At 40.1% G+C, this 56457-nt stretch carries 66 protein-coding genes and 1 pseudogene (2 of these 67 only partly in view); 42 read left to right on the top strand and 25 right to left on the bottom strand.

What is annotated here, in order from left to right:
• From DHU68_RS00795 to DHU68_RS00735, 13 genes are all read left to right on the top strand, one after another.
• A protein-coding gene (locus DHU68_RS00795; RefSeq protein ID WP_160111033.1) for a hypothetical protein crosses the window boundary here: on the top strand, positions 1–341 show its 3' end. It extends 1651 nt beyond the left edge of the window; 341 of the gene's 1992 nt are visible here — the last part of the coding sequence; its start codon lies beyond the left edge, outside the window; its stop codon occupies positions 339–341.
• Between the two features lie 22 nt (positions 342–363).
• Positions 364–1248: an AAA family ATPase gene (locus tag DHU68_RS00790; RefSeq protein WP_108821075.1), complete on the top strand. Its 885-nt coding sequence runs from the start codon at positions 364–366 to the stop codon at positions 1246–1248.
• A gap of 119 nt (positions 1249–1367) precedes the next feature.
• Entirely contained in the window at positions 1368–1964 is a 597-nt protein-coding gene (locus DHU68_RS00785; protein ID WP_160111032.1) for an ATP-binding protein, read from the top strand.
• Between the two features lie 10 nt (positions 1965–1974).
• Complete coding sequence (locus tag DHU68_RS00780; RefSeq protein ID WP_108821073.1) at positions 1975–2277, top strand: hypothetical protein; 303 nt, start codon at positions 1975–1977, stop codon at positions 2275–2277.
• Between the two features lie 2 nt (positions 2278–2279).
• On the top strand, positions 2280–2732 hold the full coding sequence (locus tag DHU68_RS00775) for a hypothetical protein (protein ID WP_108821072.1): 453 nt from the start codon (positions 2280–2282) through the stop codon (positions 2730–2732).
• 11 nt (positions 2733–2743) lie between these two features.
• The gene (locus DHU68_RS00770; protein ID WP_108821071.1) at positions 2744–2935 is read left to right on the top strand and encodes a hypothetical protein; all 192 of its coding nucleotides are present in this window, start codon (positions 2744–2746) and stop codon (positions 2933–2935) included.
• A gap of 12 nt (positions 2936–2947) precedes the next feature.
• Positions 2948–3466 carry a host-nuclease inhibitor Gam family protein gene (locus DHU68_RS00765; protein WP_108821070.1) on the top strand — a complete coding sequence of 173 codons (519 nt, stop codon included), beginning with the start codon at positions 2948–2950 and terminating at the stop codon, positions 3464–3466.
• A gap of 137 nt (positions 3467–3603) precedes the next feature.
• A complete protein-coding gene (locus tag DHU68_RS00760) occupies positions 3604–4071 on the top strand; it encodes a helix-turn-helix domain-containing protein (RefSeq protein WP_108821069.1) in 468 nt (155 codons plus the stop codon).
• A 7-nt stretch (positions 4072–4078) separates the two neighbouring features.
• The gene (locus DHU68_RS00755; RefSeq protein ID WP_108821068.1) at positions 4079–4381 is read left to right on the top strand and encodes a DUF4406 domain-containing protein; all 303 of its coding nucleotides are present in this window, start codon (positions 4079–4081) and stop codon (positions 4379–4381) included.
• A 5-nt stretch (positions 4382–4386) separates the two neighbouring features.
• Positions 4387–4626: a hypothetical protein gene (locus DHU68_RS00750; RefSeq protein ID WP_108821067.1), complete on the top strand. Its 240-nt coding sequence runs from the start codon at positions 4387–4389 to the stop codon at positions 4624–4626.
• 76 nt (positions 4627–4702) lie between these two features.
• Complete coding sequence (locus DHU68_RS00745) at positions 4703–4936, top strand: hypothetical protein (protein ID WP_108821066.1); 234 nt, start codon at positions 4703–4705, stop codon at positions 4934–4936.
• A gap of 103 nt (positions 4937–5039) precedes the next feature.
• Positions 5040–6038: a hypothetical protein gene (locus DHU68_RS00740; protein WP_108821065.1), complete on the top strand. Its 999-nt coding sequence runs from the start codon at positions 5040–5042 to the stop codon at positions 6036–6038.
• 31 nt (positions 6039–6069) lie between these two features.
• A complete protein-coding gene (locus tag DHU68_RS00735; protein ID WP_108821064.1) occupies positions 6070–6507 on the top strand; it encodes a hypothetical protein in 438 nt (145 codons plus the stop codon).
• A 59-nt stretch (positions 6508–6566) separates the two neighbouring features.
• Here DHU68_RS00735 and DHU68_RS00730 read toward each other — a convergent pair whose 3' ends face one another.
• Complete coding sequence (locus DHU68_RS00730; protein WP_108821063.1) at positions 6567–7067, bottom strand: hypothetical protein; 501 nt, start codon at positions 7065–7067, stop codon at positions 6567–6569.
• A gap of 9 nt (positions 7068–7076) precedes the next feature.
• Positions 7077–7559 (bottom strand): phage virion morphogenesis protein, encoded by a 483-nt coding sequence (locus DHU68_RS00725; protein WP_108821062.1) that lies wholly within the window; start codon positions 7557–7559, stop codon positions 7077–7079.
• Between the two features lie 39 nt (positions 7560–7598).
• Here DHU68_RS00725 and DHU68_RS00720 point away from each other — a divergent pair, with 39 nt between their 5' ends.
• Positions 7599–7865 carry a hypothetical protein gene (locus DHU68_RS00720; protein ID WP_160111031.1) on the top strand — a complete coding sequence of 89 codons (267 nt, stop codon included), beginning with the start codon at positions 7599–7601 and terminating at the stop codon, positions 7863–7865.
• Here DHU68_RS00720 and DHU68_RS14300 read toward each other — a convergent pair.
• The 6 genes and pseudogenes from DHU68_RS14300 to DHU68_RS00695 form a co-directional block, all read right to left on the bottom strand.
• Positions 7862–8779 (bottom strand): hypothetical protein, encoded by a 918-nt coding sequence (locus tag DHU68_RS14300; RefSeq protein WP_255412390.1) that lies wholly within the window; start codon positions 8777–8779, stop codon positions 7862–7864. The two genes, DHU68_RS00720 and DHU68_RS14300, sit on opposite strands and share 4 nt — an antisense overlap.
• Positions 8780–9163 (bottom strand): annotated as a pseudogene (locus DHU68_RS14405) (minor capsid protein); the annotation flags it as partial. It lies immediately after the preceding gene.
• A gap of 287 nt (positions 9164–9450) precedes the next feature.
• Positions 9451–10686, bottom strand: coding sequence for a DUF935 family protein (locus DHU68_RS00710; RefSeq protein WP_108821059.1), 1236 nt, complete (start codon positions 10684–10686; stop codon positions 9451–9453).
• A gap of 11 nt (positions 10687–10697) precedes the next feature.
• Positions 10698–11144, bottom strand: a complete 447-nt coding sequence (locus DHU68_RS00705) for a phage protein Gp36 family protein (RefSeq protein WP_255412432.1) — start codon at positions 11142–11144, stop codon at positions 10698–10700.
• Positions 11145–11210: 66 nt separating this feature from the next.
• Complete coding sequence (locus tag DHU68_RS00700) at positions 11211–12767, bottom strand: hypothetical protein (protein WP_108821057.1); 1557 nt, start codon at positions 12765–12767, stop codon at positions 11211–11213.
• Positions 12767–13213, bottom strand: coding sequence for a DDE transposase family protein (locus DHU68_RS00695; protein WP_108821056.1), 447 nt, complete (start codon positions 13211–13213; stop codon positions 12767–12769). Before DHU68_RS00695 ends, DHU68_RS00700 begins: the two co-directional genes overlap by 1 nt.
• 134 nt (positions 13214–13347) lie before the next feature.
• Between DHU68_RS00695 and DHU68_RS00690 the strand changes: the two genes are divergently transcribed.
• The 20 genes from DHU68_RS00690 to DHU68_RS00595 all read left to right on the top strand — a co-directional run bounded on the left by DHU68_RS00690 (position 13348) and on the right by DHU68_RS00595 (position 29658).
• A complete protein-coding gene (locus tag DHU68_RS00690) occupies positions 13348–14304 on the top strand; it encodes an HK97 family phage prohead protease (RefSeq protein ID WP_108821055.1) in 957 nt (318 codons plus the stop codon).
• 16 nt (positions 14305–14320) lie between these two features.
• Positions 14321–15175: a hypothetical protein gene (locus DHU68_RS00685; protein WP_108821054.1), complete on the top strand. Its 855-nt coding sequence runs from the start codon at positions 14321–14323 to the stop codon at positions 15173–15175.
• 71 nt (positions 15176–15246) lie between these two features.
• The gene (locus DHU68_RS00680) at positions 15247–15882 is read left to right on the top strand and encodes a hypothetical protein (RefSeq protein ID WP_108821053.1); all 636 of its coding nucleotides are present in this window, start codon (positions 15247–15249) and stop codon (positions 15880–15882) included.
• A 2-nt stretch (positions 15883–15884) separates the two neighbouring features.
• The gene (locus tag DHU68_RS00675) at positions 15885–17081 is read left to right on the top strand and encodes a DUF2586 family protein (RefSeq protein ID WP_108821052.1); all 1197 of its coding nucleotides are present in this window, start codon (positions 15885–15887) and stop codon (positions 17079–17081) included.
• Between the two features lie 4 nt (positions 17082–17085).
• Positions 17086–17514, top strand: coding sequence for a hypothetical protein (locus tag DHU68_RS00670; RefSeq protein WP_108821051.1), 429 nt, complete (start codon positions 17086–17088; stop codon positions 17512–17514).
• Positions 17515–17547: 33 nt separating this feature from the next.
• Positions 17548–17859 (top strand): hypothetical protein, encoded by a 312-nt coding sequence (locus DHU68_RS00665; RefSeq protein WP_108821050.1) that lies wholly within the window; start codon positions 17548–17550, stop codon positions 17857–17859.
• Between the two features lie 156 nt (positions 17860–18015).
• Positions 18016–19776 (top strand): tape measure protein, encoded by a 1761-nt coding sequence (locus tag DHU68_RS00660; RefSeq protein WP_108821049.1) that lies wholly within the window; start codon positions 18016–18018, stop codon positions 19774–19776.
• Between the two features lie 3 nt (positions 19777–19779).
• Entirely contained in the window at positions 19780–20289 is a 510-nt protein-coding gene (locus DHU68_RS00655) for a DUF6046 domain-containing protein (protein ID WP_108821048.1), read from the top strand.
• Positions 20290–20299: 10 nt separating this feature from the next.
• Positions 20300–21274 carry a hypothetical protein gene (locus DHU68_RS00650; RefSeq protein ID WP_160111030.1) on the top strand — a complete coding sequence of 325 codons (975 nt, stop codon included), beginning with the start codon at positions 20300–20302 and terminating at the stop codon, positions 21272–21274.
• Positions 21274–21834 (top strand): hypothetical protein, encoded by a 561-nt coding sequence (locus DHU68_RS00645; RefSeq protein WP_108821046.1) that lies wholly within the window; start codon positions 21274–21276, stop codon positions 21832–21834. Before DHU68_RS00650 ends, DHU68_RS00645 begins: the two co-directional genes overlap by 1 nt.
• Entirely contained in the window at positions 21831–22163 is a 333-nt protein-coding gene (locus tag DHU68_RS00640) for a hypothetical protein (protein WP_108821045.1), read from the top strand. The genes DHU68_RS00645 and DHU68_RS00640 overlap by 4 nt, the downstream gene beginning before the upstream one ends.
• Positions 22164–22251: 88 nt before the next feature.
• Positions 22252–22437, top strand: coding sequence for a hypothetical protein (locus DHU68_RS14100; protein ID WP_160111029.1), 186 nt, complete (start codon positions 22252–22254; stop codon positions 22435–22437).
• Positions 22438–22441: 4 nt separating this feature from the next.
• Positions 22442–22975 (top strand): phage holin family protein, encoded by a 534-nt coding sequence (locus DHU68_RS00630; protein ID WP_108821043.1) that lies wholly within the window; start codon positions 22442–22444, stop codon positions 22973–22975.
• Positions 22959–23369, top strand: a complete 411-nt coding sequence (locus tag DHU68_RS00625; protein ID WP_108821042.1) for an N-acetylmuramoyl-L-alanine amidase — start codon at positions 22959–22961, stop codon at positions 23367–23369. The genes DHU68_RS00630 and DHU68_RS00625 overlap by 17 nt, the downstream gene beginning before the upstream one ends.
• A complete protein-coding gene (locus DHU68_RS00620; protein ID WP_108821041.1) occupies positions 23369–23899 on the top strand; it encodes a hypothetical protein in 531 nt (176 codons plus the stop codon). Before DHU68_RS00625 ends, DHU68_RS00620 begins: the two co-directional genes overlap by 1 nt.
• A complete protein-coding gene (locus DHU68_RS00615) occupies positions 23896–24756 on the top strand; it encodes a hypothetical protein (RefSeq protein WP_108821040.1) in 861 nt (286 codons plus the stop codon). Before DHU68_RS00620 ends, DHU68_RS00615 begins: the two co-directional genes overlap by 4 nt.
• A complete protein-coding gene (locus tag DHU68_RS00610) occupies positions 24749–25237 on the top strand; it encodes a hypothetical protein (protein ID WP_108821039.1) in 489 nt (162 codons plus the stop codon). Before DHU68_RS00615 ends, DHU68_RS00610 begins: the two co-directional genes overlap by 8 nt.
• The gene (locus DHU68_RS00605; protein WP_108821038.1) at positions 25230–26135 is read left to right on the top strand and encodes a tail fiber protein; all 906 of its coding nucleotides are present in this window, start codon (positions 25230–25232) and stop codon (positions 26133–26135) included. Before DHU68_RS00610 ends, DHU68_RS00605 begins: the two co-directional genes overlap by 8 nt.
• Before the next feature lie 34 nt (positions 26136–26169).
• Positions 26170–28779, top strand: a complete 2610-nt coding sequence (locus DHU68_RS00600; protein ID WP_108821037.1) for an SGNH/GDSL hydrolase family protein — start codon at positions 26170–26172, stop codon at positions 28777–28779.
• A gap of 9 nt (positions 28780–28788) precedes the next feature.
• Entirely contained in the window at positions 28789–29658 is an 870-nt protein-coding gene (locus DHU68_RS00595) for a DNA adenine methylase (RefSeq protein ID WP_108821036.1), read from the top strand.
• A gap of 271 nt (positions 29659–29929) precedes the next feature.
• Here DHU68_RS00595 and DHU68_RS00590 read toward each other — a convergent pair whose 3' ends face one another.
• Positions 29930–30607 carry a TIGR02117 family protein gene (locus DHU68_RS00590; protein ID WP_108821035.1) on the bottom strand — a complete coding sequence of 226 codons (678 nt, stop codon included), beginning with the start codon at positions 30605–30607 and terminating at the stop codon, positions 29930–29932.
• An 82-nt stretch (positions 30608–30689) separates the two neighbouring features.
• Between DHU68_RS00590 and DHU68_RS00585 the strand changes: the two genes are divergently transcribed.
• Positions 30690–31109 carry a hypothetical protein gene (locus DHU68_RS00585; protein WP_108821034.1) on the top strand — a complete coding sequence of 140 codons (420 nt, stop codon included), beginning with the start codon at positions 30690–30692 and terminating at the stop codon, positions 31107–31109.
• Between the two features lie 150 nt (positions 31110–31259).
• On the opposite strand, the gene mnmE is transcribed toward DHU68_RS00585, so the two are convergent.
• On the bottom strand, positions 31260–32654 hold the full coding sequence (mnmE, locus tag DHU68_RS00580) for a tRNA uridine-5-carboxymethylaminomethyl(34) synthesis GTPase MnmE (RefSeq protein WP_108821033.1): 1395 nt from the start codon (positions 32652–32654) through the stop codon (positions 31260–31262).
• A 166-nt stretch (positions 32655–32820) separates the two neighbouring features.
• Here mnmE and DHU68_RS00575 point away from each other — a divergent pair, with 166 nt between their 5' ends.
• Together DHU68_RS00575 and DHU68_RS00570 are read left to right on the top strand one after the other, a co-directional pair.
• Positions 32821–33228 (top strand): DUF4377 domain-containing protein, encoded by a 408-nt coding sequence (locus tag DHU68_RS00575; protein ID WP_108821032.1) that lies wholly within the window; start codon positions 32821–32823, stop codon positions 33226–33228.
• Between the two features lie 224 nt (positions 33229–33452).
• Positions 33453–36182 carry a glycoside hydrolase family 78 protein gene (locus tag DHU68_RS00570; protein WP_108821031.1) on the top strand — a complete coding sequence of 910 codons (2730 nt, stop codon included), beginning with the start codon at positions 33453–33455 and terminating at the stop codon, positions 36180–36182.
• A gap of 77 nt (positions 36183–36259) precedes the next feature.
• On the opposite strand, the gene hisS is transcribed toward DHU68_RS00570, so the two are convergent.
• On the bottom strand, positions 36260–37615 hold the full coding sequence (gene hisS / locus DHU68_RS00565; RefSeq protein ID WP_108821030.1) for a histidine--tRNA ligase: 1356 nt from the start codon (positions 37613–37615) through the stop codon (positions 36260–36262).
• Between the two features lie 240 nt (positions 37616–37855).
• Between hisS and DHU68_RS00560 the strand changes: the two genes are divergently transcribed.
• Positions 37856–38674 carry a hypothetical protein gene (locus DHU68_RS00560; RefSeq protein WP_108821029.1) on the top strand — a complete coding sequence of 273 codons (819 nt, stop codon included), beginning with the start codon at positions 37856–37858 and terminating at the stop codon, positions 38672–38674.
• A gap of 183 nt (positions 38675–38857) precedes the next feature.
• Positions 38858–39697 carry a 4,5-DOPA dioxygenase extradiol gene (gene ygiD, locus DHU68_RS00555; RefSeq protein WP_108821028.1) on the top strand — a complete coding sequence of 280 codons (840 nt, stop codon included), beginning with the start codon at positions 38858–38860 and terminating at the stop codon, positions 39695–39697.
• A gap of 6 nt (positions 39698–39703) precedes the next feature.
• On the opposite strand, the gene DHU68_RS00550 is transcribed toward ygiD, so the two are convergent.
• The 13 genes from DHU68_RS00550 to DHU68_RS00490 form a co-directional block, all read right to left on the bottom strand.
• Positions 39704–40393, bottom strand: a complete 690-nt coding sequence (locus DHU68_RS00550) for a ComF family protein (protein ID WP_108821027.1) — start codon at positions 40391–40393, stop codon at positions 39704–39706.
• Positions 40374–40859, bottom strand: a complete 486-nt coding sequence (locus tag DHU68_RS00545; RefSeq protein WP_108821026.1) for a regulatory protein RecX — start codon at positions 40857–40859, stop codon at positions 40374–40376. Before DHU68_RS00545 ends, DHU68_RS00550 begins: the two co-directional genes overlap by 20 nt.
• A 14-nt stretch (positions 40860–40873) precedes the next feature.
• The gene (prmC, locus tag DHU68_RS00540; protein ID WP_108821025.1) at positions 40874–41710 is read right to left on the bottom strand and encodes a peptide chain release factor N(5)-glutamine methyltransferase; all 837 of its coding nucleotides are present in this window, start codon (positions 41708–41710) and stop codon (positions 40874–40876) included.
• Positions 41711–41716: 6 nt separating this feature from the next.
• Entirely contained in the window at positions 41717–42937 is a 1221-nt protein-coding gene (gene hflX / locus DHU68_RS00535; protein WP_108821024.1) for a GTPase HflX, read from the bottom strand.
• A 14-nt stretch (positions 42938–42951) separates the two neighbouring features.
• A complete protein-coding gene (locus DHU68_RS00530) occupies positions 42952–44970 on the bottom strand; it encodes a glycoside hydrolase domain-containing protein (RefSeq protein WP_108821023.1) in 2019 nt (672 codons plus the stop codon).
• 174 nt (positions 44971–45144) lie between these two features.
• On the bottom strand, positions 45145–45504 hold the full coding sequence (gene rplS, locus DHU68_RS00525; protein ID WP_108821022.1) for a 50S ribosomal protein L19: 360 nt from the start codon (positions 45502–45504) through the stop codon (positions 45145–45147).
• A gap of 158 nt (positions 45505–45662) precedes the next feature.
• Positions 45663–46121 (bottom strand): hypothetical protein, encoded by a 459-nt coding sequence (locus tag DHU68_RS00520; RefSeq protein WP_108821021.1) that lies wholly within the window; start codon positions 46119–46121, stop codon positions 45663–45665.
• Between the two features lie 234 nt (positions 46122–46355).
• Positions 46356–46577 carry a DUF2795 domain-containing protein gene (locus tag DHU68_RS00515; RefSeq protein WP_108821020.1) on the bottom strand — a complete coding sequence of 74 codons (222 nt, stop codon included), beginning with the start codon at positions 46575–46577 and terminating at the stop codon, positions 46356–46358.
• Positions 46578–46645: 68 nt separating this feature from the next.
• Entirely contained in the window at positions 46646–47206 is a 561-nt protein-coding gene (locus DHU68_RS00510; RefSeq protein ID WP_108821019.1) for a cob(I)yrinic acid a,c-diamide adenosyltransferase, read from the bottom strand.
• 12 nt (positions 47207–47218) lie between these two features.
• Positions 47219–47902 carry a hypothetical protein gene (locus DHU68_RS00505; protein ID WP_108821018.1) on the bottom strand — a complete coding sequence of 228 codons (684 nt, stop codon included), beginning with the start codon at positions 47900–47902 and terminating at the stop codon, positions 47219–47221.
• Between the two features lie 6 nt (positions 47903–47908).
• Positions 47909–48604 (bottom strand): porin family protein, encoded by a 696-nt coding sequence (locus tag DHU68_RS00500; RefSeq protein WP_108821017.1) that lies wholly within the window; start codon positions 48602–48604, stop codon positions 47909–47911.
• Entirely contained in the window at positions 48598–50364 is a 1767-nt protein-coding gene (locus DHU68_RS00495; RefSeq protein ID WP_108821016.1) for a LysM peptidoglycan-binding domain-containing protein, read from the bottom strand. Before DHU68_RS00495 ends, DHU68_RS00500 begins: the two co-directional genes overlap by 7 nt.
• An 81-nt stretch (positions 50365–50445) precedes the next feature.
• A complete protein-coding gene (locus DHU68_RS00490; protein ID WP_255412389.1) occupies positions 50446–51180 on the bottom strand; it encodes a 1-acyl-sn-glycerol-3-phosphate acyltransferase in 735 nt (244 codons plus the stop codon).
• Positions 51181–51322: 142 nt separating this feature from the next.
• Here DHU68_RS00490 and uvrB point away from each other — a divergent pair, with 142 nt between their 5' ends.
• Positions 51323–53335: an excinuclease ABC subunit UvrB gene (uvrB, locus tag DHU68_RS00485; RefSeq protein WP_108821014.1), complete on the top strand. Its 2013-nt coding sequence runs from the start codon at positions 51323–51325 to the stop codon at positions 53333–53335.
• Positions 53336–53418: 83 nt separating this feature from the next.
• Here uvrB and galE read toward each other — a convergent pair whose 3' ends face one another.
• Positions 53419–54453, bottom strand: a complete 1035-nt coding sequence (galE, locus tag DHU68_RS00480; protein WP_108821013.1) for a UDP-glucose 4-epimerase GalE — start codon at positions 54451–54453, stop codon at positions 53419–53421.
• A 290-nt stretch (positions 54454–54743) separates the two neighbouring features.
• Between galE and DHU68_RS00475 the strand changes: the two genes are divergently transcribed.
• Both DHU68_RS00475 and DHU68_RS00470 read left to right on the top strand, forming a co-directional pair.
• A complete protein-coding gene (locus DHU68_RS00475; protein WP_108821012.1) occupies positions 54744–56096 on the top strand; it encodes a hypothetical protein in 1353 nt (450 codons plus the stop codon).
• 173 nt (positions 56097–56269) lie between these two features.
• Positions 56270–56457 carry the 5' portion of a hypothetical protein gene (locus DHU68_RS00470; protein ID WP_108821011.1) on the top strand. Its footprint extends 76 nt past the window's final position, so only the first 188 of its 264 coding nucleotides appear in the window; the start codon lies at positions 56270–56272; the stop codon falls past the right edge of the window.

Genomic DNA, 56457 nt, shown 5'->3' with positions numbered 1-56457 from the left:
TATTGGAAAAAAAGCACATACAACCGATGGCGTTAAAAGACCGCACCGACGGCGACGCCTCAGAGCTTGCGCGCATGAATAGATTTAACGACGAGGTTGTGGACTATGTAACTGACTTTAGAGGCGAAACTGGTGACACCGTGCGCGAGTTCCTAGAGGATAACCCACAACTAAACGGCACACTGGCAAAACTTGTACTTACCGACAGCCAGGGACAACACAAAAACATAAGAAACATAGATGCTGGACGCAAAAGCATTGAGCCCAGTCCCGCCGATATACTGAAAAAACAAGCTGAAAAACGCAAGGCGAAACCGCAAGATATATACGACCTATTTTAAAAACAATTAAAAATAAAATATTATGAATGAATTACTTAAACAGCAAATAAAAGAAGCTTTTAAAAGCTATTGCGAACGTGTAGGCGGACAAAATAAAGCCGCCAGGACTTTAAGAAATGTATCAGCCACTACGGTATCGAATATACTAACGGGTACGCCTGAGAACGGTAAATGGGACTTAATCGCCGACGAAATGTGGCGCAACGTAGCCGCGCAAATAGGCTTTGCGGCTGAAAGCTGGGTAATTACACGTACAACGGTTTATAATATGCTTTACGCTCTTTTGAACGATGCACAAAGCGATATACAAGGCGAAAGCGGTGTACATGCAATTATCGGGCACGCTGGATGCGGTAAGACTGGGACGGCTCAGAAATATGTAAAAGAAAACGCAAACGCTTATCACCTGGTTTGCTCCGAGTATTGGAATAGAAAAACGTTTATGCTGGAATTGCTGGAGGTGATGGGCGAAGATACGTCGGGCTCGGTTAATCAACTGGTGCACCGTGCGGTTAAGACTCTAAAATCGAAAGAATGCCCGCTCCTTATCCTGGACGAAGCTGACAAATTGAGCGACCAGGTGCTTTACTTCTTTATCACGCTTTACAATCAACTGGAGGACTATTGCGGCTTGGTGCTGATGGCTACTGACTACCTGGAAAAACGAATAGATAAAGGGGTTAAAAACAAGCGAAAAGGATATAACGAGATATATAGCCGTGTAGGTCGCCGCTTTATTGAGTTGCCAGGCAACACGTACGAAGATATAGCGGGTATATGCACCGCAAATGGTTTGACTAGCAACGAAGTTTTACAAAGTATAATAAACGATTGTGAGAGCGATTTACGACGAGTTAAGAAGCTAACAAAGGCGAACATCAAGAAAGCCCGTAAAAGTGGCAAATAATCAAAATTAAACACCTTTTGAACGATAATTGAATGATTGAGGCAAACGATAATAAAAAAGCGACAAAATTAAAACGGGCTCTTTCGGTGTCCGATGTTTTGAGCTATCGACCACAAACCGTGCCTATAACGGATAAATGGAAAGATGCTATCGGGTTGCCCGAATTAAAAGGGTCTTGGCTAATCTACGGCGGTAGTGGCGAGGGTAAAACTAGCCTTTGTATGCAGTTCGGTAAACATCTGAGCCAAATAGTAAAGCATAAAACAAAAAAGAATGAAATATACTATCGTACGGCTTATGATTCAATCGAAGAGGGCTTGTCGGCGTCGATACAAGACGCATATATCCGCACGGGTATGTCGGACGTTGCGGGCTGGTTTGACCTCCTGGATAAAGAGAGCATCGACGAGCTACGCATCCGTCTAAAGATGAAACGTTCGCCCGATGTGCTTTTTATCGACTCGGTGCAATACACGGGACTTACGCCGATGCAATACAAGGCTTTTGTTAATGATTTTCCCGATAAGCTTTTCATTTGGTTATCACATGCCGACGGGCTCAACCCCAAAGGCGCACTGGCGCAAGCTATCTACTACGACGCTAACGTGTGTATGCTGGTAAAAGGTTTCAAAGCCTTTGTAAAAAAGAGCCGATACGGTGGCAGTGGTGAGATAGTGATAAGCGAGACAAAAGCGAGAGAGTATTACGAAATATAAAGATTGAGATATGACAAAGATTTATAAACACAATTTTAGTCTGAGGTTACAAGACTTAAGCAAAACGATAAACTTCGTTTTAGAGGACTTTACGAAAAAATACGATTTGACTGTTAATTGCAAATACAGAGTAGAAACGGCGGACGGTAAATGTTTCGATGGCTTTTTCCGTCATTTAAAAGTTTCGGCTTTTCGTAATAACCTAGATGTGTGGTGTTGCTTTTACAAAGTGAAAAAAGACGGTACAAAATCAAAAAATGATACTGGAGTGCACATGTCTAAAATAGTTGATATAACCCTATACCCTTTTTAACAATGACAACAAAAACTAATAACCCGCACGCCTGGCTATTCGCTTATATGCGAAATATACAAGGCAACGAAGATAGAGACGAGGTGCGCAAGGCGCTTGTATTTGATTACTCAAACGGTAAAACTGATAGCCTGGTCGAATTGTACGCTAAGTACCCGCGAGCTTACCAGCAAATGCGCCGAGACTTAAGCCAAAAGAAAAGAGCCGACGATCCGAACTTGGATAAAGCCCGCAAAAGATTGATAGCGGCGATATTTTCAAACCTGGAGCGCCGAAAGTATAAGCCCGACACCGACTACGTTAAGCGCGTGGCATGTAAGGCGGCAAATGTAAACCGATTCAACGATATAGACCTTATGACGCTTAAAGCTCTTTATCGACGGTTTGGCGAAAAGAACGCCGCCACACATAACGCCTGGGCGGATGCGCTCTTAGAAAGTATTGCAGACAGCTAAAAAACAACCCTATGAAAAAGAAACTAACAATTACAGAAGTAGAAAAGCGTATCGCCGACCTGGAGGCGTTGTTGTCTCAGCCTTTGCCGATGGCTACATGGTCGCTCTTAGTTGGCAATTATAACGCATTGAAGATAAAACGATGTCAGATGAACGGCGAAAGCCCCTCAGTCGATTACAGTAAACCCGAATATATAATTTAAAATAGTATAGATATGGCAAAGAGAGCAAAGAAAACAGTATTGACGAACATTTCAGACGAGAAAATGAACGACGCGTTGGCGGCATACGCAAAAGCTGACGCCAGCATCACAAAGATTAACGCCGACCTGGATGTCAAATTCACAAAATTACGCGACGAGAAAGCCGACGAGCTGGCGAAGCTGGAGGCTGAGAAAAGCGAAGCGTTCGACCTGGTGCAAGCTTACGCACTGGAAAACAAAGAGACTCAGTTCTCGAAGAAAAAGAGCGTCGAGCTAACGCACGGTACTATCGGCTTTCGTATGGGTACGCCAAAGATTAAAACACTCAAAGGCTTTACACAAAAAGCCGTCGCTAAGCTTTTAGAAAAATTAGCGCCTGAGTATGTGCGTAAAACGGTTGAACTTGACAAAGAAAAACTTATCGCCGACCGCGATAAAGAGGGCATGGCGGCAAAAATGAAAGATTACGGCGTCGAAGTGGTGCAAGATGAAACATTTTACATTGAGCTTAAAAAAGAGACAAGCGAATGAAAATAAGGCTAAACAAAACGGTGATTTTTACCTGGTCGGGTATTCTGATAGGTAGTGCGGTGTTTTGGGTGTTGCTGGTATGGTTTTCTCTTTGGTTTTTGAATGTGGTTAATAACTATTTAAACAGTCTTTAAACAATGATTACAGAGTTTTGCAAGATACTAGGCATTAAAGAGAGCGAGGTTTTAGGGCGTAGCCGTACAAATAGTACGGCGGTTGCCCGCCACGTTTACTATTGGCTCATGTATCAAAGTGGGTATTCTTACTCGAAAATAGGACGACTAAACGGTCGCACCCATTCAACGATATTGAACTCGGTAAATGTTGTTAATGACGCTATCGAAGTTAAAGACCCGCAAATAATGGCAGTATGGGACAAAGTAAAACACTTAAGAGCAAGTAACACTACAGCCCCCGAAAATATAGAGGTGCGCAATTTTTGTTGTCCTAACTGTAACGGGTCGGGTAAAGTCGTAGTATTTGAGGACTGGCTCGGCTTAGCGCCGCCCGAACTAGATACGTGCGAAGTTTGCGAGGGTGTCGGCACTTTTGAAGCTAGAAAGATAATAGTATGTAAGAACGGAATATTAGTAATAAAAGTTTGATAAAGTAATGAAGATTAAAGTTTACATATCGGGGGCAATTAGTAGCCTACCATACGACGAGGCAAAGGAAATGTTTAACAAAAAAGAAATAGAACTACAAAGCCAAAATTTCGAGGTCGTAAACCCATTTAATAATGGTGAAGAAAAAGACGCACCCTGGGCGGCTCACATGAGAGCGGATATAAAGGCACTTTTGGACTGTGACTGTATTTATATGCTTAAGACTTGGGAAAACAGCAAAGGAGCAAGACTGGAGCACAATATCGCTTACGAACTGGGTATGGGAGTTATTTATCAAACAGAAAAGTAAAAACAATGAAAAAGAATAGAATTAAACAATTATCAAAGTCGTTTGTATTATGGGCGCTTTCTGTGCTCTATGTGCTGACTTTTCATGCTGTCGGGTTAGTCTTGTATTATTTATCAAAGATAGTGCGCGTAATAGCCTTTTATTTGACTCTAAACCCAGCAAGTGCACGGAATGAGTTAACGGGTTTTTGGCGAATGTATAGAGCTATTGACGATATGAATATAGTGTACTCGCAAAAAAAATAAAAGCCCCTAACGTCCTGGAAACGAAAAAGAGCTTTGTAAGTGGCTATTACAAAAGTAAATAAAATTTTCGGGACTTATGGCAAAAAAGAACATTAATAAACTACGTCTATATGAATTAGTGCAAGAAATGGTCGATAAATACTATGAGCCAGGAAATCAAAGCAAATCAAAGGCGCAAGCTTATCGACAGCATATAACTAAAGTTTATCCCATGAGCGAGCGCACATTTTGGCGCATTATGGGTACAGATGTTAAAAAAGAAATGAAAGAAGTTACTCACAATCAATTAGTATTAGAATTAGAATTTTAAAAATAGAGCTCCGCGAAATCGGGGCTTTATTTGATTTTAGTAAGTCCGATTAGGATTGAGAAAAAAATATTTATAGCTTTAACCAGTGAAAATAAGAATATTTATGAAAACAATATTATTGCTCCTTGTGTCTTGTTTTTCTTTGTCGATTATTGCACAAGATAATTTGGATACAAAATATAGAATGACGAGCAAGCAAAAACAGCAATTATATAAAAAAGGAGATGGTTTCATTGCTTTAATTGAGACTTATTTGGATGAAAACAACGAAGCACTGAATAGTGGAAAACATATTTCCCGACTATCTGACCCTAGTCAGTATATTGAGAAGGCTCGTGAGAAAGCTAAATTATATAATATTTGTGTGGATTGCTACCAAAAAGAATATAAAACTCAGCTAGATTTATTAGCATCGCAAGACCGAGCTAGACGAGAAAAGTATGAAAAAGAAGCTTTTCGACGCGACAGTATTTTTAAAGAAGAAACAAAAGAGCGGAACGAGAAAATATCAAAACAGTTTAATAGCAAAGAAAGACCTTATGACAGATTTATTTTTGCGATGGATATGTTGGGCGAAAAAAATGGTGTAAAACATGGCAATTTTACCATATTTACAAATATGGATGAAGAATTAGTACGGACACGGTTTAGCTTGTACCTCCAAAGCGTTGGTTTTACTTATGGTGACGAGTCGAAAAAGATTAATAAACTAGGCTTCATACAAGAATATTATGTAAGAAAAATTGCCATAGATAAAGAGATTAACGACTACATACAAGTTAAATATTATTATACAGTACGGAACGAATACCCCTCTTATTATGCTACAACATTAGATATTGACGCCCCTTGTTGGATTGTCGACAAAGTCGTTATCGACGGCACTGCTAATACTATTATAAACCTATATATTAGTTATTGGGCGCAATCAAGAAAAACAATAGGGAGCGATAAAGTTGGCGAAATAGCAACTCATATTTTTATGGGCGATAATGTCTCTTTGCAATATATTTCTCATAATAAATACAGAATAGAAATAACAAGTAAAAATATGGATTATTACAGTTCATATAAAATACTAGAAAAATATAATGAACTTTAATAGATAGGAATAATTTAAAAATAAAATAATAATGAAAAAACTATTAACCTTATTTATGTGTCTTGCCCTGGTGGGGCTTTACTCATGTAGTGACGACGAAGATAACGGCGGCGGTACTGGTGATAAACTAACTTTAACCGTAACATCGCTTTATAAAGAAGCTGGCGACAATGTAACTACTTATCCCGACAAAGGCTCAAAAGTTTATCTTTTCTTTGATGTAAACGGAACATCTAACGATTATAACTATGAGGTAGGTGGTAAGTATAAAAAAGGCGAAAGCAAAATAAATGCCGACCAATCTGCAACAACTGGCACTGACGGAAAAGTTAAAATAAATGCCGAGTTTAAAAATAAGCCTTTGACCGTTGTTGTCGAAAGTGCTAAATATCCAGGGCAATATTATGAAAAATACATAAGCGACTTTTTCGAGTCTGAATTTGTAGATGTTGCATTTAGCCCGCAATAAAACGCCGTTTAAATACTGATTAAATAAAGATAAAGCCCCGCAAAAATGCGAGGCTTTTTTTATACTGTTTGTATCGACGCTTTGATGGTAGGCTTTGCGGGTGTGGTCTTGCGAACTGGGACGCACGACTCGTCAAGAAAGCCGACCGAATAAGTTATATTACGGTTATATATCCCGTCTTGCCTTTTGGGTGGGCTCATTCGCTTGCGCGTCAATTTAGCAAAGCCGTTTTTAATAAAGTCTTGCCCGTGTAAAGCCTGGTTTACTTTTGTGCATATCGCCCAGTTCTTGTGAGCTTCTATCTTTTGACTTTTCGGCGCTCGGTTTGACGTATTACTGAGCCTCATAAAATAGAGCTTTACAGTTACCAGGACAACGCCTCGTTGCCTGAGCTCGCCCTCGTCGGTATATTCAGCGTCTTGCACCTCAATAAGTGCACACGGATATTTAACGGGCGGTTGTGCATAGTCGTCCATTTGTCCCCAGTCGTCGTCTATATATTGAAGTTCGGGAACTTGCGCCTCCAGGCGGTCTTGTATTGCTTCGATTAATCTATCCATAATAATATATTATTTGCGGTTTGAAAAAAGCCTTTTTATTGCTTCGCTTACGTTTTCGGTTGCCACTTCACGAATTATTTTATTTACTTCGGGAGCGTCGCCGATAAACTGGCGTTGCGGTATATTGACAGAGTACCCGCGTACGTTTGCCTTTTGTCCGTACGATGCCCTTTTATTGTTCTTGCTGAAACGTCCCTTTCTATCAAAGTGTAAAATCTGTTTACGGGGCGGCATATTGATTGTGCCCCCCTCATTGTGTATGGCGGTGTACGGCTTTGACGAGCTAAAGACCAGGCTTTCGGCTTTTATCTCGGACTTTATCGAATTGCGCATTGCTGAGCTACGCACCAAAAGCGAGCCGCGCGATACTGGGCGCTTGGTTGGTTTCCAGGGTGCGCCACTGAAAAAAGCCTTGCGCTCGAAATTTCGGTCGAAAGCCTCCGTTAAATCGACCTTTAAATCTTTTAAAATATTGTTTATAAAGTCGCTCATATTAAATAAATTAGTATTTTTGTAAAAATGGCTTATTGTATGAAAACTATTTTTGATTATAACCCTACGTCCGACGAGCTTAAGGCTATCGGCTTTTACTCTTTCGTTACTTCAGGAGCACTTGGCTACGCTGGAGAAATGACGAAAGAAGTTTACATGCAAAAAGTACCACAAGACAAAGCCATATTTGATACCGCCCTATTACTGGAATACCGCAACCAGGACGCCTCCGAGCTATGGGCTCAAATACCCGAAATGCACGACGAATATGTGCGCGGGTTTGACTACGAGCAAATAGAGGCTTAATCTTCGCTTTTCTTCTTGTTTTCATTTATAAACTTCTTTGTTTCACGTCCTATCGTGCCGTAGTTGCTTAACAGTTTAGGTTGGAGCGCTTCGACTGCTTTCGTTTCATCTATACCGTTATCTTTTAACAGCTTTCTGAAATCGGCAACGTGTCGCTGATAACCCAGCCCGTCGCTCAATATCTTATCTTTGTGCTGAGCCGTACCGCCTAAACGTTTCAAAAAATCGCCGTAAGTATGTCGGGCGACAAACTGGTTAACGGTTTCCATTTCTTGCCGTGTAACGTTCGTAAAGTTGGTCGGCTTTGTTTTCGTTTTAGCGTGCAATATCTCATGCCATAAAGACTCGACGCTATATTCTTGCTTAAATGTCAGTTTTTCGCCTTTCTTGATAGCTCCGAGCGCCCCTTTTAGCTCGTCAGCCGCGTTAAAGGTGTCGAGCTTGCCGTCTATCTTAATTGTAAAGGTGTGCGTCGATATAGATATTTTCGAGCCCCTCACCCATTCGTTTGTCGAGGGTTTATATGCCATGCTATGTTGCATTAAATAGCTTCGGGACTTTGCAAAGCCTACTTTGTCAAGCCCTTGTCTAAAGTCGTCGGGGCTGAGCTCGGCGTATTTGCTTAGTATATTCTTTACCTCGTTATTGGTTGGCTCGTCACCTTTGATAAAGTCTTTTAAATTTATCAGTGCGTCGCTGGCTTTACCTTGCTCGCTCAATTTCTTTACAACCTCTTTATTGTTAAAATACGGGTGTGTTTCGGGAAAGATTATTTTTTGCTTTCCAGGATTGAAGCGAAACATTGCCGACGTGTTAACGCCTCCTTTGCCTACTGTATAAGTCGCCTTTTCGCCCAGGTCGTTAGCCGTTGTGCTATCCGTTGCTGGGTAACGATTGACGCGGACCTGCACCACATTACAACGACACCTCCAGCCGTTCGGCGGAAAATATTTAGCCCAAAACGGGTCGCTTGGCGGTAACGTGATATCGTGCAATACGGCATGCTCATAGCGCACACGGCTATCGTTTGCGGTTCGGTACTGCAAATTGTAACGGTCGCCGTCCTTTTCAAAGTCAGCCCATTTACTCGCCATTTGTGCCGACTGTGTGGCGAATAGATACTCGCTTTCTAAATAGTTTTTGTTGTAATTGTTATGCACCTGGCGCACGTCCTTAAAGAACTTAGAAAAGGGCTTTATTTCGCCTTTCTCGTCTTTTAGTAAGTCGCTCAGAGCTCGGAGCTCGTCGAAAGTCTTACAACCCGAAAACACATACACATTATTGCTAAAGTGTTGCATCATTTCGTCGGGTATCTCGTAAACAATGCCTTTGCGTAGTGCGTCTTGCAAAACGTTGTTTATTTCGTTTGTCAAGCCTTGCACGTTTCGGTTATCCAGGTCGTCGGGTGTAATTTCTGTTTTTTTCTCTTTATACGCCCAGCGTACAACCTTATTAAATGCGCTTTGTAGGTTGCTTTCTTCGGTTGCCGACAATACAATAGGCTCAACGTACCCGCCGCAATCGGGGCACGTACAATTATAATAATCGTGCAACGTCAGTTTTTTAGGTGTTGCCGTGCCCGCACCTACTGAAAATTTAATTTTTTGCCCTCTTTGTTGCTGGTCGGCTCAGTCGCTTGTATCGTCTCGAAGCGGTCGCCCTCGACCTCAATCCCGAATTTTTCTTTTATCCATTCGTCCGACACTTTCTTATGAGGCATTATTTTAACCGTCATATCGAAAAGCTTGTCTAAGTCCTCGGCGGCTGAAAACTTAAATTTCGAGTTGGTTAATGGTATCCAGCCGATGCGTCCCAGTGCTGGTATAACAAGACTATTCATATAGTTTTCAATCATGCGGTTATTAGCTTGCACGCGATTGTCTGCTATATCGACGCTTACCTTTTCCTTGCTTTCGTTGCCGTTCTTGGTGTCTTGCCCGATTATCGCCCCCGAAACGAGCATGCTCATTTCGTTATTACACAAGCGTATGAGGTTATTATAAACGTCGCCGTTTGTACTGACGCCCTGGGCGAACTCGAACTCCTCGGTACTATCAATAATAAACCACGCCGCCGCCCCTATATCGCGCATCATTTTTTCGGCATTATCCAGCATATCGGGGTTGCGTGTGTCTGTTTTCATTACGCGGGGCGGTATGCCGTAAATTTCGCAAAGTTCAGACCAGCACGACTGCGCAAACTTTTTGAATAACGCGTGCGGTACGGCTTTATTTAAGATGCCTAGGTGCTCAGCGTTGAACTCCAGTAACCAGCGCCCGTACTCCTTAGCTTGGCGGTACTCGATATAATTGTCGTAGGTGTAATCATCATAAAATCGCCCAAAGTCGGGAACTACGTTTCGGCGGTCTATCAATGTGGCTTTTTGTACGCCGCTTTCGACTGACAACTCGACCAGCGAATAACCGAAATACTCACTATCTATTATTTGCCCGAATAAGTCTTGCATAAATGGGAGCTCGTTTATTATAGCCGTCATTTTCTCGTCGAGCTTTTTGTCGGGTGTCTGCATTTCAAAGCCCGCCGCGATTGTTTGCTCCCTTTGATTCATTATTTGAGAGGTAAGGTGGGCGTCGTCCATTATATCCGTGTAGATACCTTGCAAAAGGTATTGTTTCGGATTCTGAGCTGACAATGCCAGCTCACGGGCTCGTCTTAAGTCTGCAATATCGCGCACGGTTTGGCTTACAGACTTGCGCACGGTCTGAGGTGCAAACCTGGGTTTGTGGCTTGCTATGCTTTGAGTGTTGCCGAGTTTGGCGCTCAGTGTTGCTATTTGTCGGTTTAGAAACTGCTTAATCATAAGACTTTATTTTATTCGTGGTTAAACTTGGGGCGACTGCCATATCTAAAAAGTTTCTTTGCTGACGATCCAGTCTCGCCCTCGTCAGTTTTTATTGTTGGTAAGTTTGGCGTTATTGTCGGCGTGCCTTTGTGATTACCTACGCCCGCAACCTTTTCGAGCCAGTCGATAGCTCGGTCGTAACGTTCTTTAACGTGTTCGTGTATTATATCTACATTCGACAACCGACAAACACGATAGAGCGCTATATCCTTGCATAGCTCCAGGATAAGTGCGTCACGGTCGCCGCCCTGGGCGCTGAATATCTTATCGACGTCGTATTGCGGTCGTCCGTCTTGCCATTGCTTTTGGTTGCTGGGGTTTAGGTAACTTTTCATTTCGGAGACGGCGGACTCTATCGCCATAACCGCGATAGTGTTGTCGTTCTCTATTATTGTTTCAAGCTGGTAACTGTACATTACCGACCTTAATTCGTCAATCTCTAAAAACATGCTTATAACTGTTTAAATAGTGTTTAATACTGATTAATAGCGTCGCGAGCTTCGCCGTTGTGTTCTGTATGTGCCCTGGCGTTTTGCCAAATTTTCGTCTAGTATCTTATAGCCTCCCTCTATACAGTCGGGGGCGTCCATCGCTCCTTTGTAGGTAGGCGAAACAACGCCGAACTGTTCGACCACTGTTTGCATGTGCTGGTTATCCTTTTCGCGTTCGTTGAATATCAGCAAGCCCAGGCGGTTAGCTGGCTCTAATGTGCCCTCAATACGTGTAAATTTGTCGGGTTTCTTGCGGGCGTCGGGGCGTATGGGTACGATGTAACCCTTTGAGCGTCCTATCTCTTTGAATAACGGGATAAATACGTCTTGATAAAATGGGTCTTGTAGGCTGTTATTCTCAATGTAGTAATACACATTATAGCCCTTTGTTAGTTCGTAAATATCATAAAACCAGTTAACAAACTTTGCATTTGTCGTTTGCTCGCAAAGTGCTTTAATAACGTAGGTTACGCCCTCTTTGTCGCGTCCCATTAATGCGACGACCTTATAAGAATTATTTTTAACCTCACGGCTCGACGGGCTGGGGTCGGCATAAACGATAAGTTGCTCCAGTTCTCGGAGCGGTGGTACTTTGCCCCAGTTCAATTTTTTAAAGACGCGCCCCTCGGTTTGTGGGTTGTTAAAATACTCCGTTTGAGCCGCCGCGTAAGATATTGTACTGAGCACGCGGTCGATATCTTCTTCGCTGTTTTTTGCCTCCCATGAGCTTTTGCCGTTTGTGCGTATGTTGACAATATCCACAAAGTCGGCTTTTTTCATAAGCTCGGTTACACAGCAATACTCGGCTATAATATTACCACACACCAGCACCAGCAAAGGAATATTAACCGCCCGCGTAGGTATGAGCGCCCCGAATATCCAATCGACCCGCTTCTTTATTATTTCGGGGTTTCGGCAATCCTGGTCGGTGTCTATATCGTCAATCAGAATAACGTCTGGTCGTGCCGCATCGTTACGAGTACCGCGCGGGCTTTGGTCTGCTCCGACCGCCCGAAAAGAAATGCCTTTGCGCGTTTTAAACTCGGTATCTTTCCATTTAAAAGACTTTTGCAAGCCGTAGTCGTTTATTATACGCTGGTTACTATCCAGGTTAGCACGGTAAGGCTCTAAAAGACGTTTAGCGTTATCCTCAGAGTTCGACACCATGATAACGTTCTTTTTCTTGCCCGTAAGTGTTAATTTTAGCACGTTTTTCATCGCTTGCGTTGACTTGGCAAGCTCACGCGCCCAGGCGTCCACTTCAAACCACTCACCACGCAAACAACGCTCGCGCGCTTCGCCTTTTACCTCGTTTCCTGGCTTGCCTTGTATTCGCTTTGTTGAGCGTTTATGGAACGGTGCGGGCTCGTACTGGTTATACATAGGCAAATAGTAAGCAAACCACGCCTCGTCGTCAGCCTCCAGCATCTTAATACGCGCTTGTTTTTGTGCGTATGTTTCGGTAATATCTACAACCGTCGAACGTTTGAGAGCTTCGCGGTACGCCTCCCATTCGTTAAAAGCTTGTTTGTCTGCTACCTTTGCCATTACAATTTAGTTTTTATGTAGCCGTCGAAAAGCTCGCTTAACTCCTTAGCTTTTTCGGGGTCGAAGCCTCGCACCCATTCGAGCACGCCGATTGAGACGTCCACTATTTCACGCACGCCCGTTTCACTTTCCAGCTTTTGGGCGGCGCTCGACAACTTAAGTAATGTATCAGCCTCTTTACTGTTTGCGAAGCGTTGCCCTGGGTCACGCATAGATATAGCCTCGTTAATCTCGTTTATCTGAGCATAATATCGGGCGAGCTGTTTTTCCTTTGTTATTGTCAAGCTGGCGAGCTCTAAGTCCCATTTCTCAGTATTAACCCATCGGCTAATCGTTTGTACCGTAACGCCGACCAGCTCGGCAATTTCTTTTTGCTGATATTGCCCCGTCAGAAAGAGCGCTTTTGCGTTCTTTTTTTTTGTGTCTGTTTTTGGTGTTTTAGCCATCTAAAAAGCATTAATATTTAACGCAAAATTGAGGCTTATATAATTGAATATAAAAAAGATATGCCATTCTGACGGATGTTTTTTGTAGCCTCTTTTTTGGTCGGTTACTTTGCTCTATAATTCAACAAAAAGCAATGGACGAAAAAGTAAAAGGAGCAACCCAGGACGAGAAAGATTTTACCCTTTCGGATGGTAGCCGAATAAATACAAAAGGCTTTCGCGTCGACCTGGCTGGCGGGCGTTATGAGCGTTTCGACAATAACCCCGTAATGCTATACGACCACGATACAAAACAAGTTATCGGGCGATGGGAAAATCGCCGCCTGGAAAACGTGCAAATGAAAGCGAAGCCCGTGTTCGATATGGGCGACCCCGCCGCCGCAGAAATAGCCCGCAAGGTCAAAGAGGGCTTTTTAAAAGGTGCATCTATCGGTCTTATTCCTTACAAAATGGAGCAAATTGGCGACGACTATGTGCTTACCGACTGGGAGCTTATCGAAGCCAGTGTGACGCCCATACCCTCCGACCCTGGAGCGGTACGCCTATATAACGAAAAACGCGAAGAGATAAGCTTCGAGCAATTCAAACTAAGTTTTAATAATTCCAATAACAACAAAAACAGTAAACAAATGGACGAAAAAGACACTATCGTATTGACGGCGGCAACCCGTCAGAGTCTTGGTTTGTCAGTTAATCCGACAGCAAAGGAAATTGAACTCGCCGTTGCTGAAAAGGACACAGAAATCGACAAGCTAGAAAAAGAAAATAAGAAGCTAAAAGAGGCGGAAATCGACACGTATTTGTCGCAGGCTGTAAAAGACGGCAAACTGACGCAAGACGAGGTCGCAGACCAACGCGAACTGGCGCTCTTAAACTTTGACAAGGTTAAGGCTTTGATTGACAAAAAGCCCGCCCAGGCTGGCACTTCGTTAAACGACCTAACCAAAAGAACAAATTTAACAACTGGCGATCGTGCTGGCTGGGACTATTTGAAATGGTCGCAAGACGACCCGCGCGGACTTGAAAAGCTGAGAGCTGACAATCCGAAAGAATACGAGAGATTATTAACCGAGTTCCAAAACAAACAGTAAACAAACATTTTCAATTATGGCATACGCAGTACATTTATTTTTAGCTGTATTTCTTGACCTCTTTTATCCCGACGACTCGTGGTTAAATGAGTTGACAGATTACGACCACATGGTTAAATATGACACTATTAACCTGGCAGAAATCGGAGCTGACCCCGAAGTATTGGAAAACAACACCGTTTATCCGCTTGTACCCGTACAAAGAGAGGACAATAAGATAACCGCGACACTTTCCACATTCGACACCAAACCGACCCACATAACCAATGTAGAGGACTTGAACGTCGATTATAAAAAGACTAAGTCCGTGATGGGGCAACACGTCAATGCGTTACGCTCTAAGTGTTCTAAGTCGGGCGCTTTCAGTTTATCACCTCAAAAGCATACAATAGAGACACCCGTATTAAAAACAACGGGCGCTCCAAATGCGCAAGGCTATAAGGCTTTAACTTATGAAGATATAACAAACCTATCGCTTGCATTTGACGACGCAAATATCCCCGAAGATGGGCGCGTTATCGTGCTTTGTCCTCAGCATAAAAAAGACTTGAAAAATGAGAACATGAAGCTTTACAAAGCTATGATGAGCGACAAAGAAATCGACGGCTTTAAAATCTACTCACATACGGCAAACCCTACTTACGACGCAGCAACGGGCGAAAAGAAACCTTACGGTGCGGCTGACGGCAACCCTAGCTCATTCGCTTTTTATAAGCCTAGAACATTGCGAGCTCGCGGGTCTGTTATAGCGGAAGCCGAAAGACACTTTGCTACTTATCGCGGTAACCTGGTAGGCGCACAAGTTCGTTTCGTGGCTATGCCTTTGACTAAGAACGCATGCGGCGCTATTTATAGCGACAACAAAGAGTAAGAAATAAAACAATAAGATACTAGCCGATAGGTAAAACGGTCGGCTAGTAGCTTCTAAAACAAGTTATCAAAATGGCAAACAAACCAAATAAAAAAACAAGTGATGCTCCAGTGGATAAACAAGTTAATGACGTGGTGGCAACCGACGAAAAGAAAGCCGAACAAAAACAAGTCGAGGCGGTACAGACAGCAACCAAAGCTGACGAAATCAATAACAATAACGACCAGCAAGGGGCAATGGCTGAGAGCCTGGGTGCTGAAACAAAAGGCGAAGCAACTGAAACGCCAAGGGGTGAACTTGACAATCAAATAGTCGGTCGCTTTGTAAACGTGGAGGGTGTAATCTTTTTTGAAGTGCCTATGGATATGTTAAGACGCGACGCCCTGGAGCAACTTATCGCCGATTGTGAGCTGGATATAAACCCCGACGGGCTGAATGACGACGAGTTGCGCGAAGCTATTAACGAGCTTATCCAAAACGAAAAAGCCGAGTACGAAACAAGCCAGGCTGAGTACAGAGCCAGGCTGACAGAAAGCGACAAAAACAAGATTGACGAGGTAGCTCACAAGCTATTCGCCAAACGAAACTTTAAGGAGCTTTATTTCACGGCTGATTGTACACCTTTTACGGCTGAGAACGACGCGAAGCAACACGCGATAAAGCTTGAAAACAAAGCGGTTATTAAAAGAACAAAAAGCGATTTATAAAAATGGGACTACCTAATGTTAAAATAGATTACGGCAACGGGGCGCTGGGGCAAGCTATCGCCAGCGCTGACGGTCTGCTTTGTCTTATCGTAGTGGGTGCGGTTGCCGTTGCCGATAAATTCGACCTGGCTAAAACTTACCCATTGCGTAAAGCTGGCGACCTGGAGAGCCTGGGTATTGATTCGGAAAATAACCCCGAAATATACCAGCTTGTAAAGCACTTTTACACTGAAGCAAAAGAGGGTACTAAAACTTATATCGTCGGTTATCCCGATACGCTGAAAATGTCGGATGTATTGGATTACGACAACCCCTACGCCCGCAATGTTATTGAGTCGCTAAACGGTGAAGTGCGCGGGCTATTCATTACCGCAAAAGCTGGCGAAAACCCGACAATCACTAAAGGACTGGACGACGACCTGGAAGCGGCAAAGCTTAACGCTGAAACGTTGGGCGACTGGGCGACTGAGACGCGATTTGCTCCTATTTTCGTGATTATCGACGGGCTCAATTATAACGGCGACCCCGAAGCGCTCGAAGATATGCGCAAGCAAAATTATAACCGTGTGGGTGTTGTTATCGGAGCTGGAGCTCCAGGCTCGGCAAACCAGGCTATCGGCTTAATTGCTGGGCGAGTGGCGATATCGCCAGTACAACGAAATATCGGGCGAGTGGCTGATGGTGCGCTTAACGTGCTGGCTATGTATGCGGGTGATAAGGCGGTCGAAGTTGCAGACGTTGAAACCTTACACGATAAGGGTTATATCACTTTTCGCACGTTAGTCGGTCGGTCGGGTTACTTCATTTCTGACGACCCCCTGGCAACGCAAGCGACTGACGACTATAACCAGTTGACACGCCGCCGCGTGATTGATAAAGCCTATCGTATTGCTTATGCGGTACTGATAGAAAAACTACTCGATGAAATACCCGTAAATGCTGACGGCACAATGATAGAGACAACCGCCCGTTCGTTCGAGCTGGCAGTCGAAAACGCTATCGTTACCAATATGACGGCAAACGGCGAACTTTCTACCAATCCGAAAGATACGACCGACCGAGGCGTAAAATGTACAATAGACCGCACCGTAAACGTGCTGGCTACAAACAAGGTGAGCGCTGAGCTTCGCATCCGTCCGCACGGCTATTCTAAGTATATAACCGTATTACTCGGTTTTGAAGTAACACAACAAAGTTAAAAGTATGGCATTAAGTGATTTATTTCTAATCAACGGACGCGAGTACGAATGGGCTGATATTAGCCTTAACGTCGGCGGTATTGATATAAAAGGCTTTCGCAATGTAAACTACAAAGAGAGCCAGGAAAAAGAGCCCCTACACGCCAAAGGAAACAAACCGCGAAGTATTCAGCGAGGTAACAAGACTTACTCAGGCTCGCTCACTTTCACGCAAAGCGAAATTATAGCGCTTAAGACGGCGGCGGGCTCTTTGTCCCTACTGGATATTAAAGTCGATATAATCGTGGCATATACGCCCGAAAATTCGGCAAAGATACGCGTCGTTACAATCCTGGGCGCTGAGTTCACGGATATTGAAGAAAAGATGGCGCAAGGCGATAAGTTCATGGAAATAGAGCTCCCATTTGTGGCGCTGGATATTATCGCGGCTTAATCAGTATTAAACAGCATTTAAACAGTTTTTAAAATGGCAAAAGAGAATATAACAAACCCGACGCCCGAACAAATAGAGGGCTGGAAAGAAAAGTATAAAACCGTGCATAAACTCACTATTGAGGACAAAACGGCTTACCTGAGAAAACCCGACCGCCGCACGCTTTCGCTGGCAATGACAAAAATATCGAAAGGCGATATTATGGGCGGCTCAGAAGCAATACTGGAAAATTGCTGGCTCGGCGGTGATACTGAGATAAAAACCGACGACGACCTATTTATGGCGGCGGTGGGTAAAGTAGGCGACTTAATCCAGGTTAAAGAAGCCGAGCTGGAAAAGCTTTAAGGTTAGCGGAGGTCGACGAAAAGCGCGAAGATATCCGCATACTGGACGGACAACTACGCTACTACATGTGCATTGACCCCGACACGCTAACCGATGACGAATGGGCAATGCACATTAAAACACTGGAATATATAAGAAAACAAGAAGCTGGTAAAAATGAGTAATTTATTTACATACGTTATTGAGTTGCGCGACAGAGTATCGGGTACGCTTCGCCGTGTTGGTGGCGGGCTTGTCGATGCGTCAAACCGTGTGCAAAACCTACGCAACCAGGTACGGCAATTAGACCGCACACCCTTAAATAACTTAAGGAACTCATTTACTAACCTCTTTAAAAATATCCCTTTTGCTCAGTATATATTCAACCCGCTCACTATTGCTGGGGTCGTAGGAGGTCGAGCCCTTAAGCTGGGTATCGACGAAGAAATGCGGGGGGCGTCGTTTGAGGTCTTGTTTGGAGGCGAAGAAAACGCCCGCCGTATGATTGATAATATAGACGCCTACGCCAAAAAGACGACTTACGGAAAAGCTGGCTTAAGCGCGGCAGTGCAAACAATGGCGGGCTTTGGTGTAGCCCAGGAACGAATAATGCCAAACCTTAAGGCTATCGGCGAAATAGCAATGGGCGACAGAAACAAACTGGACTCTTTGTCGCTCGCCTTTTCGCAAATGTCGGCAACGGGGCAACTGATGGGGCAAGACCTTAACCAAATGATAAACGCGGGCTTTAACCCGCTTTTACAAATGTCGAAAGACACGGGTAAAAGTGTCGGCGTGCTGAAAGACGAAATGGGCAAGGGTAAAATATCGGCGGATATGGTCGCCCAGGCTTTCCAAAATGCAACTAAAGAGGGAGGGCAGTTTTACGGCATGTCTGAGCGAATGGGTAAAGAGGTCGGAGGCTTGGCAAATCTTGGCTTTTCTCTAATCAATGACAAGCTGGTACAGTTTTATAACTGGATGCAACCTTACATATTGCCAGTTATGCAAAACTTTATTTTGCTCTTATCCGATTCGGGCGCTTTCATTGATAAGGTAGTCGGTAAGCTGGAGCGATGGTATAATCAAAATAAGATTTTAGGCTCAATAATCATTTTTATAACGACAGCCATAGCGGCTTATAACGTTGTTATCGGACTTGTAACGGTGGCGACGAAAGCCTGGGCGGTGGCGCAAGGTATATTAAACGTTATTATGTCGCTTAACCCCGTCGGGCTGATTATTGCGGGCGTTGTGGCGCTCATTGCTTTAATTGCTTTTCTGATTGTCAAAATTGACGGCTGGGGCGAAACCTGGGACAATGTGCTGAAAATGTGCAAACTTGGGTTTGAGCTCTTTAAAACCGCCGTAACCCTTATATGGCTTAAAGTACAAGACGCTTTCTTAACTGGCTTTGAAGTCATAGAGAAAGGCTGGTATAAGGTGCAATCGCTATGGAATAAGGACGCCGCAAACGCTGGACTCGCAAAACTGGAGGCTGAACGCAACGCCAGGGCTAAAGAGATAGCCGACACGCAAGGCAAACTTGGCGACCTGGCTAAGCAAATGTCAGAAATGGAGGTCTTTAAACTTCGTGTAAATGAAACCTCTTTTAGTGATGTAGCTAATAGCTTAAAATCAAAGCTCGGTATTTCGTCGGCTGGTATTCCTGGCATGGCTGGCGATGGTGACAGCACGGGCGGTGGCGGCGGAACTGGAGGCACGGGCGGAACTGGGGGCGGTAGCGCTTCGGGTGCGGCGGCTAACAGTATCGCGACGGGTGGCTCTAAAACGACACATATAACGCTGACTATCGGCGAAATGGGTAATAACATGACTATAAACGCTAATAATGTGCGTGAGGGTGCGCAGAAAATCAGAGAAATAATACAAGATGAAATCGTGCGCGGGTTATTAATGACGCAAGCAAATCTCTAAAACATGGCTATACAACCTTTAAACCCTTTATTCAGACGTAGCGACGTTATACTTCGCGAAGTTAAGGAGCTGGTCGAAAGCGGGCAAACGGTGGCTATGGTAATGCCTTTTACTTTCTATTTGCCCGACGACTCGGAGTGGCTATTGCCTTATGAGCCTTTAATTTCGGTGCAAGGCGAAAACGTGATTGTAAAGCGTAACGTCGCAAAGTCCGAGGGGCGAGGCTCTATTAAGGAGCGATGGGCTGAGGGTGATATAAAAATAATGATTGAGGGCACATTTGTAAACGCCGACCTCACCAAATACCCAGCGACCGAAGTACAAAAGCTCAGACAAGTAATAACGCAACGGCGGGCAATAAAGATAAAAAACGAATTACTCAGCTTGCTAAATGTAAACTATTTAGTTATCGAAAGTTATTCGCTCCCATTCAGCAAGGGCGAAAACGTGCAAAATTATAGCCTTACGGCGCTGAGCGACGACAGTTATAACCTTTTTATAGAAGTTAAGTAAAATGTTTGATATGAATTACTACATACAAATAGGCTCTTACAAGCTGGGCTTGCTCCAGTCGGTCGAGATTGAAAAGTCCGTCGACCTACTGACGCAAACGGCTGTTATTGTCTTGCCTGGTGTGGTATATAATCAATCGTTGGACCACGAAAAATATATAAAGGCGGGCGATAGCGTCTTGGTTAAATTGGGGTACGACGGCGAGCTGGTGACTGAGTTCGAGGGCTACGTCCAGCGTATCGACACCGACGACGACAGCCTTACAATAAATTGCGAAGATAGCATGTATTTAACCCGCAAAGAGATAAGCCCGAAAGTGTTTACCAAATGCAAGGTTAAGGACGTCGCCTCTTATTGCGCTCAGGCGTTAAGCTTTGAGCTGGATTGTACGATAGACTCGGAAAGTCATTATTTCGATAAGTTCACCATAAGCCCGAATGATACTGTTTATAATGCTCTCAGCAAGCTAAAGGACGCCACAAAAGGACAAATCTATATAACAGATAACAATAAGCTGAATATACACCCGCCCTATACTCAGAAAGGCGGCGACGTGGTCTATGACTTTGCCGTGAATATTGAAGAATCAGACCTCAAGTATCGAAATGAAAGCGACCGTTTGCTTTTGGTCGTGGCTAACGGTGTGGGTATAGACGGCAAGAAAATAAAGGCAACGGCTGGCAAAGCTGGCGGCGATGTTGATACAATCGAGGTTAAGTTCCCAGTATCAAAAGAAGCTTTGCAGAAAATGGCGGATAACCAGCTCAAATATAAGTCATACACGGGCTATGAGGGCAATGTAAAAACCTGGCTAATTCCATTTGTCGAGCCTACCTGGAGCGCGAAGATTATCGACAAAGATTATGAGTATAAAGAGGGTACATATTACGTTACTGGCGTAAAAACAACGTTCGACGAGTCGGGCGGTGTGCGTGCCGTCGATTTAGGAAAACGACTTGTAATAAGTGATAAAACAGCAAGCTAATGAATAAACGGGCACAAATAGCGCAATTACTGGGCGATATAGTCGGAAAAAATCGCGGCGGGCTGGTCTTTTTCTCGGCTCAGGTCGTAAGCGTCCAGGGCGACACTTGCACGGTGAAAATTGACGGTCTGGAGTTACCCGACGTTAGGCTTACGCCGACGACGACCCAGCGTGACGAAACGCTTTTGCTTACGCCAGCGGTAGACAGTTTTGTACTGGTGGGCTCGCTTTCGGGCGACCTCAATAATTTATGCGTGTTAGCTTCGGATACACTCGCCAGCGTCGAGCTTACAATCGGCGATATGGGCGTATTGATAGATAAAGATGGCGTTGTCCTCAATGGCGGCAAGCTGGGCGGTCTGGTGAAGCTGGACGACGTGACAAAGAAAATTAACGCGCTGGAAAATCAGATAAACCAGTTGAAAAATATACTGAAAGCCTGGATGCCCACACCAAACGACGGCGGGGCGGCTCTTAAAGGTGCTATAAGTACCTGGGCTGGGCAACCGATTATACTGACTAAAACGGGCGACCTGGAAAATAAAAAAGTAAAGCAATGAGAGGAACGGGTATAACAGTAAACGAAGAAACGGGCGACCTAAATATCAAAGTAACCCGCGACAGCCTGGGGCTGATAACTGGCGGGCTGGTTATCGGTGATGTTCAGATGCAAAACCAGGCAATTATAATTTATATGCACCCTGGCGAAATGAAAGAAAAGCCGACGGTCGGCGTGGGTGTCAGTTCGATGCTTTTATCCAGCGACGCACTACTGTATAAGCATAAAATAAGGGAGCAACTAGAGGCGGACGGCTTTCGAGTTAATCACCTGGAGATAACTAACGGGCAAAGTGACAAATTAAATATAGAAGTCAATGCGCAATATTGAGAGTACCCAAGGACAATGGCTGGGCGACGTGGCGGTAAAGCACGCGGGCGGGATTGAGGCTCTTTTTGAGCTGGCAGTCCTTAACAATGTGTCGCCGACCGAAAACTTAAAGCCAGGGACGCAAATAACGCCCGTAGCAATAGAAAACAAACGCATCGTAAACTATTACGAGCGCAACGATATAAACCCCGCCAGCTCCGACACTGGAACGACTCGCGTAAGGCGTCGGGGTATCGGAAACATGACAATAGGTATAGACTTTATAGTGGGTTAAAAGAATGGAAACGGCAAAAAAAATACTTGAATATATAGGCTCAAAGCTTTTGCAGTATATCACCAGTATAGCTGGAGGGCTACTGGTCGCGATTGACTCGGCAACCCCTTTTTTTATCCCGTGTCTCATTGCTACGGTTTTAGATATTTGGTCGGCTTATAGCCTGGCGCGTCGGGTACATAAAAAACACCCCGACAGAGCGGACGGCAAGTTTAAAAGCGAGTATAAGTACCGCGTCATGTACACTATGATAATAGCGTTTACGGCTATTATACTGGGTAACTATGTAGATGTATATATCATCAAAGACTCGGATATGGGCGTGCGTGTTGTTGTTGGCTTTTTCCTTTTTTATCAGCTTTGGTCTATCCTGGAAAACTGGAGCTCAGAGAATGATAATAAACTCGCTCACGCTTTGCAACGTGTTATGGTCAATAAAGCCGAGCGTCATTTAAACGTACCGCTTAGCGATATTTTATTAAACGAAAAACCGAGTATTAACGAAGAAATGGAGGGCAATAATGAGAAAGATAACTAAAATAATATTGCATTGCTCAGCTACAAAAGAGGGGCAAAAATTCACAGTTAAAGATATTGACGCCTGGCACAAACAAAGGGGCTTTAAGGGTGTGGGTTATCACTATGTAATACTATTAGACGGTACGGTCGAGCTTGGTCGCCCAGAGTCAGAAATCGGCGCTCACACACTCGGACAAAATGCAAACTCTATCGGTATTTGCTATATCGGCGGGCTGGATGCAAGCGAAAAGCCTAAAGATACCCGCACCGACGCACAAAGAGAGGCGCTTATCAAGCTGGTTAAGGAGCTCAAAGCGAAATATCCAGGGGCGACCGTTCACGGGCATAATGAGTTCGCAAATAAGGCGTGCCCGTCATTCAATGTAAAAAACGAACTAAAAACGTTTGACTAATGAAACGAGCTATTTATATACTGTTATTGCTTTCGGTTATCCTGGTGGGTTGCCGAGCTCCTAAAGATATGACAAGCGACACAAAGCAAAAAGAGCAAAGAAATATAGAGAATAATATCTCTTTGATTGACAGCTCAACGCTCGACCAGGTAGTCAGCCAGGCATTGCAAAAAGCAATCAACGAAAAGCTAAAAATAAAGCTTAACCACGTAGAATATGACACCGATAAACCAATCGACCCCGAAACGGGCGAGCGTCCCAAAAAGAGCGAAACCAATATAGACCTGGAGCAAGAAACTAACGAGCTGGAGACAGACTCGACAACGATACAAACGAATGAGACGGGACGATCTGAACTGACAGACCAAAGCAAAGATAAATCGAAGTTTGAGGGCTCGGAAAAGACAAAAGAGAAAAAAGGCTTTACGTTTTTACAAGTTTTGGGGCTTAGCGTTGCCGCTTCTTTATTCATCGGTTTTGTAATACTCATTATTCGCAAGCTTGCACCTATAATACGCAAATTTATATGACAATAGCAGAGATAAAAAAGCAAATAACTGACGCGTTTATGGCTAACGAAACCATAAAAGAGCGTTACGACCTCCAGCCGGGCAAAAGCTTTGAGGAGCAATTCTCGACCGTATCGCTGGAAAATATATTTTTCTTTTGTGTGGCGACGGCTATATCGCTGGTATATAAAGTTTTCGACCAGTTTAAAATTGATATACTGAGCATATTGAAAAATAATAAAGCCCATACGCCGAACTGGTACGCCACGCGTGCAAAAGAGTTTCAATTCGGGCACGAACTGATAAGCGAAAGCGACCAATACGATAACTCGGCACTGACGACCGAACAAATAGAGGCGGCGCGTGTCGTCAAATTTGCGGCGGCTATCGAGGCGAGCGACCAAAGTATCTTATATCTGAAAGTAGCAACCGATAACGGTGGCATAAAACAACCGATAAAAAGTGCGGAGCTCGTCGCTCTTACGGCTTATATGGGACGTGTAAAAGATGCGGGTGTGCGCATATCCATTATTAACTCACCAGCCGACGACTTACGCCTGGAAATGGATATTTATTATAACCCTTTGATTTTAGACAGTGAGGGCAAACGTTTAGACGGGTCGGGCGATACACCAGTGCAAGACGCAATCCGTAATTATATAAGCAATTTAGCATTTAACGGCTTTTATTACAATCAGTCTTTAGTCGATAAGTTGCAAGTCGTTGACGGCGTAGAAATCGCCGAGCTTATCCAGGCGTCGAGCCGTTACGGTACACTGGTAAATTTTAGACCTATCAATGCGCGGAGTATTCCTTATGCGGGCTATTATCAGATAGCCGACAAAGATTTGATATTAAACTTTATACCAAATGAATAAGAACTATTATAACATAAGCTTTTCGCGCCTGGTCGTTTACCTTTTGCCGTCGTTACTCAGACAAAAGGCAATAGTTGCCTTTGCCGATGCGATGGTGCGCCCGCTTACTGTTATACTTAGACAATTCGACGCATACACCAGAGCGATAGACACCAGCGTAAATTCGCAAGTCTGTTATATGGAGGCAATGATAAATAACGCCTACGACTACTACGACCGTCGCATCTTTATACGCGACGCGCCTATCAATTACGACGACTTTTTCCTTTTCGACGAGGTAACAGATAAAGCCATATTAATAAACGACGACGGTATGCTCAGCTTGTGGGTTGATGATGGAAAAATAGGCGCAACCGTTGCCGACTTTGATATAGTACTCCCAAAAGGGTTTAGCCTATCAGATAACGAAATTAAATCGCTCGGTCAATTACTCAATAATCACAAATTAGCATCAAAAAAATATCGTATAGTATATGAATAAGATAAATTTTTATAGTGGCGATAAGTTCCCACAATACCGCCAGGCTTTGGCAAAAATGCAAGATATGACGCTTTTGGTTGCTAAGCTCGCGGGCTTGGGAGGTAAAAACTATATTCTTTCGGGTTGCGAGCTCGGCGATAAAGATACAGTAAGCGACGGCGTGATAGTGATAAACGGCGAAATAATACCCTTTGAGGGCTCGGCTAAAAAGGATAAGATAGCCATTGTAGAAACCCGACAAGATGTTACGGCTCACAATGTGGTTTATCCCGAAACTTATATAAACCGTATTGCGAAGTTTTCGGACGCTGGCGAGTATAGCTGGAGCGAGTTTGAGCAAATAAAATCAAATACAGAACTCTATAAAATCATTAAAGATATAGCTGGCGATGCTCCAGGAACTATAAAAGAATGGGCTGGCTCACCTGGTAAAGTTCCGACTGATTATATGTTATGCGATGGGCGCGATTTACCAATAAGCGAATATAGAGAGCTTTACGAAACTATCGGCGTTACTTTTGGCGGTGACGGTTTGAATACTTTTAAACTACCAAATACTGGCGGTTTATTTTCAGTCGGTTATAGTGGAACTGATGATTATGCGCAAATTGGTAATACTGGAGGCGAAGAAAAACATAAACTAACAATCGGCGAAATGCCTCGACACAATCCAGCAAATAATAACATATTCAATAAGCTATCAGCTCGCGCGGCTGATGTTAGCGAACTGGGTACACCTGGAAGTGTAGACCAAGAAACCCCCGACAAAGAATATAATGTGGGTAATATGACAAATCAGCGCTGGGACGACGCTACTATCAAAGATATAGGTAATGACGAGCCCCACGAAAACAGACCCCCTTTTATTGTTTTTGCAAAAATTATCAAAGTGAGATAAACCAGTATTTAAACACTGATTAAATAGTATTAAAATGGCAATTAAAGATATAAACGAACTTAAGGGCAAGTTTGCCGACGACAAAGAGCCGAACGGCGCGGACTTTGGAGACTTTATGGACTCTTTCTATCATAGGTCTAGCCGCATACAGAAAAATAATATTTTGGGGCTCAATGACGACCTTTTGAAACTGGACAATGAAAAAGCCGAAAAAGTAGCTTTAAACCAAACAAATGCAAAAGTAACTCAATTAGAAGAAACAAAAGCCTCTAAAGAGGATTTGGCAAGTGTTGTTGCTGGTTTTAACCCGATGGGTGACGCTCTTAATATTGCAGACCTAGAAACAAAGCCCAAACGAGATAAAGACTCTTATTTTGTCCTCGACCAAAAAAATGAGAATGGCGACCCTTATATTTTCAAGTATGATATAGGGCTAGATAAATGGATAAATACAAAACAAGTTGTCTATTTGGACGGTGTGCGTAAAAAAGACTTGTTACAAAAGCAAACCGCCGACAATCCTTTTATATCGACAATACAAGGAAGTGCGGCAATGCCCGTTGAGCAATGGCGTAACTTTATTTTGGGCTTAGAGCTTAATATAGAGTATAACCCGAATTTGTTTTACAGCCCCGCTATTGTTGTTAAAACAAGCAACTACATTGCTGTTAATATTTATTCCTCTGAGAATAGATGGACAAACCAAAACGCTAAAACAGTAGCAACTTTTCAAGTTGCGGGAGCGGGTGTTGTTGGTATTACTAACGATTACGGCTCTATTGTTATTAATACAAACTTTGCGCCCGCATCATCGTTAGAGTCGCAATGGGCTGCTTATGCGGGGTTGTCCTCAAAAGTATTTAATGCCGATAATAGCGAAAACATTAGATTGTTTAAGGCTCAAAATCAGCTATCAGAAACAAATAAACAGCTTGCAACAAAAAGCCCTATATCTGATAGAGAATATAACCCGTTTGATAAATCAATTCGGGACAGTACAAGTATGACAGTCGAACAATGGCGTAAGTTTATTTTGGGCTTAGAGCTTAATATAGTTTATAACCCGAATTTATTTTACAGTTTTACGATTGTTAATGTTAGCGACTCTAGTCTGAATATTCATATATGGAGTTCTAAGAATAGATGGACTAGCGACGAGGCTGTAAGTGTAGCATCTTTTAACGTTCCTAAAAATGGGGTGCAATATGTCGAGAATGTTTACGGTATAATTTGTGTCGATACAAACTTTGCGCCCGCCGCAAATGTACAGTCGCAATGGTTTGTTTATAGCGGTCTTTCGGCTAGTGTATTCAATAAAGACAACAACGAGAATATCCGACTCTATAAGAGGACAAAAGAAATAACAAGTAATGTTTATGATGCTTTTTTGCCGCCTAAAATGTACGCAGTAGTAGGCAAAGAGTTTAATCTGTATTATGACACTTTTATACTTTGTCCTGAATATGGCAATGGGCAACCGCCGTTTATGTTCGATACTGAGTGCGCAAAAGGCGCAATGGATAAACGCTCTTTTCGATTTACACCGACAACCGCCGATGTTGGCGAGTTTGATTTTTCGCTCAGAATGTTAGACAAAAGCGGTAATGTTGTTAAAACGCTAACAAGTAAACTTGTTGTCGTTGATGCCGTTTGCCCCGATGTTGAAAAAACTATTATTTGTATTGGTGATAGCACAAGCGACGACACGGCAGACGTAACGAAACAACTTCAATTAAACCTAGCAGAATGTAGCGGGGTTACACCTCTATTTTTAGGCTCACATCACCCCTCGCCGTACAAAAACGAAGCAAGAACGGGTAAAACGTATAGCTTCTTTGCAAATGGTGATACAGCTTACAGATTTAATTTTGAGGGTGTAGACCCGAACTTAGATACAAGCAATATTTACAAATTTAGAGGCTATTATTTTGATAATGTGAATAACGCTATCATGTTGATACACCGATGGAAAATTAACGTAGACGGCACGGGTTATGCTATCGGCTACCATTGGAACGCATTTACACCGCCGACAACGTTTCCCGCAATATTAAAGCCTACAAGTAGTAGTAACCCGACTTTGACCGTTACATCGGTTGATAAAATAAACTATTCGGTATTAAAGGATAACGAGGGCGTAGGCGTTTTGAATTTCGGATATTATCGCACTGAAGTTTTAGGGCTTACAAGTGATGAAAAAATAGATGTTTTGACAATGGATTGCGGAATTAATGACCTTTCGGGAGTATTGTTTACAAGCTCGCAAATAAATACAGTTGTTAATAATGCAAAGAAAATCATTGACGCTTTTATTGCTGACAATCCAAACGGAAAAGTAGTTTTTTGCTTGCCTAAATCCCGAAATAGTGATTTGAGGTCTACAAGCCGCAATATGTTACGCTATAATATTTTCAATTTCAGCAAAAAAGCGGTTGAAACATTCGCAAATTATGAGGGTGTAATCATTTCACAAAGCGGCTTTGCGATGGATAGATTTTACGGTTATCCGTTAATTGAACAAAAGGTTGCAAGTAGGTACGAAGAAACGCTTTTGATGGCGAACAATGATGTTCACCCACGCACAGAGGGTTATTATCAAATTGCTGACGGAATGACTGGCGCAGTTTTAGAGGCTTTAAAATAAAAATTTGAAATGAATATATTAAAACGATACAAAGTTGCGCCCTTACCTTTCCAGGGGCAAAAACGTAATTTTGTCGAGCCATTTGTCGGCACATTAAAGGAGCTGAGCCAAAGCCAGGATATAAAGGTCATTGTCGACCTATTCGGCGGCTCAGGCTTGCTTTCTCACACGGCTAAACGAGTTTTACCAGGTTGTAAAGTTATTTATAATGATTACGACGGCTATGCGAAGCGTTTGCAAGCCGTTGTCGCAACTAACAACCTATTGAGCGACATAAGAGTCATTTTAAAAGATTGCCCGCGAGAAAAGCGTATAAACGAGGCTTATAAAAGTCATGTTATTGCTAGAGTTGAGAAAGAAGAAAGAAAAGGCTTTGTCGATTACATTACTTTGTCGTCGTCGTTGCTCTTTTCAGCTAACTATGTAACCAGTTTCGACGAGCTCAAAGCCTCAACGTTATACAATAACGTAAAGCAAAGCAATTACGACGTTAAAGCGTCTGATTATTTGCACGGATTAGAGATTGTAAAGTGTGATTATTTGGAGCTATTTAATCAATATAAAGATGTTCCAGGCGTTTTGCTTGTTGTTGACCCGCCATATTTAACGACTGATACAAAAACGTATCTTTCCGACCAATATTGGAAGCTTGCCGACTTTTTAAACGTTATAAATGTGCTTAATCAAAGTAATTTTATTTTCTTTACGTCAAATAAGAGTTCTTTAATTGAGCTTTGCGAATGGTTAAACGTTAATCACAATATCAATAATCCTTTTGAAAATGCGGTCTTAAAAACGCACGAAACGCGATTAAACCCACAATCAAAATATATTGATATGATGTTTACAAGAATCTTAGAAATGCAAAAAGCATCTTAAGATTTACACCATTTTAAAACTATAAAAATAGCGCAAAGACTTGAATCTGATAAGCTTTTGCGCTATTATTTTGCAATTAAATAGTTATTTATTAATCACTTACAAAATTGACTTTTTTAGTCGCATTTTGATTGCAGAATCAGTCGCAAAATGTTTGCGCGATTATAATAGGGGTTGTCATAAAAAAATGGCAACCTTTGCTATTAATATAGATATTGTTGAGTTGTAGTGAAATTAATATTAGATAGAGAAAAAGAAATTTTGATTTCCTTTATTTATATATCAAAAATATAGGATCATCAAAGAATGTCCAAAGGCAATGCTTCTGTCCGCAGGCTTTTAAAGCAGCATTAGCCCATGTATTACAAGAGTAAAACAGATTGTAGCGACCTTTAGCTTCATAAAAAGCATCTGTATCACCATAGGTAGCATCTGTCTTGATGTTTATAAAATTGCCCTCTGAATCTCGTTCAAACTTCTCCGATATAAAAAAGACGAGATCTTCGTATTGTTGTTTGCTTATCATAATCTTTCGACAGTCTTCTGATTCTACCATGTCTCTGTAATAAGTAGTGTGCATAGCAGTTGTGCCAAGCCAAAAAGCAGCTTTAAATGCTAACTTAAAGGTTAAATCATCCCATGTAGGCATGTCAATAAAAAAACCTTTATCTCCCCAACCAAAAGCAAGATAATTGTATATTGTGTCTTGCGAGACATTATTTTCATAAGGAATATCTCTACTCCAATGCTTTATTTCATTGTTGGCTGGTACAACTATATCTGTGTGCTTACCATTTGTTTTTATAAAAATGGGAATTTCCTTAGGTGTGTCTTTTTCTTCTGAAATAATAATACGCGAACAGCAATACCCCAAGAAGAAATAGAGTAGAACAAATGCTATAATTCCTATTAATACGCGTTTACTTGTTTTTAGAATTAATCTCAACATGTGGCGAAGGTAGTAAATAGAGGCTATATTTTATTATACAAGGAGGAAATTACTTACCTTTAAGAATACAAAATATTTCAATATGAAACTACTTAGATTAGGGGGGTATATCAATATACTGATAGCTATTGCTCATGTTGTAGGACTATTTTGGGCTCAAGAAATGTATGATTATACTGGAGTTGGTGAAAATATGCAGAGAAATGCAGAAATACATCCTTTACTTCCTACTGCCATGACTGTCTTTGTCGCTATTTTTTTCCTTATTTTCGGATTATATGGATTATCAGCAGCGGGAATAGTAAAGAAATTACCCTTTCTGAAATTGGGCGTTTTTACTATAGCTGCTATTTATCTTGTTAGAGGAATAGTGGGTTCGGTAATAAATATTGGATTCGAATCCTCTTTTATATGGTATCATTTATTATTCTCCTTGTGTGCCTTGGGAATCGGTGTATTATATTTGCTTGGAGGATTACAGATATGGAAAAGTAAAGTTTGAGAATACTTTCGCATATCGATATGATTTCAACTATTATTTAGCCCAAAAGAGGAGGGCATAAATGACCTGATGAGAGAAGTTCTACAATCAGAAATCTCTTCTTTTAGAAGAGATGCTATGTTTTATTTACGGGGTATTTGTTTTCTTGGTTTATTTACCGATACAAAACTTGCTAAATATATTTCCGAGAATTTCATCTGTGGATATTTGTCCTGTTATTTCTCCAAGATAGTACATGCACTCTCGAATATCCTGAGCTAAGAAGTCCCCTGATAAATTTAGGTCAAGTCCTTCCGATACACGACGGATGGCAGTAAGAGCATTGTTGAGAGCTTCGTAATGTCTGATATTGGTGACTATGATGTCTTGTTCCCCTATCTCGGGAATGTTAGCCATCTCTACAAGCTTGTTTTGTAAGTCGGCAACGCCTTCCTCATATTTAGCTGAGATGAAGATTCTTTCAGGAATGAGGTCTTCTAGTAAAGTGCGTTTATTATCCATTACTACACCACAACCTACAATATCTATTTTGTTGAAAACAAGAACAAGTTTTTGATCCGTTACGTGGGATAAAATCTTGTTTGCTAGTTCTTCGATATGCTTGTTTTCGGTTGTAGCATCAATCATCCACAATACGATAGATGCTTGTTCTAGTTTTTTGAAGGTGCGCTCTATACCAATGCTTTCTATCTCATCTTCGGTCTCTCTAATTCCGGCTGTATCGATAAAGCGGAAGGTCAGTCCTTGTATGTTTACCGTATCCTCAATAACATCGCGGGTTGTTCCATGGATGTCTGATACGATCGCTTTCTCTTCTTGTAGTAACAAATTTAATAAAGTAGATTTACCCGCATTCGTCTCTCCTACTATAGCTACAGGAATACCATTCTTCACCGCGTTTCCTACACTGAAAGAATTTGTTAGATCCTCTATATGTTTTTCTATATCGTAAACTAATTCATTCAGATGGCTTCTATTTGCAAACTCTACATCTTCTTCCGAAAAATCTAATTCTAGTTCTATCAACGAAGAGAAGTTTAAAAGTTCTGTACGTAGCTCTATGAGTTTGTTGCTAAAGCCACCACGCATCTGATTCATCGCCAAACGATGTGTTGCTGCAGATGAAGACGCAATTAGATCAGCAACTGATTCGGCTTGAGAAAGGTCCATCTTTCCATTCAGAAAAGCTCGTTGAGTAAACTCTCCGGGTAAGGCTAATCTAGCTCCCTCAGAAATCAATAGTTGTAAGATATTTTGTTGTATAAATATTGATCCATGACAAGAAATCTCAATAACATCTTCGCCTGTAAATGAATGAGGTGCTTTAAAAATGCTTATCAAAACTTCATCTAAAATAGCATCATCTTTTATAATAGCACCAAAATGTATAGTATTGGCTTTCTGCTCCGAAAGCTTTTTCTCTGACACCGATTTGAAAACAGTATCAGTAAGCTCTATACATCCTTTACCAGATAAACGGATTACCGCTATACCTCCTATACCGGGAGGAGTTGATATGGCTGCTATTATATTTCTTTCTTGCATGAGGATATTATTTAATTCAATATCAAAGGTACGTCTTTTTTATATTTAATGGAACAATGAAATGTAAGCTATTGATAAAATGAAATCGAATATATTGTTAAATAATGAAACAATATCATTTACTAGTTGTTGAAAAATAGTAGAAGTATTACCTAAAACAAAGATTATGAGAAAAAGTATTGTGTTGTTACTATCTTCTATTGCCTTACTTTTTGGAGCTTGCAATAGTGGAGTAACAGAGAAAATGACAGTAGCCTCAGAGCAAGGTGATTGTGTAGGAGTTATGCCGATGAAATGCCTTCTTGTAAAGAAAGCCGGTCAAACAGACTGGGAATTCTTTTATAGTACGATAGAAGGATTTAATTATGAACATGGTTATGAATACGTATTGGAAGTTAAGGTGGAAAAGATTGAAAGTCCAGCTGCTGATCAGTCTGCGTTGAAATATACGCTGATTAAGGAAATTTCGAAAGAGCAGAAAACTTCAGAAAATCTCCCACAAATTCCGGTAAAGGAAGAGATAACTGATTCGATCCCGATAGATTCGATATCTACGGATTCCGTAGGCTCTTAATAAAGAAACGCGCTTTTAAGCGCGCTTCTTTTTAATATGAATTCGTAGATATACTTAAACTTTATAAGAATAATTTCATAAAAAGCATCTATCCAATAGATGGGTTATATATGTTAAAAAACACTATAAATAAAACAGTTGCATTTGCTCCTTGATTCAAATATTCTTTCTATTTTTATGAGATAATGCCCGCCTTCCTTTTATGTAACTAAATATTTAATACTATGCTAAAGAAAACAATTGTCTTATTCCTCCTGATTTTAATAATCAGTGGATGCTCTGTTTCTACCGAAAAAGCAATCAACTTAACAGATGTACGAACTGAAATGTATGTGAACCCTGAAGGTGTTTCTTCTTTGCATCCAAGATTCTCTTGGAAATTAACGAGCAATAAAACTGATGTAGTTCAAACAGCTTATCAGATTGAGGTTGCCTCTTCAGAAAAGGACTTGAAAGAAGGAGTCTCTTTAGTTTGGAACTCAGGTAAAGTTCAGTCCGATAAATCTATACTTTTAAGCTATGATGGCCCTGACCTTAAATCTGGACAAAAATATTATTGGCGTGTTTCCGTATGGACAAATACTGGCGATGAAGGCAAAAGTGATGTTCAGTACTGGTCTATGGCTTTACTAAATGATTTGGATTGGAAAGCGAAATGGATTGGTTTGAATGATAACGAAAATCTGAAAGTTGTAGATAATAGAACAATTCTTCCTGCACGCTATCTTCGAAAAGAATTTAAGTCTGAAGCGAAACCTATACGAGCAACACTCTATGTGTCTGGTTTAGGGTCTTCTACATGTTATATCAATGGTAAAACTGTAGGAAACGATGTGTTTGGTCCGCTTCCTACTTGGTATGATGCTTCTGCTCCTTATTTAACATATGATGTAACATCCCTGGTAAATAAAGGGGAAAATGCCATCGGTGTTGCATTAGGAAACGGACGTTATCTAACTATGCGTGAACGAGGGATGGAGGGCTTTGGTCTACCTCGTCTTTTAGCTCAATTAAACATAGAATATGATAATGGAGAAACGACTACAATCGTTAGTGACGAGTCGTGGATGGCAACAAACAAAGGACCTATAACAGAAAATAATGAATTTGATGGCGAAAAATACGATGCCCGCCTAGAGTTAGGAAGCTGGACAGAAAAGGGGTACGATGCCTCAACTTGGCAAAAGGCTGAAATAATGGAAGCTCCTAAAGGTAAGCTTACCGCTCAATTATCGCCAAGTCTGAAAGTGATGGAAGAGATAAAACCTTTATCTGTAAAGTCGGTAGGCGAGGGACGATATATTGTAGATATGGGGCAGAATATGGTTGGTCTTCAGCAAGTGAAACTGTATGGGAAGAAAGACCAGCCAATATCAATGCGCTTTGCTGAGGTGTTGAAAGATAATGGTACTGAATTATATTTAGATAATATGCGTGGAGCTCTTGTTACAGATGTGTATACTCCTGCTAAAGACGGACAATTCACATGGGAACCATTGTTTGTATATCATGGTTTCCGTTTTATAGAAATCTCAGGCTTAGAGAAAGAACCAACTGTTGCTGATTTTGTCGGTAAGGTTGTTTATGATGAAATGTCTACGATTGGATCCTTTGAAAGTTCAGAGGAAGTTCTTAACAAGATTCATAAAAATGCATACTGGGGTATTCGAGGTAATTACAGAGGTATGCCTACCGATTGTCCTCAAAGAGATGAGCGTCTAGGGTGGTTAGGAGACCGTACTACAGGTGCTTATGGGGAAAGTTTTATTTTTGACAATGCATTACTTTATAATAAATGGTTAGTAGATATCGAAGAGTCAATGAATGAGAATGGCAGTATATCTGTAGTCTCTCCTCGATATTGGACTATCTGGCATGATGATGTAACTTGGCCAGCAGCCTATTTCTATGTCGCAGATATGTTATATCAGCAGTTTGGAGATGATACTTCAATCAAGAAAAGGTATCCTACAATGAAACGTTGGGTAAATCATATGGTAGACAATTATATGGTTGATGGAGTGATGCCTCGTGATACTTATGGAGATTGGTGTATGCCTCCAGAATCACCGGAATTAATTCACTCGGTAGATCCATCCCGTAAGACAGCAGGACCGGTATTGGGAACAACTGTATTTTATAGTATCCTGCAACTGATGGAGAAATTTGCTAATATGAATGGCTATCCAGAGGATGCAAAAGAATTTGCAAGTATAGCAGCAACAATGAAAGAAGAGTATAATAAGAAATACTTCAATGCGGAAACCGCTCAATATGATAACAATACCGTAACGGCAAATATGCTGTCACTTCAACTGGGGCTGGTTCCTGACGGATACGAAGAAAAGGTCTTTGCTAATATTGTAGAGAAAACGGAAGGAGATTGCAAAGGACATGTTAGTGCGGGTGTTTTGGGTATTCAACATCTTATGAGAGGACTTACAGAACACGGTAACTTAGAACTTGCTTACAAAATAGCAACAAACGAGACTTACCCTTCATGGGGATATATGATCAAGAACGGAGCAACTACAATTTGGGAACTTTGGAATGGAGATACCGCCGATCCTGCTATGAACTCAAGAAATCATGTAATGCTTTTGGGAGATTTACTTATCTGGTTCTATGAAGATTTAGCAGGAATAAAGAATGATCCTTCTTCTGTCGGTTTCAAAAAGATTCTGATGGAACCTGTTTTCCCCGAAAAGCTTAATCATGTAAATGCGCATTATGATTCTCCATATGGAAGGATTGAAAGCTCTTGGAAACGAGATGGTGATAAATTGTCGTGGAGTATAACTATTCCTGTAAATACTACTGCAACGGTCAAATTGCCTTCTAAGTTTAAAGTTAAACTTGCTACCGATCAGCCTGGAGTACATTCTGTAAATGAGGTAGACAATGTATTAACAGTAAAGCTTGGCTCAGGAAAATATACTCTTCAGTCGGAATAAGCGAGGGGAGTTTTAATGAAAGAAATAGGAGATACTTATATTTTAAGTATCTCCTATTTAAATATCTGTAGAGTGTTTTATAGTTCAGCTATACACTCATTTATTGTCAAGAGTTTTTGCTCTCCCGACACCATATTCTTTAAAGTAAGTTTTTGTTCAGCCATTTCATTTTCTCCTACAATCGCAACAAAAGGGATGTTGTTAGAGTTAGCATATGACATTTGTTTCTTCATCTTTGCAGCTTCCGGATATATCTCGGCTGAGATGTTTTCTCTACGCATCTTAGCTATGAGAGGCAGGATATACTCTTCTTCTTTTTCTCCAAAGTTTACGAAAAGCACTTTTGTATTTTGGATAGAATCTTTCGGGTATAAATCTAATTGATTTAGCACATCGAATATACGGTCTGCTCCGAATGAAATTCCTACTCCAGAGACTCCTGGCATTCCAAATATCCCGGTTAGGTTGTCATAGCGACCTCCACCAGTGATGCTTCCTATTTGCACATCCAATGCTTTTACTTCTATAATTGCTCCAGTATAATAATTCAATCCTCTGGCAAGAGTTAGGTCTAATTCCAATTCAGATTTGATGTCTACTACTTTTAGTTTGTTGAGGATAAATTCTAGTTCGGTAACCCCTTCAAGACCTTTTTCCGATGCTTTGAGTACAGTTTTTAGGGTTTCTATCTTTTCTTCGTTCGATCCTTGAAGAAGGATGATAGGTTGAAGCAGATCAATAGCTTGTTTCGAAATGCCTTTCGAAGCCAGCTCCTCGTTTACTTTCTCTAAACCAATTTTATCCAACTTGTCGATAGCGACAGTGATATCCACAATTTTTTCAGCTTCACCGATAATCTCTGCGATTCCCGAAAGAATTTTGCGATTGTTCAGCTTGATGCATACGCGAATACCGAAGCGTCCAAATACTTCATCTATAATTTGTAGAAGTTCAACTTCGTTTAGTAAAGAGTCAGAGCCTACAATGTCAGCATCGCATTGGAAAAATTCACGGTAACGACCTTTTTGAGGACGATCGGCTCTCCATACGGGTTGTATCTGATAGCGTCTAAATGGAAATGTGATTTCATTACGATGCATTACAACATAGCGCGCAAAAGGTACGGTAAGGTCGTAACGAAGCCCTTTTTCGCTGATTTTGGTTGCCAAACGATTGGTATTTCTTTCCAAAATCTCTTCATCCGAAATTCCTTTCAGGTAATCGCCCGAATTTAATATTTTGAACAGAAGTTTGTCTCCTTCTTCTCCGTATTTGCCCATCAAGGTAGATAGATTTTCCATAGCCGGAGTTTCTATCTGACGAAATCCATATAGTTTATACACTTCGCGAATGGTATCAAAAATATAATTTCGTTTCGCCATTTCTTCCGGCGAAAAGTCTCTTGTCCCTTTAGGAATTGATGGTTGTGACATAGTCTTATAATTCAAATTTTTACTAGACTGCAAAGGTAGAAATATTCAGCCAAGAGGCAACAGAAAATAATAGACAATTTGTGTCTATACCTCTTCTCTATTTTAACTAAAAAGTAACAAAGGTGACAGATTCTTCTTTTCTTATTTATATACCTATCATTTCAGTATAGATAAATAATAAATAAAAGGATATGAGTGTATTAAATATATATCTTTATAGAATCAATAACTCTCATTTGTATGAATAAACTAATTATAGCGATTGCTTCTCTGCTGTTATTCTCGTGTAATTCACCGAAATCAACGAAGGATCAGCTGTTATCTGATATTGCAAATTCAGACAGCCTCTTTGTGATGAAGGCGTTGGAAGATGCTGTTAAGAAAGTAGGGAAAATGAAAGAGAGAGATTTTTATTCAGCAGAATATCTTTTTCCGGACTCTTTAAATATGGATTACATTCGTCCTGATTTACAAGTTAAATTACAATATGGTTTTCTCTTCTCAGAAAATCATAAGCACTTACTTGTTGAATGTGAGAGTGAGATTATTGCTTCCACAAATGTTTTTCTATTGAAAGGAGATGCTTTCGAGCAAGTAATACTATCCCCTGAGACCTACTATGTGCAGACATTGATGTCTTACGTTGGTGATACTATTATGGATATAAATGGAGATGGTCTTAAGGACTATGATGTGATGTGGTACCCGGGTAATGGCTGTTGCAGAAGGAATGTTCATAAAGTATATCTGTTGAAAGGCGATGGCTCATTTACATCTGAATATGAATTTATGAATCCTACTTTCGATCCGGATAATAAACTGATTAGAGGGGTAACATATGGACATTCTGGATCTACAGCAGAATTGTATAAATACAAATGGAATGGTTTTGATGTAGATGAGCTGGAATATATCTCCCATATATGGTGGGATGAACAACAAACGGGCTTTGTAAAATATATAAATAACGATACTCTGAAAATAAATAAGATCCCAGAAGAGTATTTAGGAGTGTATGATATTGAGTGGTTTATAGGGGATGATTCTGTGTCTTTGTAGATGTGCAACTATTTATTGCGAGAAGTAAGTCTTGATTAGTAGTTCCTATAGCTGCTTATAAGCTAATTTTGAGATCTTTGCCAGATAAAAAGGCTTCATGCTCGAAATGAACAAAATGTCAAATTAGACGTTTCATTCTAAAAAAAATATTGTTTTTGGTTTTACAGATAATTTTTATTTAATATGACTCTAGATAATTTATATAGACAATCTTTCTCCCTTGCATCTACTGATATAATGCCATGTATGTTTATCGGGCATGGAAGTCCTATGAATGCTTTAGAAGAAAACGAGTTTACAAACACTTGGAGAAATGTTAGTAAAGGATTGCCTAAGCCTGTTGCTGTTGTCTGTATATCTGCTCATTGGGAAACACGAGGCACATATGTTACAGGGGAGCTTTCACCAAAGACAATACACGATTTTTATGGTTTCCCCAAGGAATTATATATGCAAGAATATCTTGCTCCAGGAGATCCGAGTCTTGCTAGAGAAATAACTGATAATGTTACAGACTATCATATAAAAGAGTCGGATGAATGGGGCTTAGATCATGGAACATGGTCGGTCCTCAAGCATCTGTATCCAGGGGCTAATATACCCGTTATACAAATAAGTTTAGATCATTTCAAAGATACTTCCTGGCACTACGATTTGGGAAAACAACTATCATTCCTTCGATCCAAAGGAGTTCTTGTCATAGGTAGTGGGAATATGATACATAACCTCAGACTACTGAATATAAAAGAAAATGATTTCAATCAAGAACATGGTTATGATTGGGCTTTTGAAATTAATATGATCCAGAAAAAACAAATAGTAGACAATAATTATAAAGCGCTAACTTCTTTCGATTCGTTGCACAAAAGCGCAAAGTTAGCGATTCCAACATTAGAGCATTATATTCCGATGTTATACATTTTAGGCTTAAAAAAGCAGAATGAAACTGTTCAGTTTTTTAACGATAAAGTAATTGCGGGGTCATTAAGTATGACTTCTTTCATTATCAGTAACAATGAATAAAGGACTCTAATTAGCAGTACCAACAGCAAAGATACTAACTTTACTATTCTCACATTTTAGAACTTCTTTTGCACACGATTCCAGAGTAGATCCGGTCGTTATCACATCATCTATCAGCAGGATATGCTTGTTTTGAAAGATGCTTGGATCGGTGATCGTGAAAATATTCTCTACATTCTTCCAGCGGTCGAAACGAGAGTTTTTTGTTTGCGAAGGATTATTAACAGCCCTTATCAAAGTAGTATTATCTACCGGTATGCCTGTCGTTTCTGATATGCCTTTACATATCTCGTAAGACTGATTATATCCTCTTTCTTTTTCTCTTTTAGGATGCAGAGGAACGGGTACAAGTACATCAATAGCTGAAATAAACTCGCTCCCTTTTATGTTCTCTCCACTAAGTTGTCCTATAAAATGACCAATCTTTGGGTTATGATTGTATTTTAACTCGTGTATAATCTGCTGGATACTGCCATCCTTTATGAAGTAAGCATATGCAGCTATGCGTTGGAATGGGATACGTCCTGCGAAGAATTGTTCCAGACGATTTTCTGGTTGCAAGTGGAAATTTGTTTTAGGCAGAAGTAATAGGCAATCTGTACAGATATACTGTTCGCCTTCGCTCAACCTTGTTCTACAGACTGGGCATAAGTCGGGGAAAAATAGTCCGAAGAAGTCATGTAATATATTCCTCATAGTCTCCTCCCAGTAGTTTGTCAACACACTTGATCACTAAATCCATAGAAAAACCACGACCTAAAGCGAAACGGATCAGTTTGGTTTTCTTCTCATAATCATTTTTACCCTTGACCGACTTTGCTTTGATAGAGAGAATATGCATCAATTGTTTCTCAAACTCGTCACCAGACACTTCGTCGAAAATAGGAGAGTAGATAGATTCTTGTATGTTTCGTTTACGTAGTTCGAAAATAATCTTTGTTTTTCCCCATTTGTTGAATTTTAGTTTGTCGTTTATAAAACTCTTAACAAAACGAGAATCATCCAAGAAACGTTCTTGCTTCAATCGTTTCACAATACGTTCAATCTCTTCGCCTGACAGCTCCCAGGAAACTAGCTTTTTACGCACATCGTATTCGCATCGTTCCGCTCTGGAACAATAGCCTGCGATTCTATTTAGCGCTTGTGGTTCTGAGAGTTTCATGTTATTAATCTGTTTTAAAGACGAGTGGCTCTTACCATCCGGTCATTCTTGTTTAGGTCTTGCAGGAGTACAATATTGACAAAGCCTTTTTGCTTTAACATTTGTACAGTTTCTGTCCCTTTTTCCTGATTGATCTCGAAATAAAGTTTTCCCTTTTCAGAAAGGAGATCGAGCGCAATATCAGCTATCCGCTCATAGAATAATAAGGCTTCATTGTCGGGAACGAATAACGCCGAATGAGGTTCGTAAGCCAACACATTCTGTTCCATTGCACCTTTCTCTTTTTCTTCTATATAGGGCGGATTACTTACAATGATATCAAATTTTTGATCTTTTGGGTACTCTTTAAGCACATCTACTAATCTAAAGTCAATTCTAATCTCATTGGTCTTTGCATTTGTGATCGCTACATCCAGTGCCTTCTGCGAAAAATCCCATGCAGATAATGATACTTTGTTCATATACTTAGCTAAGGCAATCGCAATAGCTCCGCTTCCAGTACCTATATCGAGAATGTTTAATTCCGATTTTTGATTTTCGTTCAGAATGATCTCAACTAGTTCTTCGGTTTCGGGTCTGGGAATCAATACTCCTTCATTTACAAAGAATGGTAGTCCGAAAAACTCCGTTTCTTCTAGAATGTATTGGATGGGTTCATATCTCTTTAATCGTTTCAGAATAAATGACAGATGCTCTGTTTGATCTGGAGTTAAATCTTTATCATAGATCAAAGCAAGCGGGTAGGATTGTTTTGTGAGATGTTCTATTATAATACGTATAAATCCCGAAATTTCACTTTCGGGATAATACGTTTTTAAAGATTCTTTTATGTATGCTATTGCTTGTTGCATCTTATTTTACTCTACATCTTCCTCGTACTTTTGAAACAAGAAATCGTTGTAAGGATAACGCGCGATGTGAATTGCTTTTACTCTTTCATAGAGCATACTTTTCAATTCATCAATATTCATTTTTTGTTTAGCTGAAATGAAGATACAATCATCGTGCATCTTGTTCATCCACGATTGCTTCAACTCGTCAAGAGAGACATTTTCCTTTGTCCTAGGGGTCAGGTCGTCTTCGTCTTTCGGTTTGTAGGTGAAGGCATCAGCCTTGTTAAAGATAAGAATTGTAGGTTTTTCTTCTTTGTCAATTTCCAACAACGTTTTATTTACAATCTCTATCTGTTCCTCAAAGTTAGGATGAGAGATATCCACTACATGCAGTAGCAGATCAGCCTCACGTACTTCATCCAATGTTGATTTGAACGATTCAACAAGGTTTGTTGGTAGCTTTCTGATAAATCCTACAGTATCAGATAGCAGGAATGGTAGGTTGTCGATTATGACCTTGCGTACAGTGGTGTCCAGCGTAGCGAAAAGCTTGTTTTCGGCAAAGACTTCCGATTTACTAAGGAGGTTCATCAATGTCGATTTTCCTACATTAGTATATCCTACCAGAGCTACACGAACCATCTTGCCTCTATTCTTTCGTTGCGAGGCCATTTGTTTGTCTATACCCTTTAAATCTTCTTTTAGCTTCGCTATTTTGTCGGTAACAATACGACGGTCAGTTTCTAGCTGAGTTTCCCCTACGCCACGCATCATTGCTCCCCCTCCTCGCTGACGGTCTAAGTGAGTCCATAAACGGGTAAGTCGAGGTAATACATATTGATATTGAGCCAACTCTACCTGAGTTTTAGCATAGGCAGTTTGGGCACGCATTGCAAAGATGTCTAGAATTAAACTGGTTCTATCCAGAATCTTTACTTGTAGTTCTTTTTCAATATTTCTGATCTGTTTAGGAGAAAGCTCATCATCGAAAATAACGAGGTCTAGTTCGTTATCTTCCATGTATTGCTTTATCTCTTGTAATTTTCCTGTTCCTACAAAAGTAACAGGGTTAGGCTTATCTAGTTTCTGAGTAAACTTCTTACCGGGAGCAATTCCTGCTGTTTCGGCAAGGAAAGCAAGCTCGTCCAAGTATTCTTTTACTTGTTCTTCGTTTTGTTCTTGTGTAATAAGTCCCACAAGAACGGCTTCTTTATTTTTTGATTCAGATATTACAAAATCTTTCATATAGTATATTATACTTAATACTCTAGTTCCAGTGTGCCACCTTTCATTATGTCGTTGTGGTTAATTCTGAAATCTGTCAGTATATTCTTGTTAAACCTAGCCTGCTTGATAATAGCATCAGGTGATTTTCTATTTTTCGTTTTGATTGTAAACTTCTTTCCGTTATCTAGTTTTATGGTTATTTCATCAAAAAACGGAGAAGTTATTTCATACCAAGGTTCTCCCACTACAAGAGGATATAATCCCATAGCAGTGAAAACGTACCAAGCTCCCATTGTGCCGTCATCCTCGTCCATTTCGGGCATGAAACCTTTGAATGCAGCCTTGAAAGGTTTGCCAACATATGGCTGAGGGTATTCGGCATTGCCTCCATATCTGTGTTCCAGATCTTCTTTCACTATTCTTCTCACATGCTTCTGGGCTTTTTCATACTCTCCCAATCTATTGTAAATGAATGGAGCATGTAGACCTACTTCGTTGCTCTGATTGAAAAGGTTGTTTGTGAAGTAATAGTCCAGTTCTTCTATGATTTTTTCTTTACCAAGGCTTTCTGTCATGTAGTCTAGGTATTGAGGCAGAGCCCATCGGTATTGCCAGCGTGTTCCTTGATAAAGACCGCTGCCTTTCATTTTAGTGAATGATTCATCTACATTCTTAAAGTCTTTATTCCATGTTTCTATAAATGCATTTTTTGATTTCTCACTATACAGTTTAGCATCATCCGTTTTTCCTAATATTTCAGCAATTTTAGCCATTGCCCACCAGTCGATACTTGTTTCAAGAACCTGATCGGGACGTTCTGTAGGAAGGCTTTCCATCTCTTTTTTCATCCCTTCATAAGCCTTTTCTAACTTGATAGTAGGGATGCCTTTGTTTTGTGCATCTAACAAAACTGCGATTGTATGCTCTGTGCGAACAGTTGGAGTAGATTCGAAATCTGTCGCCCAGTCCCTCTTTCCGTATATAAACAGATTGCATAGAGAGTTAGAGATATCTCGCATTCTTTTTGTGTCCAGTAGAGTTATTAATGGAAATTTTGTGCGGTAGCTGTCCCACATAGACCAAGAGCTGTAATAATCGAAATCTTCTTTTGGGTAAACATTCCCATCTGTAGCCAAAAAACGACCATCCGGAGATGTAACATTTGCCGGGCTAAGGAATACTCTGTATAGAGACGTGTAAAATAAAATACGATCTTCTTCTGTTCCTCCTTTCGTTTCCACTCTTGATAGTATATTATCCCAAGCGGATTCAGCTTGTTTTTTTACTTGCTCGAATGTTAAGAGTTTGACATTCTCGTTTTCCATTCTAGCAGCTTCGTAGTCGATAGGAGATACTGCTATTCTAACTTCAACAGGTTTAATTTCTGTTGTGCTGAATGATAATTCTACATCTTGTTCGCCTTTTGTTTTTACTGTAAATGTTTTGTTTGTTCTTATATTAAAAAAGAGTTTATATGCTCCATGGTCGCAGGTATTTCCGGCATGGACATATCCTTGAATTTCGTTGTCGGAAATAACGTCATATTTTACATCAATAACTTTGGTAAAAGAAGATGCAAAATTAATATACATAAATGCATCCTTCCATATTGGGTAATGAAAGACCTCAAAGGCTACGTTACTTGTTGCAGTAAACTCAGTTTTTATAGTATTGTCAAGCAATGCGGTATAATATCCCGGAGATGCAAGTTCGTAGCTTTTATCAATGCTTATATCTGTTTCTTTCAAAGCTGGCTTTATACTTAAGTTTCCTCCTGCACCACTACAGCCGATTCCCGAGATGCGATTGATCGAAAAACCAGATATTTTAGTTACCTCATAGTCGTAACCAACATGTGTTCTGGGATCAGAATCAGGAGCAATACGTATCATGCCGTAGGGTACACAAGCGGCAGGATCTACTTGTCCGTTGTCGCCTGCAGTGCCGACGAATGGTTTTACAAGCTCTCTGTTCTTTTGGGCAAATAGAGTGGCTAAATTGGTGAATAATAATGAACTAACTAATAGTAAAAGGAACTTTATTTTATTCATAATGTCAGGGTTACAGTAGTATGAAAAACGAAAAGCTAAAGATAACAAGAATTTCTTCTGTTTTTAATGTAAAAGACGAATCATTCAGAAAAAATAGATAGACGTCTGATTAAAACAAGAAAAGCCTGCTTATGCAGGCTTTTCTGTATCTTTTCGTACAACGTCGAAAAAAGATTAAGCTTTAGTGTTAACTCTTTTTTCTTTGATTCTGGCTTTCTTACCTGTAAGGCTACGAAGGTAATAAAGTTTAGCACGACGTACTTTACCTACTTTGTTCACAACAATACTGTCGATGAATGGTGATTCGATAGGGAAAATTCTTTCAACTCCGATGTTGTCAGACATTTTACGTACTGTAAAACGTTTTTTGTCGCCATGACCAGCGATTTTGATAACAACACCACGGTATAACTGTACACGTTCTTTGTTACCCTCTTTGATACGGTAAGCAACAGTAACAGTGTCACCACTTTTGAAGCTTGGGTGCTCTTTTCCTGTAGCGAATGCAGCTTCTGCAACTTTAATTAAATCCATGATTCTATGATGGTTTTATTGTTAATATACGCAATATACACGAGTCTCTCTCGTCAGAGATTACGCTAAGCGGATGCAAAGATAGGTATATTTCTAAAATATACAAGAGCTTAACTCTCTAAAATTTATGAATAATGTTCTGTTATAGAGATCTTATTCTATGATCTTATCTTCTTGTAATAATAATCTAATACAGGATCGAGCTTTTTTCTGTACTGTATACTTGTATAGCCTTTAGAGAAGGAGTCGTGTAGAATACTTCCCGAACCTAATAATCCAAAAAAATGCGCTCCATCGAAGTATTTAATATTGCCAATCACTATCAGAGAGTCTTTAGGCGGTAGGTTAGAGGGAGAGTAGGTCTCTATTTTAGCGTTTTTGTATGGGACTCGAAGGAAATAGATCCCTTTTATATCATTCAAGCTTAATTCTTCTGATTCAAAGTTTGTTTTGCTGACTATGCCTGTTTCAGAAAAGTATATATCTGTAAAAGTAGGTTTGTAGCACTTGTTGGCTAACCAAATAAATATTCCCAAAGCCAAAATCATAGATACTGCCGACCAAAAGGAGACATTGTCTTCGATGATAAGGAAAATAGCAAGGGCAGATACGGCCATTAGTACAATAATAAGAATAATTTCCAATGCTTTTCCTCCTCTTATATGACTGAATTTTTGTGTTTCCAGAGTGATTCGTTTTATCGTTTATATAAGGCTAAATATCTAAAAGGGATGCGTTTAGGGTAACAAACATAGTGAAAAAAGGGTGTAAAAAAGAGATTAGAGTATTATTTGTTACCCTAATCTCCTTTGTATAAGCCTTACTTTGAGGATTTTTAAGTCTTTTTGATACTAATACTCGTCTTCGTTAAAGAAGAAGTCTTCTTTGCTAGGGTAGTCTGGCCAAATGTCTTCAATTGTGTCAAAAACTTCTTCATCGTCTTCTAACTCCTGAAGATTTTCGATTACTTCAAGAGGAGCGCCAGAGCGTTGCGCATAATCAATCAACTCCTCTTTTGTTGCAGGCCATGGTGCATCTTCCAGTTTTGATGCTAGTTCTAAAGTCCAGTACATAGTATTTTAGTTTAATTAATTATCTGTTAAATTCGTTTTATGTTTTCGCAAAAATAGAATAATATTTCTTATATCAAAGCCTGATTCCAAAATATTTCTTTTCCTTGCTTGTTGCATTCCTTTCTTGCCAGTAAGAAAAAGTAGTCAGATAGCCTATTTACAAACATAAGTATCAGATCATCAACAGGGAATTCTTCTTTTACACGATAAATGCAGCGTTCTGTTCTGCGACAGACAGTTCTGCATATATGAGCCCTTGCCGCAGACTCGCTTCCTCCGGGCAGAACGAATTGTCTTAATGGAGGTAGGGTACTGTCTATTTTATCCATTTCACTTTCAAGGAGAGTTATATCTTTGTCTGTTATAATACTCGCTGCTTTTGGTGGAATAGCTTCTGTTTCGGTAGCCAGATATGATCCTACTGTGAAGAGCTTATGTTGTATATAAGATAGTATTTCTAGGTCGTGTTCGTCTTCTATCTTCTCAATCAATGATCCAACGAAAGAGTTGAGTTCATCGGTTGTACCATAGGCATCCAGCCTTACATGTGCTTTTGCTACACGTTTCCCCCCTACTAGAGAGGTCATGCCTTTATCTCCTGTTTTTGTGTAAATTGAACTTTTTTTCATTTCGTTATTCTTCTAAAAACTGATTTTATAATCCCATCTATATAGTGCCGGATCAAAAAAAACAATCCCTATGTTGAACAAATCTAGTGCAGCAGTGCGAGATTCTATTTCTTTGATTTCTCTCCATAACATCTGATGCCGTCTGTTTGTTCGAATACCTTTCACTATTATGAAGGTTTTATCATAAGACAGATTTAAAAGGTATTGGTTTAATTCAGTAGGATAATTATTTAATTCGGTAAGATTTATAAATATACAGTCTTGTTTTTCTGTTAGTTGAGGAAGCCCTTCCGTGATTAAGGTTATATCTCTATTCCATTGTTGGTAGAGTTTTTTTGCTTCTAGGTATTTTTGTTTAGTTGTCTCTACAGAAATACACTTAATATTTTTAGACGATGCAGTAAGGCATAAAGAGTTAATACCCATTCCGGCTCCTATTTCGAGTATTCTTTGTGCACCAAAATAGTTTGTCAGCTTGAAGAGTAATTTATTCGTTTTATTTAATTGTCTGCTTTTATGAAACGTGTTTTCTATGCACGCTTCAATGTCTTCATATGCATGGTAGGGTGTTTTCTCTTCTATAACCTTAGTTATAAGGTTAAAGACAAAAGGAGAGTGTATGCCATGACCCCGATGGTGACGTACTTTATATAATATTTTTATTCCTGCTTTCGTCAGTTTATATATGCGTGGCATATTGTTTTAGAATAGCTTAACGTAATAAGTAAGTTTTGCAGAAATAACACGGTTTGCCGAACGTGTAAAGTAATCAGCTTTAGAGTTATTGTAGATGTCTCCAAGCCCGAAAGAATACCTGCCTTCAAGGGCGAAAGACCCGATTCCGGTTCTTATCTCAATTCCCATTCCTGCCATAATTCCATAATCTATTTTTCGTTCAGCCATGTGATAGTACTGATAGCTAGGTCTGTATTCAGGGAAAGTGCCACTGGCTAGATAATTTTCTAAAGCTTCGTTTATTTCTTCACTGTCACTTAGCAGAAAGCTTAGCTTGGGTCCAAGATTGAATATAAATCTCACTTTGTTTCCGAAGTAGATATGGGTGAGTACAGGGATTTCGAAATAGTCCAATTTATGGGAATGGGCATACTGGGGCTCTTCCTTGAAGTTTTGAGCCCATCCTTGCTGACTATAGTTTAGCTCAGCTATAAGACCTAAGTTCTTTTCGGTGATGTAGCGAATAGCTATTCCTCCGGCATATTGCTGGAGATTTTTTGTGGATAATGAATTGACATTTATCCCTGTTTCGAAACTCATAGAAGAGAATGTTGGTCCAAAGCCAATCCCTACATTCCATTCCGGCTTGAATTTATTGTCTTGTCCTTTTACTGTTATAGCAAATAGGATGAAGAGCAAACTATATAAACATCTTTTTACCATTTATTGCTAATGTCTATTTTTTCGATGTCAGAATTTGTTTTGTAATTAACAAAGTATATCCCTTTGTTTATGTAGCCTCCTTTATCAGAGTTTTTCTCGAAATGGATTGCTGATTGGATAGTAGGTACCTGAATCTTGTTGGCTTGATTTTCGAAGTTGCTCCCGTATTTATTTAAAGCAGTTAAGAAAAATAATCCGGCATCGTATCCGAGATAAGCGTATTTAGGGAATGAATTAATTAAAGGTTTGTTGTACCATACCTTATATTCTTCCAGTAGATTCTGTACATCTCGTTGATGCTCGTCCACAAAATAGATACTGAATATATGTGTATCATATTTATGTAATGCTGCTTGGTGTTGAGTGTATATTTGCCACTCTGGGTAACCGAATAGAGAGATTTCCTTGTCTATTTCGGGTATAGCAGAAATAATTCTTCTTAAAGTAAGCTCTGAAGAAGACGTAGGTACTAGGATATTCTTTTTAGATGGGTCTAAAACTTTATTGATATCACTTGTTAAATTGCTTGTGCTGGCTGTTGTTTTGAACAGGATTCCCGATGAGGATAACTCTTTTTTCAGAGCCTCTACAAACTTAGACTCATTGTTGTTAGAGCCAGCCTCTGATACGAATATTATGTTATGATTCTTGTTCTGTTGAGCAAAAGCTTCAACAATCTCAGGATATAAGCTTGAATGTGAAGAAGTGATTTGGAATAGGTTAGGGTTCGCGTCTATTTCGTTAGAAGAGCCGAACGGCATTATGTATTTTATTCCTTTTTTATTCGAGAATTTAGCTAGAACATCTATTTGTTGTTTCGAAACTCCTCCAATGATAAGGTGAAGATTGTTCATCTCTGTAGTACCTAGAAGGCTTTCCAGTTTCTTTGTGTTTTTTTCTGCGCCTATATCAAAAGTGTATATCTCTGCGTTTAGACCCTTGTCTTTTAGTTGTTTTACTGCAAGAAGGAAGCCTTCGTAGTATTCGGCTAATTTTTCTTTTGATACGCTACCTTTCTTATCTAAGAATGGGAGCAGAACTCCTACTTTTACCAGTTCTCCTTTTGAAGCATAAGGGGCTTCAGTAAAGGTTGATGTGATTAGTGGGTTGCCTGTATTTGCAGGAAGATTGTTGTTAGGAATAACGATTGTCATTCCTTCTTTCAGCCCGCTATCCTTTAATTGAGCGTTTGCATTGATAAGATCATCTACAGAAATATTATTCTTTTTACTTATGCTGTAAAGCGTTTCTCCTTTTTGTACAAGATAACTATTTGTTACATTGCTAGGGTAGGTTGTTTTTTCCGGAACCAGATTCGGATTTTTGAATTGAGGTATTTTTATTTTTTGTCCCGATCTGAAGTTTGATTCGCTCAATCCTGGGTTTGCATCTTTTATGTCTTTTTCCGAAATTTTATACATTCTGGCCACTGAATAGAGTGTCTCTTTTGGCTCAATTAGATGGCTGCTGTATCCGGATACAACAAGCGTAACTTTCGGTATTTTTAATTTCTGTCCAGCTTTAATGCCTTTCTCAGCCTTAGGGTTTAATCTGTATATCTCCTGAACAGTAGTTTGATAAGCTGCTGCAATTGAATATACGGTTTCGCCTTGGCTGACGGTATGAGTGATAATGTCATCGTTTGCTTCTAGAGGAATTATGGTAGTTTTGTTCACTATCTCTGTATCCTTGGCCAGAACATTGCTTGTTCCCAATGATAAGATGAAGAGTGTTATGAAAAATAGATTCTTTATTCTCATTTTAAATATGTGTTATAGAGTAATGCGACAAAAATACAAAAAAGATATTGTTTTAAGCTCTTAAGATGTTAATAGCCTTTATTATTTATATTTGTCCCACAATCCGGATGATACAATGTCGTGACATTTATTCATTAAGTCATTTAGATTTCCGTTTACCACTTCTTCTGCCGGTATAGGTTCGTGGATAACAAGTTCAAGTTTCTTACCTAAATGTATAAGGTGTGTATGTATTTTCATTATGTCGTATGGTCCATTTACGGTAATCGGAACAATAGGGAGTCCCATTTGTTTTGCAATTACAAAAGCACCTTTCTTGAAGCTATCCATTTTGCCGGTATAGGTTCTGGCTCCTTCCGGAAATATTGTAACAGAAGCTCCTTCTACAAGTTCAAGTTTAGCCTTGTCTATAGATGCAATCATAGATCGTAAACTAGATTGATCTACATATATATGTCCTGCAATTTCAGATGCTTTTCCTACAAATGGAATTCTTCTTAATTCTTGTTTCTGCATCCATTTTATATTTTGCCCTAAGAATCCATAGATAAGGAATATGTCGTAAGCTCCCTGATGGTTGGCAATGAAAACATAGGATTGGTTGCGGTCGATCTTACCTTTTTTTACAACTTTTATTCTGCTCAGAGCAAGATAGCACGCCAGTTTAGACCAGTATCTAGGGGGAGTGTATCTCCAAAAGTCTTTTTTGCTAAAAAGACAACCCAGCATAACCATACTAGCTGTAATTATCGTTGCCACAATGAAAATAGGGGCAAAAATGAAAACTTCGTATAAAAAGAAAAAAACTTTCTTCATAATCATGACAAATGGTTTTGCTTCACAAAAATACATTTTTTAATTGTAAATCATTTTCTGGTTGTATAGTTAATAGCTCTTACTGTTAAATATATGTCCATATTTCTTCGTATCTTTGATGTAGCAAAGCTCAAAATATAGAATGGAATTTAAGTTATCTTCAAATTTTAAACCTACTGGTGATCAGCCGGCTGCGATAGCCGCTTTGTCAGAGGGTATAATTCAAAATATTCCTGCGCAAACACTTCTGGGTGTGACCGGATCGGGAAAGACGTTTACGGTAGCCAATGTTATTCAAAACGTAAATAAACCGACTTTGGTTTTAAGTCATAATAAAACATTGGCAGCTCAGTTGTATAGCGAGTTTAAGACTTTTTTTCCGGACAATGCTGTCGAGTATTTTGTGTCTTACTATGATTATTATCAGCCCGAAGCTTATATCCCTTCTACAAACACATACATAGAGAAAGATCTGTCTATTAATGATGAAATAGAAAAGTTGCGTCTTGCTACAACTACGTCATTACTGTCAGGAAGAAGAGATGTAATTGTAGTATCTTCGGTATCATGTCTGTATGGAATGGGGAATCCCGAAGATTTTGAAAGTTCGACTATTTCTCTCCATGTAGGGCAGCGATTGGTGCGCGATGTGTTTCTCCGTTCTTTGGTAAGTGCTTTGTATTCTCGGAACGAGGTTGATCCCAAAGCAGGTAATTTCAGAGTGAAGGGAGATACAGTAGATGTCTTTCTTGCTTATGGAGATCCCATCGTTCGAGTCGTGTTTTGGGGCGATGAAATAGAAAGCATAGAGTGTCTTGATCCTATAAGTGCCGTACGGACAGGAGTGTATGACGAATTTAGGATCTATCCGGCAAATCTTTTTGTAACAACAAAAGATAGAATGGTAAGAGCGATAGCCGAAATAGAAATTGATCTTGGCCGTCAGGTTGACTTCTTTCAGTCGATAGGTAAACCATTGGAAGCTAAACGTCTTTATGAGCGTGTAACTTATGATTTGGAAATGATACGCGAAATAGGGCATTGCTCGGGGATAGAAAATTATTCTCGGTACTTTGATAATCGAAAACCGGGAACACGCCCCTTCTGCTTATTGGATTTCTTCCCTGACGATTTTATGATGGTAATAGATGAAAGTCATGTTACCATTCCTCAAATACGGGCTATGTATGGAGGAGATCATTCCCGTAAAGAGAATCTTGTGGAATATGGATTCCGGTTGCCTGCTGCATTAGATAATAGACCTTTGAAGTTTGAAGAATTTGAATCGCTTGTACCTCAAACTATATATGTAAGTGCAACTCCTGCTGATTATGAGCTGATCAGGTCGGAGGGGGTTGTTGTAGAACAGCTTATCCGTCCTACAGGCTTACTTGATCCGCCTATTGATGTTCGTCCTAGTTTGAATCAGATAGATGATTTGATGGAGGAGATACAAATTCGGGTAGAAAATAATGAACGGACATTGGTAACTACATTGACTAAGCGTATGGCCGAAGAGTTGACGACTTATTTATCGAATAATGGAGTAAAGTGTAGTTATATTCACTCGGATGTTGATACTTTAGATCGCGTGCAGATAATGGATGATTTGCGTGCGGGAGAATTTGATGTACTGGTTGGTGTTAACTTGCTTCGTGAGGGGTTAGATTTGCCGGAAGTGTCTTTGGTCGCTATACTAGATGCTGATAAGGAAGGCTTCTTGCGGTCGCATCGTTCACTTACTCAGACTGTTGGGCGTGCTGCTCGGAATGTAAATGGTAAAGTTATCTTCTATGCTGATAAAATGACTGATAGTATGCGTAAAACGATTGATGAGACTAATCGTCGTAGAGAAAAGCAAATGGCATACAATGAAGAGCATGGTATAGTGCCGCAGCAGATTGTAAAAGCGAGAGCTTCTGTATTTAATGCGAATAAGGAAAATGAAACTACGGCAAAAGCATATACTCAGGAGGCAACGATGGCTATTGCATCAGAGGATGAGGTTAAATATATGAGTAAGGAGGACTTGAAAAAAGCGATAGCAAAAGCTAAGAAGCAGATGCATGAGGCTGCTAAAAAGCTAGAGTTTCTTGAGGCTGCTCAGTATCGTGATCAGATGCTCAGGTTGGAAGATGAGTTGAAGAGCAAATAGCTATAATATTAAATATGAAAAAAGCCGACAGTGAAGAGTAGTCGGCTTTTTTTCTATTACTTATATTTTACGAAAAGGAAAAATTACATAATCCCTTTTTCTCTCAATCTTAATTGCCATTTCCATGCCGAGGCCATAGTGTCCTCAATGTTTTCTTTTGCAGTCCATCCTAATACAGTATTAGCATGTTTTGGGTCTGCCCATATTTTTTCAATATCACCTTCGCGACGACCAACTATTTTGTAATTAAGTTTTGTCCCTGATACTTTTTCAAAAACATTAATAAGTTCAAGAACTGAAACACCTTTTCCTGTGCCTAGGTTGAAAATTTCAACTTTGTCTTCCGATTTATTCCCTAGCATGCGGTCGATAGCAATTACGTGAGCTTTCGCTAGGTCAACAACGTTGATGAAGTCGCGAATACACGATCCGTCAGGTGTATCGTAATCGTTTCCAAATACACTCAGTTGTTCGCGAATTCCGATCGCAGTTTGAGTGATGAAAGGAACAAGGTTTTGAGGAACACCGTTTGGAAGTTCTCCAATTTCGGCTGTTGGATGAGCTCCTACCGGGTTGAAGTATCGAAGGATGATGCTTTTGATTGGTGAGCCTGAGCGCACAGTATCGCGGATAATCTCTTCGTTGATCTGTTTAGTGTTTCCATAAGGGGATTCTGCCGGTTTTATCGGGGCTGTCTCGTCAATCGGGTTTTGGTCAGGTTCTCCATATACCGTGCATGAAGAAGAAAATACGATGTTTTCAGTGCCAAATTCAGGCATTAAATCCAATAGATTGATCAGCGAATTTAGATTATTTCTGTAATAAAGCAATGGTTTTTGAACAGATTCTCCTACAGCTTTACTTGCTGCAAAATGAATTATCCCTTTAATGTCTGAATGTTTTTGGAATAGTTTTCTTAGTCCTTCCAGATCGTTACAGTCCAATTCTATAAACTCAGGTCTGATACCTGTTATGCGTTCTATACCATCGATAGAGTCAGTAGTCGAATTTGATAAATTGTCAATAACAACAACTGTGTATCCTGCATTTTGCAATTCTACAACGGTGTGAGATCCTATATATCCCGTTCCACCGGTAACAAGTATTTTCCCTTTCATCTATTAGAGTTTTAAAATTAAGATACAAAGATACAAAATACATGGATAAAGAGCCTAGTTCTTTGTCCTTTTGTTTTATCTGTGCTAATGAAACATGTAGAAAACCGACAGTGTATATAGTTGTTTAGTTTACTATTTTAATGATTTTTATATTTTCCTCCTGTTAAAAAGTGTTTATTGTAAATAAAATAATCTAATTTTGTCTTTTTGTAAGAGTGGTGTGGGATTTTCGGCTGTAAAATTGAAAAACTCCTGTCAATATTTTGTAAAAACGTAACGAAACTTTCAAAATGATTCATTTTAATGGTAAGTTTAGAAATAAACTAGTATTTGTAGCCTTTTTTGTATTGTGTAATCTGGGTTGGCAAAAAGTGAGTTCTCAAGTAGTAATAGGTACATCTGGTCCCGTAAACGAGGGTGCCCTGTTGGAATTGAAGGAGAACCATAAGCAGGGAGTAAACGCTACCAAAGGGTTGCTTCTTCCAAGGGTTGCTTTGGAATATCCATCGTTGATGTCGCCAATATTGGACGATGATAATCTTTCCGAAGAAGAGAAGAGAGGGCATGTAGGTCTAACAGTTTATAATGTGCATGAGGATTATAGAGTTAAATTATGCAAGGGAGTGCATGTCTGGACTCCTGATTTTTATTGGGTTCGCATTCCTGAACCATGTTGCTTTGAACTGAAAACTGTGGAAATTGCAAATGCAGGACTTTCTTTCCTAGACGGAGATGAAGCTACATTGAATGCAACAATAACAGCTCCTTTTGATTTGGATGATGCAAATATTGAATATGAATGGTTCCTAGATGGAGTTTCGTTTTCAGGACGAAGTAATCTCAGTTGGATTGAGCTTCCTATTAATATAACTCATAATGACAAGAAGTTGTCAGTTAAGGTTTATAATAAATGTTCTGAAGCAGAATCAGAAGCGCGAACACTGACCGTTACATCTCGATGTATACCTGTTGAGCAAGCAACGATAAATAATAGTTTGAATAAGCCGGACTTTAAATTTTCTCAAAATAAGGTTGTAAGCTTTACTCCATCTTTTAAACCGACTGATGCTTCCAGCCCTCAGTATAAATGGGAGTTTATAACAAGCTCTGGTACGACTGTTTTTTCTGATGAAATATTTACACATAAGATTTCTAGTAATGGAACTTTAAAGCTTACTGTTTCGAATGATTGTTCTTCAGTATCAAAATCAGTAGAGGTGAGTACATTTCAATGTCCTACCGATGAGTCTGCTAAATACACTATGTCTCCTGCTGAATGGAATCAGCCTGAGTACACATTCTCGATAACGGAATTAGCAGGATATACCAAAGAGCAATTAGCCGATTTGGGAATTACGATACAATGGTATAAAAAGCAAATAAAATGGAGTGGAACTATTGATAAAACATTTGTTCCTATACCTGGGGAGAATAGTCCTAATTTGGTGTTTGTTGCAGGAAGCTACTTTTCTGATGAGATGGATATCTGTAATATTGGGGTTAAGGTGTTTGGAGATGCAGTTGTAATAGAGAGTGTGATGAATTGTCCTATTAATAATGGGAGTTCTTACTATAATATTACTGCAAAGATCGATAAAGGAGTGGTTTGGGCTATTCCAAAGTTTAACCCTTCATCCTGGTAAGATATGATTATAATATAGTGTAAATATCTTTTTGTAACTGTAGACTAATAAATACTTGTGCTAATAAAACTCTTATTCGAGAATTTATTAGCACAAGCCACCTATTAAATAGGTTAGTTACTGTATATTTTACTGATTAAAAAATCATATCTTTGTAGCCTTATTAATGTTTTATGAAGAAATTGGCCTTTTTGACCATCACATTATTTACTGTTTTATTGTCTTCATGTTCATCACTCGAAAGTGATGCCAAAGAAGCAGCAGCGTTAAACATTCAGTCTTTAGAATATATAAAAGAGCAGGAGCTGGAAAAAGCAGAAGAAGTATATAAAGAAGCACAAGAGATTATTGCTCGTTATAA

The sequence above is a fragment of the Dysgonomonas sp. Marseille-P4361 genome (genome assembly GCF_900343125.1).
Classification (GTDB): Bacteria; Bacteroidota; Bacteroidia; order Bacteroidales; family Dysgonomonadaceae; genus Dysgonomonas.
This window is presented reverse-complemented; position numbering and strand designations above follow the sequence as displayed.

Bases quoted from the DNA above. Each gene is read 5' to 3' on its own strand.
- DHU68_RS00490 (WP_255412389.1), bottom strand. From the start codon at position 51,180: ATGAAGAAAGTTTTTTTCTTTTTATACGAAGTTTTCATTTTTGCCCCT.
- DHU68_RS00745 (WP_108821066.1), top strand. From the start codon at position 4,703: ATGGCAAAAAAGAACATTAATAAACTACGTCTATATGAATTAGTGCAA.
- DHU68_RS00620 (WP_108821041.1), top strand. From the start codon at position 23,369: ATGAAACGAGCTATTTATATACTGTTATTGCTTTCGGTTATCCTGGTG.
- DHU68_RS00645 (WP_108821046.1), top strand. From the start codon at position 21,274: ATGAATAAACGGGCACAAATAGCGCAATTACTGGGCGATATAGTCGGA.
- DHU68_RS00650 (WP_160111030.1), top strand. From the start codon at position 20,300: ATGAATTACTACATACAAATAGGCTCTTACAAGCTGGGCTTGCTCCAG.
- DHU68_RS00725 (WP_108821062.1), bottom strand. From the start codon at position 7,559: ATGAGCGACTTTATAAACAATATTTTAAAAGATTTAAAGGTCGATTTA.
- DHU68_RS00600 (WP_108821037.1), top strand. From the start codon at position 26,170: ATGGCAATTAAAGATATAAACGAACTTAAGGGCAAGTTTGCCGACGAC.
- galE (WP_108821013.1), bottom strand. From the start codon at position 54,453: ATGAAAGGGAAAATACTTGTTACCGGTGGAACGGGATATATAGGATCT.
- DHU68_RS00515 (WP_108821020.1), bottom strand. From the start codon at position 46,577: ATGTACTGGACTTTAGAACTAGCATCAAAACTGGAAGATGCACCATGG.
- DHU68_RS00545 (WP_108821026.1), bottom strand. From the start codon at position 40,859: ATGAAACTCTCAGAACCACAAGCGCTAAATAGAATCGCAGGCTATTGT.
- DHU68_RS00605 (WP_108821038.1), top strand. From the start codon at position 25,230: ATGAATAAGATAAATTTTTATAGTGGCGATAAGTTCCCACAATACCGC.
- DHU68_RS00495 (WP_108821016.1), bottom strand. From the start codon at position 50,364: ATGAGAATAAAGAATCTATTTTTCATAACACTCTTCATCTTATCATTG.
- DHU68_RS00780 (WP_108821073.1), top strand. From the start codon at position 1,975: ATGACAAAGATTTATAAACACAATTTTAGTCTGAGGTTACAAGACTTA.
- DHU68_RS00670 (WP_108821051.1), top strand. From the start codon at position 17,086: ATGGCATTAAGTGATTTATTTCTAATCAACGGACGCGAGTACGAATGG.
- DHU68_RS00610 (WP_108821039.1), top strand. From the start codon at position 24,749: ATGAATAAGAACTATTATAACATAAGCTTTTCGCGCCTGGTCGTTTAC.
- DHU68_RS00775 (WP_108821072.1), top strand. From the start codon at position 2,280: ATGACAACAAAAACTAATAACCCGCACGCCTGGCTATTCGCTTATATG.
- DHU68_RS00700 (WP_108821057.1), bottom strand. From the start codon at position 12,767: ATGGCAAAGGTAGCAGACAAACAAGCTTTTAACGAATGGGAGGCGTAC.
- DHU68_RS00520 (WP_108821021.1), bottom strand. From the start codon at position 46,121: ATGGCCGTATCTGCCCTTGCTATTTTCCTTATCATCGAAGACAATGTC.
- DHU68_RS00695 (WP_108821056.1), bottom strand. From the start codon at position 13,213: ATGGCTAAAACACCAAAAACAGACACAAAAAAAAAGAACGCAAAAGCG.
- DHU68_RS00755 (WP_108821068.1), top strand. From the start codon at position 4,079: ATGAAGATTAAAGTTTACATATCGGGGGCAATTAGTAGCCTACCATAC.
- DHU68_RS00760 (WP_108821069.1), top strand. From the start codon at position 3,604: ATGATTACAGAGTTTTGCAAGATACTAGGCATTAAAGAGAGCGAGGTT.
- prmC (WP_108821025.1), bottom strand. From the start codon at position 41,710: ATGCAACAAGCAATAGCATACATAAAAGAATCTTTAAAAACGTATTAT.
- DHU68_RS00510 (WP_108821019.1), bottom strand. From the start codon at position 47,206: ATGAAAAAAAGTTCAATTTACACAAAAACAGGAGATAAAGGCATGACC.
- DHU68_RS00705 (WP_255412432.1), bottom strand. From the start codon at position 11,144: ATGTACAGTTACCAGCTTGAAACAATAATAGAGAACGACAACACTATC.
- DHU68_RS00680 (WP_108821053.1), top strand. From the start codon at position 15,247: ATGGCAAACAAACCAAATAAAAAAACAAGTGATGCTCCAGTGGATAAA.
- DHU68_RS00675 (WP_108821052.1), top strand. From the start codon at position 15,885: ATGGGACTACCTAATGTTAAAATAGATTACGGCAACGGGGCGCTGGGG.
- DHU68_RS00740 (WP_108821065.1), top strand. From the start codon at position 5,040: ATGAAAACAATATTATTGCTCCTTGTGTCTTGTTTTTCTTTGTCGATT.
- DHU68_RS00770 (WP_108821071.1), top strand. From the start codon at position 2,744: ATGAAAAAGAAACTAACAATTACAGAAGTAGAAAAGCGTATCGCCGAC.
- DHU68_RS00640 (WP_108821045.1), top strand. From the start codon at position 21,831: ATGAGAGGAACGGGTATAACAGTAAACGAAGAAACGGGCGACCTAAAT.
- hisS (WP_108821030.1), bottom strand. From the start codon at position 37,615: ATGTCACAACCATCAATTCCTAAAGGGACAAGAGACTTTTCGCCGGAA.
- DHU68_RS00765 (WP_108821070.1), top strand. From the start codon at position 2,948: ATGGCAAAGAGAGCAAAGAAAACAGTATTGACGAACATTTCAGACGAG.
- DHU68_RS00550 (WP_108821027.1), bottom strand. From the start codon at position 40,393: ATGAGGAATATATTACATGACTTCTTCGGACTATTTTTCCCCGACTTA.
- DHU68_RS00710 (WP_108821059.1), bottom strand. From the start codon at position 10,686: ATGATTAAGCAGTTTCTAAACCGACAAATAGCAACACTGAGCGCCAAA.
- DHU68_RS00790 (WP_108821075.1), top strand. From the start codon at position 364: ATGAATGAATTACTTAAACAGCAAATAAAAGAAGCTTTTAAAAGCTAT.
- DHU68_RS00505 (WP_108821018.1), bottom strand. From the start codon at position 47,902: ATGCCACGCATATATAAACTGACGAAAGCAGGAATAAAAATATTATAT.
- DHU68_RS00585 (WP_108821034.1), top strand. From the start codon at position 30,690: ATGAAACTACTTAGATTAGGGGGGTATATCAATATACTGATAGCTATT.
- DHU68_RS00475 (WP_108821012.1), top strand. From the start codon at position 54,744: ATGATTCATTTTAATGGTAAGTTTAGAAATAAACTAGTATTTGTAGCC.
- DHU68_RS00720 (WP_160111031.1), top strand. From the start codon at position 7,599: ATGAAAACTATTTTTGATTATAACCCTACGTCCGACGAGCTTAAGGCT.
- DHU68_RS00660 (WP_108821049.1), top strand. From the start codon at position 18,016: ATGAGTAATTTATTTACATACGTTATTGAGTTGCGCGACAGAGTATCG.
- mnmE (WP_108821033.1), bottom strand. From the start codon at position 32,654: ATGCAAGAAAGAAATATAATAGCAGCCATATCAACTCCTCCCGGTATA.
- DHU68_RS00630 (WP_108821043.1), top strand. From the start codon at position 22,442: ATGGAAACGGCAAAAAAAATACTTGAATATATAGGCTCAAAGCTTTTG.
- DHU68_RS00735 (WP_108821064.1), top strand. From the start codon at position 6,070: ATGAAAAAACTATTAACCTTATTTATGTGTCTTGCCCTGGTGGGGCTT.
- DHU68_RS00575 (WP_108821032.1), top strand. From the start codon at position 32,821: ATGAGAAAAAGTATTGTGTTGTTACTATCTTCTATTGCCTTACTTTTT.
- DHU68_RS00530 (WP_108821023.1), bottom strand. From the start codon at position 44,970: ATGAATAAAATAAAGTTCCTTTTACTATTAGTTAGTTCATTATTATTC.
- DHU68_RS00730 (WP_108821063.1), bottom strand. From the start codon at position 7,067: ATGGATAGATTAATCGAAGCAATACAAGACCGCCTGGAGGCGCAAGTT.
- DHU68_RS00615 (WP_108821040.1), top strand. From the start codon at position 23,896: ATGACAATAGCAGAGATAAAAAAGCAAATAACTGACGCGTTTATGGCT.
- DHU68_RS00750 (WP_108821067.1), top strand. From the start codon at position 4,387: ATGAAAAAGAATAGAATTAAACAATTATCAAAGTCGTTTGTATTATGG.
- hflX (WP_108821024.1), bottom strand. From the start codon at position 42,937: ATGAAAGATTTTGTAATATCTGAATCAAAAAATAAAGAAGCCGTTCTT.
- DHU68_RS00655 (WP_108821048.1), top strand. From the start codon at position 19,780: ATGGCTATACAACCTTTAAACCCTTTATTCAGACGTAGCGACGTTATA.
- DHU68_RS00685 (WP_108821054.1), top strand. From the start codon at position 14,321: ATGGCATACGCAGTACATTTATTTTTAGCTGTATTTCTTGACCTCTTT.
- DHU68_RS00590 (WP_108821035.1), bottom strand. From the start codon at position 30,607: ATGTTGAGATTAATTCTAAAAACAAGTAAACGCGTATTAATAGGAATT.
- DHU68_RS00560 (WP_108821029.1), top strand. From the start codon at position 37,856: ATGAATAAACTAATTATAGCGATTGCTTCTCTGCTGTTATTCTCGTGT.
- DHU68_RS00570 (WP_108821031.1), top strand. From the start codon at position 33,453: ATGCTAAAGAAAACAATTGTCTTATTCCTCCTGATTTTAATAATCAGT.
- rplS (WP_108821022.1), bottom strand. From the start codon at position 45,504: ATGGATTTAATTAAAGTTGCAGAAGCTGCATTCGCTACAGGAAAAGAG.
- DHU68_RS00665 (WP_108821050.1), top strand. From the start codon at position 17,548: ATGGCAAAAGAGAATATAACAAACCCGACGCCCGAACAAATAGAGGGC.
- ygiD (WP_108821028.1), top strand. From the start codon at position 38,858: ATGACTCTAGATAATTTATATAGACAATCTTTCTCCCTTGCATCTACT.
- DHU68_RS00690 (WP_108821055.1), top strand. From the start codon at position 13,348: ATGGACGAAAAAGTAAAAGGAGCAACCCAGGACGAGAAAGATTTTACC.
- DHU68_RS00595 (WP_108821036.1), top strand. From the start codon at position 28,789: ATGAATATATTAAAACGATACAAAGTTGCGCCCTTACCTTTCCAGGGG.
- DHU68_RS00625 (WP_108821042.1), top strand. From the start codon at position 22,959: ATGAGAAAGATAACTAAAATAATATTGCATTGCTCAGCTACAAAAGAG.
- DHU68_RS00500 (WP_108821017.1), bottom strand. From the start codon at position 48,604: ATGGTAAAAAGATGTTTATATAGTTTGCTCTTCATCCTATTTGCTATA.
- uvrB (WP_108821014.1), top strand. From the start codon at position 51,323: ATGGAATTTAAGTTATCTTCAAATTTTAAACCTACTGGTGATCAGCCG.